Annotated in this window: 45 protein-coding genes, 1 tRNA gene and 3 pseudogenes (1 of these 49 running past the window's edge); 14 read left to right on the plus strand and 35 right to left on the minus strand. The window is 69.2% G+C overall.

Annotated features, from left to right (window positions below; translation table 11 throughout):
* Both BM228_RS11950 and BM228_RS11955 read right to left on the minus strand, forming a co-directional pair.
* Window positions 1-338, minus strand: a pseudogene (locus BM228_RS11950) (hypothetical protein); the annotation flags it as partial.
* Window positions 339-368: 30 nt separating this feature from the next.
* Window positions 369-920 (minus strand): hypothetical protein, encoded by a 552-nt coding sequence (locus BM228_RS11955; protein ID WP_139234084.1) that lies wholly within the window; start codon window positions 918-920, stop codon window positions 369-371.
* A 25-nt stretch (window positions 921-945) separates the two neighbouring features.
* On the opposite strand from BM228_RS11955, the gene BM228_RS34640 reads away from it, so the two are divergent.
* The gene (locus tag BM228_RS34640) at window positions 946-1,104 is read left to right on the plus strand and encodes a hypothetical protein (RefSeq protein WP_167367713.1); all 159 of its coding nucleotides are present in this window, start codon (window positions 946-948) and stop codon (window positions 1,102-1,104) included.
* 254 nt (window positions 1,105-1,358) lie between these two features.
* Here BM228_RS34640 and BM228_RS11960 read toward each other — a convergent pair whose 3' ends face one another.
* Window positions 1,359-4,523: a PAS domain S-box protein gene (locus BM228_RS11960; RefSeq protein WP_092040376.1), complete on the minus strand. Its 3,165-nt coding sequence runs from the start codon at window positions 4,521-4,523 to the stop codon at window positions 1,359-1,361.
* Between the two features lie 325 nt (window positions 4,524-4,848).
* Here BM228_RS11960 and BM228_RS11965 point away from each other — a divergent pair, with 325 nt between their 5' ends.
* On the plus strand, window positions 4,849-5,862 hold the full coding sequence (locus BM228_RS11965; RefSeq protein WP_092040378.1) for an HWE histidine kinase domain-containing protein: 1,014 nt from the start codon (window positions 4,849-4,851) through the stop codon (window positions 5,860-5,862).
* A 97-nt stretch (window positions 5,863-5,959) separates the two neighbouring features.
* A pseudogene (locus tag BM228_RS35335) lies at window positions 5,960-6,424 on the plus strand (IS3 family transposase); the annotation flags it as partial.
* A 42-nt stretch (window positions 6,425-6,466) separates the two neighbouring features.
* On the opposite strand, the gene BM228_RS11970 reads toward BM228_RS35335, so the two are convergent.
* The 8 genes and pseudogenes from BM228_RS11970 to BM228_RS12005 form a co-directional block, all read right to left on the minus strand.
* Window positions 6,467-8,182, minus strand: a complete 1,716-nt coding sequence (locus BM228_RS11970) for a dipeptide ABC transporter ATP-binding protein (protein WP_092040380.1) — start codon at window positions 8,180-8,182, stop codon at window positions 6,467-6,469.
* Window positions 8,161-9,009 carry an ABC transporter permease gene (locus BM228_RS11975; protein ID WP_092040383.1) on the minus strand — a complete coding sequence of 283 codons (849 nt, stop codon included), beginning with the start codon at window positions 9,007-9,009 and terminating at the stop codon, window positions 8,161-8,163. Before BM228_RS11975 ends, BM228_RS11970 begins: the two co-directional genes overlap by 22 nt.
* Window positions 9,006-10,016, minus strand: coding sequence for an ABC transporter permease (locus BM228_RS11980; RefSeq protein ID WP_092040386.1), 1,011 nt, complete (start codon window positions 10,014-10,016; stop codon window positions 9,006-9,008). Before BM228_RS11980 ends, BM228_RS11975 begins: the two co-directional genes overlap by 4 nt.
* 41 nt (window positions 10,017-10,057) lie before the next feature.
* A complete protein-coding gene (locus BM228_RS11985; RefSeq protein ID WP_092040389.1) occupies window positions 10,058-11,713 on the minus strand; it encodes an ABC transporter substrate-binding protein in 1,656 nt (551 codons plus the stop codon).
* The gene (locus BM228_RS11990) at window positions 11,710-12,969 is read right to left on the minus strand and encodes an acyl-CoA dehydrogenase family protein (RefSeq protein WP_425284935.1); all 1,260 of its coding nucleotides are present in this window, start codon (window positions 12,967-12,969) and stop codon (window positions 11,710-11,712) included. The genes BM228_RS11985 and BM228_RS11990 overlap by 4 nt, the downstream gene beginning before the upstream one ends.
* A 13-nt stretch (window positions 12,970-12,982) precedes the next feature.
* Complete coding sequence (locus BM228_RS11995) at window positions 12,983-14,083, minus strand: LLM class flavin-dependent oxidoreductase (RefSeq protein WP_092040394.1); 1,101 nt, start codon at window positions 14,081-14,083, stop codon at window positions 12,983-12,985.
* Between the two features lie 494 nt (window positions 14,084-14,577).
* Window positions 14,578-14,911: pseudogene (locus tag BM228_RS12000) on the minus strand (transposase); the annotation flags it as partial.
* Window positions 14,912-15,505, minus strand: a complete 594-nt coding sequence (locus BM228_RS12005) for a TetR/AcrR family transcriptional regulator (protein ID WP_092040397.1) — start codon at window positions 15,503-15,505, stop codon at window positions 14,912-14,914.
* 88 nt (window positions 15,506-15,593) lie between these two features.
* Here BM228_RS12005 and BM228_RS12010 point away from each other — a divergent pair, with 88 nt between their 5' ends.
* Entirely contained in the window at window positions 15,594-16,853 is a 1,260-nt protein-coding gene (locus BM228_RS12010; protein ID WP_092040399.1) for an efflux RND transporter periplasmic adaptor subunit, read from the plus strand.
* A 122-nt stretch (window positions 16,854-16,975) separates the two neighbouring features.
* Window positions 16,976-20,170 carry an efflux RND transporter permease subunit gene (locus BM228_RS12015; RefSeq protein WP_092040401.1) on the plus strand — a complete coding sequence of 1,065 codons (3,195 nt, stop codon included), beginning with the start codon at window positions 16,976-16,978 and terminating at the stop codon, window positions 20,168-20,170.
* A 146-nt stretch (window positions 20,171-20,316) separates the two neighbouring features.
* On the opposite strand, the gene BM228_RS12020 is transcribed toward BM228_RS12015, so the two are convergent.
* The 13 genes from BM228_RS12020 to BM228_RS12085 form a co-directional block, all read right to left on the minus strand.
* Window positions 20,317-21,318 carry an SLAC1 anion channel family protein gene (locus BM228_RS12020; RefSeq protein ID WP_244537124.1) on the minus strand — a complete coding sequence of 334 codons (1,002 nt, stop codon included), beginning with the start codon at window positions 21,316-21,318 and terminating at the stop codon, window positions 20,317-20,319.
* A 39-nt stretch (window positions 21,319-21,357) separates the two neighbouring features.
* Window positions 21,358-23,610: a xanthine dehydrogenase family protein molybdopterin-binding subunit gene (locus BM228_RS12025; protein WP_092040405.1), complete on the minus strand. Its 2,253-nt coding sequence runs from the start codon at window positions 23,608-23,610 to the stop codon at window positions 21,358-21,360.
* Between the two features lie 10 nt (window positions 23,611-23,620).
* Complete coding sequence (locus tag BM228_RS12030) at window positions 23,621-24,067, minus strand: (2Fe-2S)-binding protein (protein ID WP_092040408.1); 447 nt, start codon at window positions 24,065-24,067, stop codon at window positions 23,621-23,623.
* A gap of 136 nt (window positions 24,068-24,203) precedes the next feature.
* Window positions 24,204-25,160: a GlxA family transcriptional regulator gene (locus BM228_RS12035; RefSeq protein ID WP_092040410.1), complete on the minus strand. Its 957-nt coding sequence runs from the start codon at window positions 25,158-25,160 to the stop codon at window positions 24,204-24,206.
* Between the two features lie 304 nt (window positions 25,161-25,464).
* The gene (locus BM228_RS12040) at window positions 25,465-26,895 is read right to left on the minus strand and encodes an MATE family efflux transporter (RefSeq protein WP_092040411.1); all 1,431 of its coding nucleotides are present in this window, start codon (window positions 26,893-26,895) and stop codon (window positions 25,465-25,467) included.
* 68 nt (window positions 26,896-26,963) lie between these two features.
* Window positions 26,964-27,536, minus strand: a complete 573-nt coding sequence (locus tag BM228_RS12045) for a PaaI family thioesterase (protein ID WP_092040413.1) — start codon at window positions 27,534-27,536, stop codon at window positions 26,964-26,966.
* Window positions 27,526-29,097 (minus strand): DHA2 family efflux MFS transporter permease subunit, encoded by a 1,572-nt coding sequence (locus BM228_RS12050; RefSeq protein ID WP_092040415.1) that lies wholly within the window; start codon window positions 29,095-29,097, stop codon window positions 27,526-27,528. Before BM228_RS12050 ends, BM228_RS12045 begins: the two co-directional genes overlap by 11 nt.
* The gene (locus tag BM228_RS12055) at window positions 29,094-30,260 is read right to left on the minus strand and encodes an HlyD family secretion protein (protein ID WP_092040417.1); all 1,167 of its coding nucleotides are present in this window, start codon (window positions 30,258-30,260) and stop codon (window positions 29,094-29,096) included. The genes BM228_RS12050 and BM228_RS12055 overlap by 4 nt, the downstream gene beginning before the upstream one ends.
* A gap of 17 nt (window positions 30,261-30,277) precedes the next feature.
* Window positions 30,278-30,763 (minus strand): winged helix-turn-helix transcriptional regulator, encoded by a 486-nt coding sequence (locus tag BM228_RS12060; protein WP_092040420.1) that lies wholly within the window; start codon window positions 30,761-30,763, stop codon window positions 30,278-30,280.
* Window positions 30,764-31,104: 341 nt separating this feature from the next.
* Window positions 31,105-31,179 (minus strand) — tRNA-Gln (locus BM228_RS12070).
* 130 nt (window positions 31,180-31,309) lie between these two features.
* On the minus strand, window positions 31,310-32,887 hold the full coding sequence (locus tag BM228_RS12075; protein WP_092040422.1) for an aldehyde dehydrogenase (NADP(+)): 1,578 nt from the start codon (window positions 32,885-32,887) through the stop codon (window positions 31,310-31,312).
* A gap of 59 nt (window positions 32,888-32,946) precedes the next feature.
* Window positions 32,947-34,617 (minus strand): thiamine pyrophosphate-binding protein, encoded by a 1,671-nt coding sequence (locus tag BM228_RS12080; RefSeq protein WP_092040425.1) that lies wholly within the window; start codon window positions 34,615-34,617, stop codon window positions 32,947-32,949.
* A gap of 152 nt (window positions 34,618-34,769) precedes the next feature.
* A complete protein-coding gene (locus BM228_RS12085) occupies window positions 34,770-35,450 on the minus strand; it encodes a GntR family transcriptional regulator (RefSeq protein ID WP_092040428.1) in 681 nt (226 codons plus the stop codon).
* Window positions 35,451-36,218: 768 nt separating this feature from the next.
* Here BM228_RS12085 and BM228_RS12090 point away from each other — a divergent pair.
* The 4 genes from BM228_RS12090 to BM228_RS12105 all read left to right on the plus strand — a co-directional run bounded on the left by BM228_RS12090 (window position 36,219) and on the right by BM228_RS12105 (window position 41,213).
* A complete protein-coding gene (locus BM228_RS12090; protein WP_092040651.1) occupies window positions 36,219-36,938 on the plus strand; it encodes a ribonuclease activity regulator RraA in 720 nt (239 codons plus the stop codon).
* A gap of 61 nt (window positions 36,939-36,999) precedes the next feature.
* Window positions 37,000-38,373 (plus strand): MFS transporter, encoded by a 1,374-nt coding sequence (locus BM228_RS12095; protein ID WP_092040430.1) that lies wholly within the window; start codon window positions 37,000-37,002, stop codon window positions 38,371-38,373.
* Complete coding sequence (araD, locus tag BM228_RS12100; protein ID WP_092040432.1) at window positions 38,373-40,103, plus strand: L-arabinonate dehydratase; 1,731 nt, start codon at window positions 38,373-38,375, stop codon at window positions 40,101-40,103. Before BM228_RS12095 ends, araD begins: the two co-directional genes overlap by 1 nt.
* A gap of 105 nt (window positions 40,104-40,208) precedes the next feature.
* Window positions 40,209-41,213 (plus strand): SMP-30/gluconolactonase/LRE family protein, encoded by a 1,005-nt coding sequence (locus BM228_RS12105; protein ID WP_092040435.1) that lies wholly within the window; start codon window positions 40,209-40,211, stop codon window positions 41,211-41,213.
* A gap of 236 nt (window positions 41,214-41,449) precedes the next feature.
* Here BM228_RS12105 and metH read toward each other — a convergent pair whose 3' ends face one another.
* The 4 genes from metH to BM228_RS12125 all read right to left on the minus strand — a co-directional run bounded on the left by metH (window position 41,450) and on the right by BM228_RS12125 (window position 47,677).
* Window positions 41,450-45,202 (minus strand): methionine synthase, encoded by a 3,753-nt coding sequence (metH, locus tag BM228_RS12110; protein ID WP_092040438.1) that lies wholly within the window; start codon window positions 45,200-45,202, stop codon window positions 41,450-41,452.
* A 175-nt stretch (window positions 45,203-45,377) separates the two neighbouring features.
* Entirely contained in the window at window positions 45,378-45,629 is a 252-nt protein-coding gene (locus BM228_RS12115) for a hypothetical protein (RefSeq protein ID WP_092040440.1), read from the minus strand.
* A 39-nt stretch (window positions 45,630-45,668) separates the two neighbouring features.
* Window positions 45,669-46,589 (minus strand): methylenetetrahydrofolate reductase [NAD(P)H], encoded by a 921-nt coding sequence (gene metF, locus BM228_RS12120; protein ID WP_092040443.1) that lies wholly within the window; start codon window positions 46,587-46,589, stop codon window positions 45,669-45,671.
* Between the two features lie 77 nt (window positions 46,590-46,666).
* The gene (locus BM228_RS12125; protein ID WP_092040445.1) at window positions 46,667-47,677 is read right to left on the minus strand and encodes an ArsR/SmtB family transcription factor; all 1,011 of its coding nucleotides are present in this window, start codon (window positions 47,675-47,677) and stop codon (window positions 46,667-46,669) included.
* A gap of 124 nt (window positions 47,678-47,801) precedes the next feature.
* Here BM228_RS12125 and BM228_RS12130 point away from each other — a divergent pair, with 124 nt between their 5' ends.
* Window positions 47,802-48,383, plus strand: coding sequence for a histidine phosphatase family protein (locus BM228_RS12130; protein WP_092040448.1), 582 nt, complete (start codon window positions 47,802-47,804; stop codon window positions 48,381-48,383).
* 8 nt (window positions 48,384-48,391) lie between these two features.
* On the opposite strand, the gene BM228_RS12135 is transcribed toward BM228_RS12130, so the two are convergent.
* The 4 genes from BM228_RS12135 to BM228_RS12150 form a co-directional block, all read right to left on the minus strand.
* Entirely contained in the window at window positions 48,392-49,288 is an 897-nt protein-coding gene (locus BM228_RS12135; protein ID WP_092040449.1) for a bestrophin family protein, read from the minus strand.
* A gap of 148 nt (window positions 49,289-49,436) precedes the next feature.
* Window positions 49,437-50,357, minus strand: a complete 921-nt coding sequence (locus BM228_RS12140) for an ROK family protein (protein WP_092040452.1) — start codon at window positions 50,355-50,357, stop codon at window positions 49,437-49,439.
* Complete coding sequence (locus tag BM228_RS12145; RefSeq protein ID WP_092040654.1) at window positions 50,357-51,739, minus strand: dicarboxylate/amino acid:cation symporter; 1,383 nt, start codon at window positions 51,737-51,739, stop codon at window positions 50,357-50,359. The genes BM228_RS12140 and BM228_RS12145 overlap by 1 nt, the downstream gene beginning before the upstream one ends.
* A gap of 300 nt (window positions 51,740-52,039) precedes the next feature.
* Window positions 52,040-53,419, minus strand: coding sequence for an RsmB/NOP family class I SAM-dependent RNA methyltransferase (locus tag BM228_RS12150; protein ID WP_092040454.1), 1,380 nt, complete (start codon window positions 53,417-53,419; stop codon window positions 52,040-52,042).
* A 56-nt stretch (window positions 53,420-53,475) separates the two neighbouring features.
* Between BM228_RS12150 and BM228_RS12155 the strand changes: the two genes are divergently transcribed.
* On the plus strand, window positions 53,476-53,697 hold the full coding sequence (locus BM228_RS12155) for a DUF1674 domain-containing protein (RefSeq protein WP_092040456.1): 222 nt from the start codon (window positions 53,476-53,478) through the stop codon (window positions 53,695-53,697).
* A 13-nt stretch (window positions 53,698-53,710) separates the two neighbouring features.
* Here the strand turns inward: BM228_RS12155 and BM228_RS12160 are convergent, their stop codons facing one another.
* Window positions 53,711-54,718: a 2-keto-3-deoxygluconate permease gene (locus tag BM228_RS12160; RefSeq protein ID WP_092040459.1), complete on the minus strand. Its 1,008-nt coding sequence runs from the start codon at window positions 54,716-54,718 to the stop codon at window positions 53,711-53,713.
* Between the two features lie 210 nt (window positions 54,719-54,928).
* On the opposite strand from BM228_RS12160, the gene BM228_RS12165 reads away from it, so the two are divergent.
* Window positions 54,929-55,237 (plus strand): cupin domain-containing protein, encoded by a 309-nt coding sequence (locus BM228_RS12165; protein WP_091863814.1) that lies wholly within the window; start codon window positions 54,929-54,931, stop codon window positions 55,235-55,237.
* Between the two features lie 57 nt (window positions 55,238-55,294).
* A complete protein-coding gene (locus BM228_RS12170) occupies window positions 55,295-55,663 on the plus strand; it encodes a nucleotidyltransferase domain-containing protein (protein ID WP_092040461.1) in 369 nt (122 codons plus the stop codon).
* A gap of 19 nt (window positions 55,664-55,682) precedes the next feature.
* On the opposite strand, the gene BM228_RS12175 is transcribed toward BM228_RS12170, so the two are convergent.
* Window positions 55,683-56,192, minus strand: a complete 510-nt coding sequence (locus tag BM228_RS12175) for a L,D-transpeptidase (RefSeq protein ID WP_092040464.1) — start codon at window positions 56,190-56,192, stop codon at window positions 55,683-55,685.
* 150 nt (window positions 56,193-56,342) lie between these two features.
* Entirely contained in the window at window positions 56,343-56,996 is a 654-nt protein-coding gene (gene bluB / locus BM228_RS12180) for a 5,6-dimethylbenzimidazole synthase (RefSeq protein ID WP_092040466.1), read from the minus strand.
* Window positions 56,997-57,334: 338 nt separating this feature from the next.
* Between bluB and BM228_RS12185 the strand changes: the two genes are divergently transcribed.
* Window positions 57,335-57,671, plus strand: the 5' portion of a protein-coding gene (locus BM228_RS12185) for a DUF2794 domain-containing protein (protein ID WP_092040469.1). It continues 38 nt past the right edge of the window; only the first 337 of its 375 coding nucleotides appear in the window; its start codon is at window positions 57,335-57,337; its stop codon lies beyond the right edge, outside the window.

The following is a 57,671-nucleotide window of genomic DNA, read 5'->3' on the forward strand; positions in this document are numbered from 1 at the left end:
ACGAATTCGGCGATCGGTAGCACGACGACGGGGACGCGCCCCGCGGCGGCCGCCAGCGCGACATCCCAGGCTGCAGCCCCGTCGACGGGCTCTGCAGGCACCACAAGTCCGACCGCGAGCGCCCCCGTATCGCCGAATCCGGCAGGCGCCGCTCCGAGCGCGACCGGCACTGCCCCGAGTTCAACCAGCACGACGAATGCGGCGAGCGGCAGCGCATCGGTCGGGACGCGCCCGGTCACGGCCAGTGCGACTGCAATCCCGGCGACGAGTTCCACCGTCCCGGCCGCGCAGGCCAGCGCCCCCGCGAGCTCGATCAACACGACCAGCTCGACCGGCACGGCGAGTCCGACCGCGTCCAACGTGGCAAGTCATTCGTCCACGGGCTCGACGAATACGGTCGCCGCGCCCACGCCCGCAAATGGCATGGCGAACACACCGGCCGCGGGATCGAATGCCGCGGGCTCCGCTGCCATCACCCCCGGCTCGTCCGGCACGGCGGCCCCGACCCCCACTGGTTCCGCATCTTCAAGCGGTACCTCCGCCATCACGACCGCGCCCGCCAACGCAGTCCCTGCCTCGGCGCCCAGCCCCACGAGCCCGGCTCCGACGGGCACGAACGGCGCGGCGACCAGCGCAACCGGGATCCCGACCACCCCGGCCGCGAGCATCAGTCCGACCAGCGCGCCGGCAAGCCCGGTCCAGCCTGCGGCTGCCACCGTCCCGACCAGCCCAACGGCAAGCGCGCCCAACGGCACCACCAGCACGGCACAGCCGGCGCTCGCCGGCCCGACGCGCTCGCCCACCGTCAGCCCGAGCCCGCAAGCGCTGACCGGCAATGCGCCTGCCTCGTCCGCCGCCACCCCGAGCCCGGTCAGCCCGACGAGCTTGTCGCAGCCCGCGACTGCGAGCGGGACAAGCACGCAGGGCTCAGCCGGGACTCCGGCGGTGAGCAGGGCTGCCAACTATCAGACGTTCTCCATTCCCGAGAGCCAGCGAAAGGCTGCGATCGCCATGATGGAGAAGTTCAACCATGCCGAACCCAGTCAGGCCGCGTCGACCAACTGGTTCACCAAGCTTTCCAATGTCCTGATGCATCTCTGGTAGGCGACGGGCGCGTTCGGCAAAAACCGCGAGGCTGCGCCTGGTCGCGACGCGCGATCGGGCGCAGCTCGGGCATCAGGACGCCGAACGCCGCGTGGATGTGTTGCCGCTTGGCGTAGCCTTCGAGGTGGACGACAGATGGCGTCGGGCCTCGCCCCGGGGCGCCCCTCGTCGCCCCGAGGCAACGAGCGTCTCAGAGGTCCCGTCGAACCCGAGCGGATCGTTTGACGGCGTCGCCAGTCGGCGCCGTCCTCGCTTCACGTCTCCGTCGTCAGCGCCTTGATGCGCGAGGCGAGGGTTTCCAGCACGAACGGCTTCGTCAGGACCTGCATGCCGGGCTGGAGATAGCCGTTCCCGAGGACCGCGTTCTCGGCGTACCCGGTGATGAACATCACCTTCAGGTCGGGCCGGCGCTCGCGGCCGGCATCCGCCATCTGGCGACCGTTCATGCCGCCGGGCAGGCCGACATCCGTGACCAGCAGGTCGATGCGCACGTCCGACTGGAGCACCTTCAGGCCGGCGACGCTGTCGGCGGCCTCGATGGCGGTGTAGCCCAGATCCTCCAGCACCTCGGTCACGAGCATGCGCACGGAGGGCTCGTCGTCCACGATCAGCACCGTCTCGCCCTGCTCGGCGCGGCCGACCTCGGCGAGCTTGTGGGCGACCTCGTCCGCATCGGCATCGCCGTAATGGCGCGGCAGGTAGAGGCAGACGGTCGTGCCCTCTCCGACCTCCGAATAGAGCCTCACCTGCCCGCCCGACTGCCGGGCGAAGCCGTAGACCATCGACAGGCCGAGCCCGGTGCCCTCGCCGAGCGGCTTGGTGGTAAAGAACGGCTCGAACACCTTGCTCATGAGCTCGGGCGACATGCCGGTGCCGGTGTCCGAGACGCAGACGCTGAGATATTGGCCGGGCGGCATGTCGTGCTGCCGCGCGCCGGCCTCGTCCATCCATTTGTTGGCGGTCTCGATGGTGATGCGGCCGCCATCCGGGATCGCGTCGCGGGCGTTGATGCACAGGTTCAGCAGCGCGTTCTCGAGTTGGCCCGGATCGATCAGCGCCGGCCACACGCCGGCCAGGCCGACCACCTCCAGCTGGATCGCGGGGCCGACCGTGCGGCGGACGAGATCTTCCATGTCCGTGATCAGGCGGTTCACGTTCGTGGGCTTCGGATCCAGGGTCTGGCGCCGCGAGAAGGCGAGCAGGCGGTGGGTGAGGGACGCGGCGCGCTTGGCGGCGCCCTGCGCCACCGTCATGTACCGGTCGAGGTCGGTCATCCGCCCCTGCGACATGCGGGTCTGCATCAGCTCCAGGGAGCCGGAAATGCCCGCCAGCAGGTTGTTGAAATCGTGCGCCAGGCCCCCGGTCAATTGACCGACCGCCTCCATCTTCTGGGACTGACGCAAAGCCTCCTCGGTTCTGGCGAGGGCTTCGGCCTGCCGCTTGGTCTCCGAGACGTCGCGCACGGAGGCGTAGATCAGGCCGTCGCGCGGCACCGCGTTCCAGGAGAGCCAGAGATAACTACCGTCCTTGTGGCGGTAGCGGTTCTCGAAGGTGAGCTGGGCCTCGCCCCGCGCCAGCCCGCTTGCGGCCGCCCGGGTCGCTTCGGCGTCGTCGGGATGGACGAAGTCGAGGAACGGGCGCGCCTTCATCTCGGCGTCGGTCCAGCCGAGCTGGGTCGACCAGGCCGGATTGAGGCTGACGAAGTAGCCGTCGAGATTGGCCACGCAGAGCAGGTCCGAGGATGCCTGCCAGATCTGGTCGCGCTCGGCGGTGCGGGCGGCGACTTGGCGCGCGAGCTCCGCCTCCGTCTGCTTGCGAATGGTCACGTCGTGGACGAAGACGTGGAACCCGTCGACACGGCCATCCACGGTCCTGCGGGGCAGGTAACGGATCTCGGCGACGCGGGGCCGGCCATCGCTGTGCGGCCAATCCAGCTCGAAGGTGACGGCCTCGCCCGCCAGCGCCCGGTCCATGAACGGCTTGCGCGCGGCGTAACCCTGCGGCCCGAAGAGCTCCCGGACGTCCCGACCCACAACCTGCTCCGACGGCACGGAGAACCACGTGTCGTAGGCCTTGTTGGCGAAGCGGTAGACGTGGTCCGCGTCGATGAAGGAGATCAGGACGGGCAACGCGTCGGTGATGAGGCGCAGCTCGCGCTCGCCGGCTTCGGCGCGCTGCTCGATCTTGCGGCGCTCGGTGATGTCCGAGAAGAAGATGGCGACGCGGTGCGCCGCCGGGTCGCCAGTCCGCAGCGCCCGCACGTCGAACCAACGGCCGAATACGTCGGCGTAGTGCTCGAAATGGGCGGGCTCGCCGGTGAGGGCGACGCGGCCATAGGTGTCGAACCAGTGGCGCTCCAGGGTCGGCGCGAACTCGCTCACCCACTTCCCGGTGACGTCGGCGCCGGTCTGGCGCACGAAAGCCGGGTTCGCCTCGACGATGCGGTAGTCCACGGCGGAGTCGCCCTCGAACCGCATCTCGATGATGCAGAATCCGACCTCGATGCTCTCGAACAGGCTGCGGTAGCGCGCCTCGCTTCCCTGGAGCCGGGCTTCGGCCAGCTTGCGGTCGTGGATGTCCTCGACGACGCCGTACCATTGGACGACGTCGCCCGCGTCGTTCCGGCGTGGGTAGGCCCGCGCCCGCATCCAGCGATGCTCGCCCTCGGCCGCGACGTAGATCCGGTAATCGACATCGACGGGCTCGCCGGCGGCGAGGCTGGCCCCGAACGCCGCCAGGGCGTGCGGAACGTCGTCCGGGTGCAGGGCCTTGATCCATCCGGCACCGAGGGGCTCGCCCGGCGCCTGGCCGGTCAGTTCGAGCCAGCGGTTCGAGTACGACGTGATGTTGCCCTGCGAGTCGGCGGTCCAGGGCACTTGCGGGTTCAGCTCGACGGTGTGCCGGTAGTGATCCTCGCTCTCCCGCAGGCGGCTCGCAGTCTGGCGCAGATCCTCGCCGGAGCGGTGCTCGGCGGTGCGGTCGCGCAGGACTTTCACGAAGCCGAGGTCGCGGCCACCCTCGTCGCGCAACGGCATCGTTTCGCCGGAGGACCAGAAGCGAGAGCCGTCCTTGCGGAGGTGCCAGCGCTCGTCGTCGGCGCGGCCCTGTTCCAGCGCCAGTCGCATCTCCGTCCCGGCGCGGTCGATCGCGTTGTCCTCGGGCGTGAAGATGCGCTGCAGATCGCGCCCGCACATCTCCTGCGCCGACCAGCCCAGGATGCGCGCGGCCCCGACATTCCAGTCGGTGACGAGCCCGTCCCGGTCCGTCAGGATTATGGCGAAGCTGGTGATGCTGTCGAGCATCGCCATCTGGCGGTGCCCCGGGCCGGACGACGGCGCGTGCAGGCGCAGGACCTCGGCCTCCAGCTCCTCGCGGGTGAGGCGGCTCAGGTCGAGGGGCATCGTGTCACGTATCGACATGCGCTTGCGATCAGGATCTGGGACACAGTGCGGGGCCGTTCCCGAGGTTCCGATTGCCGGCTTCGGAGTGCTGTATTCTCGTTATCGATGAAAGCAGACATCGGGAAGCACGTCGCACTGCCTGCTTCTCGGATCGACAAACTCCCGTCCCTGCTGCGGCGCACCGAGGACCGCGCACCGAGTCCCGCGCGACACTGGGACAGGACCGCGGCCTTCTCCCTCAGTGGACTTGCCGGAGGCGGCATGCTCCGGTTCCGCACGCTCGCCGCGCACGCGCGGCCCATTCCCGATCCGCAATCCGACGGACGAGCGTCAGGAGACTGTCATGCACGGCTCTCCAGATCCCCCGAACCGGGACGTCGACGCCGCCTTCCTCAGGGCCGCCGTCGAGGCCACCGGCGAGGCGATCCTCGTCACCTCCGCCGACCTCGCCGAGCCCGGGCCGCTGATCGAGTACGCCAACCCGGCCTTCACGCGCATGTCCGGCTACACGGCCGAGGACGTGATCGGGCGCTCGCCCCGCCTCCTGCAGGGGCCGCTGACCGATCGGCTCGCCCTCGACCGCATGCGGACGGCCCTGATGGCGGGGGAGCCGTTCCAGGGCGAGGCCCTGAACTACCGCAAGGACGGAACGACCTACGCGGTCGAGTGGCTGATCACGCCCGTTCTCGATGGGAACGGTCAGATCGCCCACTGGGTGTCGGCCCAGCGCGAGGTGACCGAGCGCCGGGAAGCGCTCGAACACCAGAAGCTGCTGGTCCGCGAGCTTCACCATCGGGTGAAGAACACGCTCGCCACGGTCCAGGCGATCATGAGTTCGACGGCGCGCGGAAGCGTCACCATGCCCGAGTTCCAGCAGGCTTTTGGGGGCCGGATCGCATCGCTGGCCAAGACGCACACGCTCTTGACCGAAGATCGCTTCCAATCCGTGCCGTTTCGAAACCTGCTCTGGGCCGAGCTGGAGCCCTATGACGATGGCGGTCAGACCCGGATCCGCCTGGAGGGGCCGGAGGTCGTCCTGGCTTCGGAATTCGCCGTGCCGATCGGCATGGCGGTGCATGAGCTCACCACCAACGCGGCCAAGCACGGCGCCCTGGCGGAGTTCGGCGGTCGGATCGAGGTCACGTGGTCCCTGGACGAGACGCCGGATGGTCCCCGGCTCATCTGGGTCTGGAACGAGCAGGACGGACCGCCGGTGGCCCTGCCCTCACGCGAGGGGTTCGGATCCCGGCTGCTGAAGCGCGTTCTGTCCGCCCAGGTTCATGCCGAAGTCGACATCGACTACGATCCCGACGGCCTGCGCGTGACCGTGAGCCTGCCTCTGTCATCGCCCTATTGAGAGGGCATCGCGGTGGGTATCGCGCTGCCCGCCACCTAACTGGCCGGCTCTGAACTGGGCTTTTTGAGAGGATCAGCCAGGACCAGAGGAGCCGGGGATGAAGCGAGGTCAGAAAGGGGGCGGGGAGCAGGTGCTGCTCAAGCTGCGCCAGATCGAGGTGCAGACGGCTCAGGGCAAGAGCTTGGCCCTTGCCTGCAAAGAGGTGGAGATGTCCGAGCAGCGCTAGGATCGCCGGCGCAAGGACTATGGTGGCCTGCCGGTCGATCAGGCACGCCGGATGAAGGACCAGGATCGCGGGAACGCCCGCCTGTGCTACTTCGTGACGGATTCGTCTGGAGAAGCAGGTGCTGACGGTCGTCGCGGCGGGACCCGAAGGGCAGCGCCAGCAAAACGTGTAGCCCCCGAGCGACGTCGGCAGGCGGTGGACGCGATCCAGGAAAAGTACGGCCTCTCGGCGCGTCAGGCATGCCGGATCGTCGGTCAGCACCGCAACACGCAATGCTACGGGCCAACAACGCGAACGACAGCAATTGGTTGTATGAGTTCCCTATCGAGGATCGCGCCGCCTCGCTGAAACCAGCCGTCATCGCGCGTGCCGCCGCGATCAGGCCGTCCGTGCCGCGTTCAAGGCCGGCCAGGATCGCGATTGAGGTGCTGGACGCGCGAGCCCGGAAGGGACCGCCGCCAGCAGCGCGGCTGTGTAGGCATGCTGCGGGTTGTCGAAGATGTCGGAGACGGCGCCCTGCTCGACGATGCGTCCGCGGTGCATGATCGAGACGGCGTGGGCGAGCTGGCGCACCAGGGCCAAGTCGTGGGACACGAACAGGTAGGTCAGGCCCAACTTCGCCTGCAGCGCGAGCAGCACCTCGACGATGTCGGCCTGAACGCTGACGTCGAGCGCCGAGGTCGGCTCGTCGAGCACGATCACGTCCGGCTTGAGGATCAGGGACCGGGCGATGGCGACGCGCTGGCGCTGGCCGCCCGAGAGGGCGTCCGGCCGGCGGGCGAGCAGGTGCTCGCCGAGCCCGACATCGGCCAGCGCCACGCGGACCCGCTCGGCCCGCTCCCGGCGGGTTCCGATCCCGAACCGGTCGAGCGGTTCGCGCACGAGGGACTCGACTTTCCAGGTCGGGTCGAGCGAGGTGAAGGGATTCTGGTAGACGAGTTGAAGGTGCCGGCGCACGGCCCGCAGGGATGCGTGCGACCGGCCAGTGATCGGCTCGCCGGCGATCCGAATGTCCCCGCTGTCGGGCTGCTCGATGCCGAGCAGCAGCCGAACCGTCGTCGTCTTGCCCGAGCCCGACTCGCCGACCAGCGCACGCGTGGTGCCGGCCGGGACCGTGAACGTCACGCCGTCGACGGCGGTCAGCGCCTTGCCGTCGACCGTAAAGGTCTTGGTGACGGCGGTGACCGCGATCTTCGGGGTCTCGCGAAGGCCGGCCTGGAGCCGACGAAAGCCGGTGCCGCGCAGGTCGGCGTAGCGGTCGGGGTTGAGCGCGGGGACGTCGGCGTGGAGCTTCCTGGCATAGGCGGAGGCCGGCGCGGAGAAGACGAGGGCCGTGCTGCCCGTCTCCTGGACGACGCCATCCTTGAGCACCACGAGCGAGTCCGCCCGCTCGGCGGCGATCGCCAGGTCGTGAGTGATGAGCAACAGGCTGATATCGAGATCTCGTCGCAACTGCGAGAGCAGGTCGAGGATCCTCTTCTGGATCGTGACGTCGAGCGCGGAGGTCGGCTCGTCCGCGACCAGCAGGGCCGGCCGTGGAAGGATCGCCAAACCGATCAAGACCCGCTGCAGCATCCCCCCGGACAGCTGATAGGGATACGCGTCGTAGACACGCTGGGGGGTGTCGAGCCCGACCTGTGCGAAGGTCTCCAGGATCAGCCGCTTGCGCAATGCCGTGTCCGGCTGGTCGAGCAGCGCGGCCGCCTCCTCCGCCTGTGCGCCGATCGTGCGAACCGGATTGAGGGCGTTGCCGGGATCCTGCGGGACGAACCCGATCGCCCGTCCGCGCAGCGGCCGGAACCGACGCTCGGAGAGACCCAGCACGTCCTGGCCGTTGAACTCGACCCGGCCCGTGGCGCGCCCGCCATGGGGGAGCAACCGCAGCACCGAGCGGGCGATGGTCGATTTGCCCGAGCCGGATTCCCCGATCAGGGCCAGGCTCTCGCCGCGGCGCAGTTCGAACCCCACGTCGGTGACGACCTCGTGAGGTCCGTAGGACACCGACAGGCCGTCCACCCGAAGCAAGGGCGGCGTCGGCCCGGGAAGGATCCCGGCGCGGGTGGGACTCGCGCTCAATCCGTCTTGCGGAGCCATCGGCTGATCCTGTTGACGGAGAGGACGGCCGCGATCGTGACGAAGGCGGGGGCGTACACGAGCCACGGCCATTTGAGGTAATCCTTGCCGGTCGCGATCAGCAGGCCCCAGTCGGATGCGGGTGGCGGGTCCCCGTATCCCAGGAAGGCAAGGCTCGCGATCACCAGGATCGACAGGCCGAATTGCAGCACCGCAAGCGCGAGCACCGAGCGCGACGCGTTCGGCAGCACGTGGTGCAACAGGATGTACCAGCGCGAGCCGCCTTGCAGGAACGACGCTTCGACGAAGGTCGCCTGTCGGGTCTTGATGACTTCCGCGCGCATCACCCGGGCGAAGACGGCAACCGCCGAGACGCCGGTCGCGATGGCGGTGTTCGTCGTGTCGAAGCCGAGCGCGGTGACGACGATCACGGCCAGGAGGAACCTCGGAATCGCCAGAAGGATATCGACCAAGCGGGCGAGCACGATGTCGACCCAGCCGCCGAGGAATCCGGCCAGGAGACCGATCAGGCCACCCACGATGACACCGATGACGACGGCGATGAGCGCGCTCGTCACCGAGGACGCCGCGCCGTAGACGACACGGGTGTAGAGATCGCGACCCAGATGGTCGGTGCCGAACCAGTGCGTAACGCTCGGACCGAGCAGCTTGTGAGCGGGGACGCCGTTGACCGGGTCCTGGCTCGTGAACAAGCCGGGTGCGAGCGACCAGGCGATCACGAGCGCGACGATCGCGAAGGAGAGAACGACGGTCGCCGGCAGCCGGAGGCCCGCCAGCCGGCCGGCTGCCGCCGCGGACGACGCCGCTGAGAGGGTGGCGACGCTCATCCTGTCACCGCCTGCAAGGTCGGCGCGGAGCTTTCATCCGCGGTGTTGGGCTGCTGCTTCGCGTCGCCGACGAGCCGCAGGCGCGGGTCCAGCAGCGGGTAGACCAGGTCGGCGATCAGGTTGACGAGCACGAACACAACTGCGGCCAGCGAGACGACTGCCTGCAGGACGGGCAAATCCTGCGCGGCCGCGGAACGCTGCACCAAGCTCCCGATACCCATGCGTCCGAACACCGTCTCGGTGATCAGCGAGCCGCCGAGCAGTTCGCCGATGGTGAGCGCGATGACGGTGACGACCGGCAGCGATGACGGCTTGAGGAGATGCTTGGCGAAGAGACGCGCCTGTCCGAGGCCGCGGCTGCGCGCGACCGCGGCGTATTCCTGCCGGGACTCGGTGTCGAGGTTGGCGATGAGCACTTCGGCGATCTGAGCGGAGATCGGGATACCGAGGGCGATCGCGGCGAAGAAGGTCGCCCAGGCGCTCTCGGGCTCAATGACCCGGAACAAGCCGAGCTGGAAGCCGAAGGTATGGATCAGCACGAGGCCGATCACGAAGTTGGGCACCGACAGGAACAGCGACGGGAAGGCGCGCAGCAAGCCTTGGCCGAACCGTTTCGAAAGGAACTGGGTGCCGTAGGCGATCACGGCGGCCAGCAGCAGCGCGACGGCGAGGCCCGATGACGCCAGCACCAGCGTCGAGGGGAGTACCTCGGCGATCAGGGTCGTCACGGGCCGGGTCGAGCGCATCGACAGTCCCAGGTCGCCGGCCAGGAAATGCGACAGGGATGTCCACAACTGGACCGGGATCGGCTGGTCCAGCCCCTGGGCGGCGACGATCGCTTTGATCTGGTCCTCGGTGAACCCGTTCTGCGGATCGCGCAGAACGTTGGTGATCGGGTCACCGGGCAGGATGCTGATGACGACGAATGTAAAAACATAGGTCAGCAGGATGACGATGACGGCCTGGGCGAGACGTTTCGCGGCATAGGTCAGGTATCGCTGTCTCATGCCGGTCGCCTCCTCACTCTGCTTGGGTGCAGCATCGTGGACTACGCGCTTCTCGCGGCCGTGTAGTAGCTGGCATAGGCGATGCCGTTGTATGTCTCGCCCTTGATCTTCGGCGATTGCACGTAGATGCGCTGGACGATCTGCGTGCGCGGAATGAAATATCCCTGCTCAAGGACGTAGCGCTGCAAGTCGTCGAGAAGCGGGTTTCGGATTTCGACGGATCTGGCGCCGGCAATCTTGTCCCGCAGATCGTTGAGCGTCGCGTCGCTCTCACCGAGGGCGAACCAGTTCTCGCCGTTATTGGCGTCGGTCAGGATGCCGGCCACGGTGCCGGCGTCGATGAAGCTGCGCGTCACCTCGTAGGCCGGCACAGCCGGGCCGCCGATCGTGACCTTCTGGCCGTACGTCACGACATCGTAGGCCCGGATATCGACCTTCCAGCCGATCCGGCCGAGTTGCTGGGCGATGAGCTCGTCGACGGATTTCGCGGTCGCAAGGTAGGGGTTGGAATAGAGCGTGAGCGACAGCGGCTTGCCGTCCTTGGTGCGGATGCCGCCCCGGCCTTTGATCCAGCCCGCTTCATCCAGAAGCGTCTCGGCCTTGCGGGGGTTGTAGGCGAGCAGGTCGCTGTGGTCGGTCGCTCCGGGCACGTTGCTCTGGATGAACGACGTCGCAAGCTTCCAGTCGGGGGTGTAGACAGTGTCGATGATCTCCTGGCGGTTGATGCCGGCCTGGAGCGCTTGACGCACCTTAACGTCGTTGTATGGCGCCAGCTTGGTGTTGATCGCCCAGCCGTTCACGAAGCCGAGATAGCGCGGCGTCGCGATCGTGAAGCCGGCTTCCTTCAGGGACTTCAATTCCTGCGGAGAGGCGCTGTAGGCGATGTCGGCCTGGCCCGACTGGACGGCGGAGACCCGCAGGGATGGCTCGGTCACCACCTTGTAGGTGATCGAATCGAGGTGGGCCGGGCCGGTATGGCCGACCGCCGCCGGACCCCAATTGTAGTCCTTGCGCTTGATCAGCTTGACGAAATCGCCCTCCTTCCAGGCCGCGACCAGATACGGCCCGCTGCCGGAGGTTCTGGCCAAGTCGGCCTGTTGCGCGACTGGCTGCGCCAGGGTCTTCGGGGAGATGAGGATCGAGCCGTGGTAGCCGAGCGTCGGGATGAAGCCGAGCGTCGGCGCCTTGAAGACGACCTTGACGGTCGTCGGGTCGACCGCCTCGGCGTGGTCGTAGGTCTTCGGAAACAGGCCGATCGGGTTGATGCCCTCTTTGATGCGGCCGGCGTACCAGATGTCGAGGTTGGCAACGACGGCCGATGCGTCGAGCGGCGTGCCGTCGGAAAACGTCACCCCATCCTTGAGGTGAAGGGTGAATTCCGTGGCGTCGCTGTTCTGTTCCCAGCCGGTGGCAATCCACGGACTGACCTTGCCGTCGGCATCGACGTAGGCGAGCTTATCGGTCACGTGGCCCCAGACGTGGCCCTGAAAGCTGGAAATCGCGCTGTTGTTCGGAATCCAGGTCGGCCCGAGCGAGTCGATCAGGAAGACGAGATCACCGCCGTCACGGAAGCCGCCGGGGACGGCCGCGTTGGCGGCCAAGACCGGCAGCCGCAGCGCGCTTGTCGCCGCCAGCGCGGCGGTGGCCGTCAGCAGGCGGCGACGGGACGGGGGGAGCCGGACGCCATGGGCGCTCATGACGAAATCCTGACGGTGCGGGCTGCGCCCTCGTGGGGCAGCCGCGACGGGGGCTGCAGATCGGCGAAGGTTGGTTCGTCGGCGGCGACGGCGGGCTGCCTGCGCTCCTTCCCGTGCGGCACCGCCGCGGCGTCGGCTCGCGCGGAGAAGGCGGCCCTGCCGAGAATCCCGACCACGGTGTCTTCCTGGGGGGCGTGCACCAGCACGGACTGGATGTCGCGAAAATGCCGTTCCAGGCCGGTCGTGACGCTCAGGCCCGGATTGCCGAGCGCGCCCACGGCGAGCTGTACCGCCTGCCGGAGTTGCCGCCCGGCCAGGAGGCGAGCCCGCAGGAGCCGCTCCGGCTCCCCCGCTTCCTGATCGAGCGCGTCGAAGATCAGCTGGCGCGCCCCGCCGATCAGCAGGTCGATTTCGCCCGCGAGCGTCACGAAGCGTTCGGTCCGGGCGATCGGATACCCGAGATTGGCCGGGACGCGGCCCTCGGCGAAGGCGAGAAACCCGTCCTGCGCCGCTTCCGCGACGCCGAGATAGAGCGCCGTGAGGACGAGCGTGACCGCCGCGTGCGCGCGGTTGTCCTGTCCGGCGTCGTCCGCGCTCGTCATGCCGATCACGTCGTCGCGGCCGACCTCGACCCCGTCGAAGGCGACGTCGTGGGAGCCGGACGCCCGCAGGCCGAGGCTCTTCCAGGTCTCGATGATGCGGATGCCCGGCGTGCCGGCCGGCACGATGAAGGTGCCGACCCGTTGCGGGGTCTCGTCCGTGCTCGCCCAGACGAGGAAATACGAGAGTCCTTCGCAGCCGGTGACGAAGCGCTTCGTGCCGCTGATCGACCAACCGCGGGCGGTGCGGCGGGCACGCGTCTGCGGCAGGCCGCCTCGCGCCGGCGAGCCGAGATCCGGCTCCCCGCGCGCGGCGTTCAGAAGGACAGGTCCGCGCCCGCTCTCTGCCAGCACCCGCCGGTAGACCTCCTCGGGCCAGTGGTTGTGCTGCGCCTGGTTCAGGTGGCTGCTGAGCGTCATCAGGCTGATGAGCGCGACCGAGGGATCGCCGCGCCCGAGGGCGGCGATGAGCCGGGCGACGTCGCCGAGCGGAAGGGCGCGGCCGCCGTAGCGTTCCGCCACCGTCAATTCGAGCAGACCGGCCTCGTGAACCGCGCGGATGCCCGCGCGCGGGAAAGCGGCGGCGGCATCCGCCGCGGGCGCCGTCGCGGCGAGGGTCTCGACCACGCCGGTCAGATCGATCCCCGCGACGTGCAATCTCGCCCCGCCGTCACGCATAGGCGCGCGTCTCGACGGTGCGACGCGCAAGCTCGCTCCGAACGAGCGGCAGCACGTAACGGCCGTAATCGATCGCGTCGTTGAGATTGTCGTAGCCGCGGATCGAGATCAGCTCCGCGCCCAAATCGACGTAGTCGAGGATCGAGGCGGCGATGGTTTGCGGCGAGCCGACGAGGGCGGTGGAGGCGCCACTCGCATTCGTCGCCGTGACCGTCGGATACCACAGGGCCCGGTCATGGACATCGCCCCGGGCGGCGATGTCGAGCAGGCGCTGCGAGCCGACATTGGCGGGGGGCGCAGCCGTCGGCGACACCCGGCCGAGACCCTGCGCCCGGTTCGCCGTGAGCGCGTCGAGGGTCCGGTGCGCTTTCGCCCAGGCGAGCTCGTCGGTCTCCGCAACGATGGGCCGGAAGGTCACCCAGATGCGCGGGCGGTCCGCCCGTCCGGCCCGCTCCGCTTCTGCGTGGATGCGCGCGATCTGCTCTCGCGTCTCGGCGAGCGGCTCGCCCCAGAGGCCGAAGATGTCGGCGTGGGCCCCACCGACCCGGTAGGCCGCATCGGACGAGCCCCCCACCGAGACGGGAATCGTCCCCGCATGCGGCCGCACCGCGTTCCGGAACTGTTTGAACTGGTAGTACTTTCCGGAGAAATCGAACGGCTCCGCCGAGGCCCAGGCCCGACGCAAGATGCGGATGTACTCCTCGAGCCGCTCGTAGCGCTCTTCCTTCGAGAGGAAGTCACCTTCGCTCGCCTGCTCCGCGTCGCTGCCGCCGGCGATGAAGTGGACGACGACCCGACCGGCGCTCAACTGGTCCAGCGTCGCGAGCGCCTTGGCCGCCACGGTCGGGTAAAGCGTGTTCGGGCGCAGGGCGACGATGATCTTGATGGTCTTGGTATGCGCCGCGATCGTTGCGCCGATGGTAAACGGATCGAAAGACGAGGAGGCGTAGGGGACCAGCGTGTAGTTGAAGCCGTAATCGTCGAGAGCGCGGGCGTAACGGACGAGGAAATGTGGATCGATGGCGGGGTCGCGCACGGGGTTGAGTTCGTTCGATGGGTTCGTGAACGTCACGCTGATGAATTCGGTCGCCACGTCTGCTCCGCAGCCGAAGTAAAAACGACTCCAGATTACATATGTCGTCATCAGGGATAAAGATTTTGTTTTTTTGATTTTAAGCTCTGGGAAAGATTTAGTTTCTATAATTTCTGGAATAGGTAGATTGAGTGTCCATTGCCCGCTCGAGAGTCGAGCCGATCGCGTTGCAATTCTGCTCGACTCCAAGTCCTCGATTCAACGCGTTTGCTGACGCTGAACCGGCATCCACTTCGGCGGCGGGCGCTCTCGAACCCAAACCAAGCCAAGGCCCTGCCTATGGTCTGGTTTTGTGATTCACGGCAGTCGCGTTTGCCGCACGCGCGATACGTAAAAATGGCTCAACAGCTGCCGTCCGCTTTGAGGAGCGGATTTTAAGATCTTGAATGACTTGTAGGGGTGCCAAGTGGATGGTCGGATCAGGCTACGGCTGCCGAGCCAGTCGTCCAGATCGCCCACGACGTGTAAGCTGGGCTGGTGATCAGGTCCTGGGCCTTGAGCAGGCGGTTCTCCAGGACGAGATCGGCCCCGACCTCCTTCAGCGCGCCCGCCTCGCGACGCAGATCCTTGACTTCGTCGGCGGTGGCGGCGCGGGCCGTGTCGCCGGCCAACCGCTTCTTGCCGGCTTCTAGGAACTCCTTGGACCAGCCGGAATCCATCAAGTTGGCGATGCCCTAGCGCCGACATAGCCCGGCGATGCTGTCCTCACCGCGCAGGCCTTAGAGCCACGATGCGGATCTTCTCCTCGGACGAAAACTGCCGGCGAGTGACCCGGCGGATGGCCTTGACGGCGGCGAAGGCCGCCCGGAAACCCCATCCTCGGATCAATCAAGCGTTCCCGGTGAAGGCACCAAGCGAGACGCGAGCCACCTCCCGCAGGGCGTCGCGGTTCGCTCCGGATGACGCGATGACGCCCATGCCGGAGGCGACCGTTGAGAGGAATCGGGCCAGCGCCACTGGGTCGGTGTCTTCGGGAAGATCACCGTCCGCCTTCGCCTGGACGAAGCGTTCGAGGAGTTCCGTCTCCGTCTGCGCCCGGCGCGACGCCAATTCGAACGGGATGTTCTCCGAACCAGCGCCGCAGGCAAGGCCGCCCTGGACCAGGAGGCAGCCGGGGGGATTGGCCGGGTCGGTATGGCTCTCGGCAATGCTGCTCAAGAAGCGTTCCGCCACGTCACGCGCCGTGGGGCCAGCAAGCACGTAGCGCATGTGTTCGGAACGCCTGAGAGCGTAGCGGTCGAGTGCGGCCTTGAGCAGGCCTTCCTTGCTGCCGAAGGCGGCGTAGAGACTGGGGGCCTTGATGCCCATCGCCTTCGTCAGCATGGCAAGGCTCGCCCCGTCGTAACCGTGGCGCCAGAACACCTCCATCGCCTCGTCGAGGGCTTTGTCCATGTCGAAGGACCGGGGCCGCCCCATCACCATTGTCTGCTGGCTCCAACTTTTATAACGAGTGGTAGATAAGTCTCTTGACGCCCGGCGTCCATGCCGACATGTGTAGCGCGCTCTACAGATGTCGGAGTCGGTCGTGAACCCTGCGCATCACCCTTCCCATGCCCGCTCCGGTCTCCGGCGCAGTCTCGCTACCGGCGTTGCCCTCCTTCTGATGGCAGCCGCATCCGTCCAGATCCTCCCAGCGCTGACGACCCGCGGGCCGGAGGCAACCGCCGCGCCGGCACCGGCCGAGCAGGCGGTGCCGGTTCCGGTGGCCACCGTCGCGCTCCGGGCGGTCGCGCTCTGGGATGAGTTCTCCGGTCGCCTGGAGGCCGTCGACCGGGTCGACGTCAGGGCGCGGGTCGGCGGCGCGATCCAAGCCACGCACTTCACGGAGGGCGAACTCGTCAAGCCCGGTGACCTGCTGGTGACCATCGACCCCGCTCCCTATGCCGCCGAGGTCCAGCGACTGGAGGCGCAGGTCGCCGGCGCCGAGGCGCGCGTCGCCCTGACCTCGAGCGACCTCGAACGCGGGCAGCGGCTGTCGGACCAGCATATCGTCACGGCCCGCGACCTCGACGTCCGCGCCAACGCCTTCAAGGAGGCCCGGGCGAGCCTCGACGCAGCGAAGGCGATGCTGGAGGCAGCGCGGTTGAACCTCGGCTACACCGAGGTCCGGGCGGCGGTTGGCGGCCGCGTCGGCCGCCGCGAGATCACGCCGGGCAATCTCGTCGCCACCGGCGCGGGCGCCGCCGTGCTGACGACCCTCGTCTCGGTCGATCCCGTCTACGCCAGCTTCGACGCGGACGAGACTGTCGTCCTCAAGGCCCTGGCCTCCCTGGCCGACCCCTCGGGCAAGCGCGGCAGGCTCGACCGCATCCCGGTCGAGATGCGCACTGTCGACGGCGCCCGCGCCCAAGGGCACCTTCAGTTCATCGACAACAAGGTCGATACCCGCAGCGGCACTATCCGGGTCCGCGCGAGCTTTGCCAACGGTGACGGGCATCTCATCCCGGGCCAATTCGCCCGCATGCGCCTCGGCCGGGCTGTGCCTGAATCGCTGCTGCTCGTGGACGAGCGCGCGGTCGGCACGGATCAGGACAAGAAGTTCGTGCTCGTGGTGGGCGCGGACGACCGCGCCGAGTTCCGCGCCGTCACTCTCGGACGGTCCGTCGATGGCCTCCGCATCGTGACCTCGGGCCTGTCTGACGGCGAGCGTATCATCGTCAACGGCTTGCAGCGGCTCCGGCCCGGCATGCTCCTGCGGCCGGAGCCGGTCGCCATGGGCGCCCGGCCCCAGGATCCCGCGCAGGCCCCGCGCCAGCTCGCCGGGCGCTGACCGGCGGCGAACACCGTCCGATTCCCGATCCATCTTCGTGCACGGCGGCCGCTTCGCGACCGCTCCCTCCCCCCGCGAGCGGTCCGACGCCGCGCGATCTCTCTCGCCCCCAGGAGGGCGGCATGAACCTCTCGAAGTTCTTCATCGACCGGCCGATCTTCGCGGGTGTGCTCTCGGGGCTCATCTTCATCATGGGCTTGATTTCGCTCTTCGCGATGCCGATCTCCGAGTACCCGGACGTGGTGCCGCCGTCGGTCGTCGTGCGCGCGACCTTCCCGGGCGCCAACCCGAAGGTCATCGTCGAGACGGTGGCGACGCCGATCGAGGAGCAGATCAACGGCGTCGAGGGCATGCTCTACATGTCGAGCCAGGCCACGACGGACGGCATCATGACGCTCACCGTCACGTTCCGCCTCGGCACCGATCCCGACAAGGCCCAGCAGCTTGTCCAGAACCGCGTCTCGCAGGCCGAGCCGCGCCTGCCGGCGATCGTGCGCCAGCTCGGCATCGTCACGGTGAAGTCGTCGCCGGACCTGACCATGGTCGTGCATCTCGTCTCGCCGAACGGGCGCTACGACATGACCTACCTGCGCAACTACGCGGTTCTGAACATCAAGGACCGGCTTGCCCGCCTCGATGGCGTCGGCCAAGTGCAGCTCTTCGGCTCCGGCGACTACGCGATGCGCATCTGGCTGGATCCGCAGAAGGTCGCCGAGCACGGGCTGTCGGCCGGCGACGTCGTGCGCGAGATCCAGGCCCAGAATGTCGAGGCGGCGGCCGGCGTCATCGGCGCCTCGCCGGCGATTCCGGGACTCGACCTCCAATTGTCGCTCAACGCCGAGGGGCGGCTGACCAGCGAGGAGCAGTTCGGCGACATCGTCGTGAAGTCCGGCGCCGACGGCGAGATCACCCGCCTGCGCGACGTTGCCCGCATCGAACTCGGGGCCTCCGACTACGCCCTGCGCTCGCTCCTCGACAACAAGTCGGCCGTCGCCGTGCCGATTTCCCAGTCGCCCGGCTCGAACGCGATCCAGATCTCCGACGAGGTCCGCCGGACCATGGCGGAGATCAAGCGAAACATGCCCGAGGGCGTCGACTACGAGATCGTCTACGATCCGACGCAGTTCGTGCGCGCTTCCATCGAGGCGGTCATTCACACCCTGCTGGAGGCGATCGCCCTCGTCGTCCTCGTGGTGATCCTGTTCCTGCAGACCTGGCGGGCCTCGATCATCCCGCTCCTGGCGGTGCCGGTTTCCATCGTCGGCACCTTCGCGGTGATGCATGCCTTCGGCTTCTCGATCAACGCGCTCAGCCTGTTCGGCCTCGTGCTCGCCATCGGAATCGTGGTCGACGACGCCATCGTGGTTGTCGAGAACGTCGAGCGGAACATCGAGAGCGGCCTGTCGCCCCGCGAGGCCAGTTACCAGGCCATGCGCGAAGTCTCCGGCCCGATCATCGCCATCGCGCTGGTGCTCGTGGCGGTGTTCGTGCCGCTCGCCTTCATCAGCGGCCTGACCGGGCAGTTCTACAAGCAGTTCGCCCTCACCATCGCGATCTCGACCGTCATCTCGGCGGTCAATTCGCTGACTCTCTCGCCGGCGCTCTCCGCGCTTCTCCTCAAGGACCATCACGCCCCGAAGGACCGCCTGACGCGGATCCTCGACACCCTGCTCGGCTGGTTCTTCCGGCGCTTCAACCGTGCCTTCGGGCGGGCCTCGGACGGGTATGGGCGCGGCGTCGGTATCGTCGTCTCGCGCAGGGCGACGATGCTGGTGCTCTACCTCGTGCTGGTCGGCTTGACCGTGGTGCTGTTCCGCCAGATCCCCGGCGGCTTCGTACCGGGCCAGGACAAGCAGTACCTCGTCGGCTTCGCGCAGCTTCCCGACGGTGCGACCCTCGACCGGACCGAGGAGGTGATCCGCCGCATGAGCGAGATCGCCCTGAAGGAGCCCGGCGTCGAGAGCGCCGTCGCCTTCCCGGGCCTCTCCATCAACGGCTTCACGAATAGCTCTAACTCGGGGATCGTGTTCTCCACCTTGAAGCCCTTCGAGGAGCGGCGGTCGCCGACCCTGAACGGCGCCGCCATCGCGCAGTCGCTGAATCGGAAATACGCCGCGATCCCAGAGGCATTCATCGCGATGTTCCCGCCGCCGCCCGTGAACGGCCTCGGCACCATCGGCGGCTTCAAGCTCCAGATCGAGGACCGGGCCGGCCTCGGCTACGAGGCGCTCAACGAGGCGACCAAGGCCTTCCTCGCCAAGGCGGCCCAGGCGCCCGAGCTCGCCGGCCTGTTCTCCAGCTTCCAGATGAACGTGCCGCAACTCTTCGCCGATATCGACCGGACGAAGGCACGCCAGCTCCGCATTCCGGTGACGGACGTCTTCGACACGCTGCAGATCTATCTCGGATCGCTCTACGTCAACGACTTCAACCGGTTCGGCCGGACCTACTCGGTCAGGGTCCAGGCCGACGCGCCGTTCCGCGCCCGCTCGGACGACATCGGGGCGCTGAAGGTGCGGGCCGGCTCCGGCGAGATGGTGCCGCTCGCAGCGCTCCTGCGCGTCCGGCAGACGGCCGGCCCGGAGCGCGCCATGCGCTACAACGGCTTCCTCTCCGCCGACATCAACGCGGGCGCGGCGCCGGGCTACTCGTCGGGCCAAGCCCAGGCCGCCGCCGCCCGCATCGCGGCCGAGACGCTGCCGCGCGGCTTCGCCTTCGAGTGGACCGACCTGACCTATCAGGAGTTCATCGCGGGGAACTCAGGCGTGTGGGTGTTCCCCCTCGCCCTGTTCCTGGTCTTCCTCGTGCTCGCCGCCCAGTACGAGAGCTTGGCGCTGCCGCTGGCCATCCTGCTGATCGTGCCGATGGGCCTGCTCGCGGCGATGTTCGGCGTCTGGCTCTCGGCGGGCGACAACAACGTCTTCACCCAGATCGGCCTGATCGTCCTCGTCGGTCTCTCGGCCAAGAACGCGATCCTGATCGTGGAATTTGCCCGCGAACTGGAATTCGCCGGCCGCACGCCGCTCCAGGCCGCCATCGAGGCGAGCCGCCTGCGGCTGCGCCCGATCCTGATGACGTCGATGGCCTTCATCATGGGCGTGCTCCCCCTGGTGACGGCCACTGGCGCCGGCTCGGAAATGCGCAGCGCCATGGGCGTCGCCGTGTTCTCCGGCATGATCGGCGTCACCGCCTTCGGGCTCTTCCTGACGCCGGTCTTCTACGTCCTGCTGCGCCGTCTCTCCGGCAACCGGCCCCTCAAGCACCACGGTGGTCCCGTACCCGTCGTCCACCAGGACCCGCTTGTGGAGGCGGCCTAGCGATTCTGCGATCAGATGTTCGGTCCCGGCATGTGATTGTCCGTCCCCGAACAGGCGGTCCAACGAAGCCGACAGCCCGTTACCGGCCTGCCCCTCACGCCTTGATGCGGGTCACGCGTCCTGAGGGGAACGGCGCATCGCGCCCGTCACGTGCTCAAAGCGCGCAGCTCGCCGCGCAGGATGCCCGCCAGCGTCCGTGTGCCGAGGGCGCCGATGAGGATCGTGGCGAAGGCGAGCAGCCCCAGGGCGAGGGCATCGGCGGGGGCGGCCTGCCGGAAGGCCGCGTAGCGCAGAGCGGCCACCGCCGTGGCGGCCGCCGGGAAGCTCACCGCCCACCACGAGACCCGGAAGGGGCAGCATCGCGGCAAGTCCCTCAGGACGCCGACGAGGACCGCGAAGACGAACAGGCCGATCAGGAACAGACCCTCGGCCAAGGCATCGATCCGGCCGAGGGTCGCGACGAGGCTGGAGAACCCGACCGTGAAGGGGGCGACCAGGATCAGCAGCGTCGGGCGCATCGCCGGGGCGAGGGGCTCCTCGAAGGCGAGGCGGGCGAAGATGAGGGAGAAGAGCGGGACCGCGAAGAACAGGCCGATGCTGAGGGCGAACAGGCTCGGGGTCTGCGTGTACGGCAGGTCGAGGGCGGGCATCGCAAGCGGAACGTCGAGGAGGCCGACGACCGGTACGATCCAGGCCGGTGTGGCGTGGGCGACCTGCTGGCGGCTCGTCATCCAGCGGCTGACGATCAGCCACGCGAACGCGACCATGCCGATCGCGGCCATGATCCACATCGCCTTCGCCACGAGGGGATTGAGGCGGACCAGGACGAGGGGCAGCAGCAGAAGACTGATCAGGACCGTGCCGAACAGATTGCCCGCCACGGGGTGGCGGAACTCGGCCACGACGCTTGGCCAGGCCGTCACTGCCTTGGTGACGTAGGCGAAGGCCAGGGCCAGGAAGGTGGCGAGCGCGATCCAGCCGATCGCGTCCGCGATGAGCTCCGGCACGCCGTAGCGGGCGGCCGCCAGCCGCCACGCCGCGCTCAGCCCGGTCAAGCCCATCACGGAGCCGAACAGGGCCACGGGAAGGTACTCGAAACGCGGTCCAGGCTTCCACCGTGTCGTGGGCGAGGCATGCGTCGCGAGCATCGTCATCCAAACCCTCCGAACTGCGTGATCGGCCTGAACCTACGCGCCGGACAGGCGCGCTTTGGCCAATGGCAGGCTGCGCAGGCGCTGCCCGCTCAGCACCGCGACAGCGTTGACGACGGCGGGCGGCACACCGGGCAGCCCCGGCTCGCCGATGCCGCCCATCGGTGCCCCGCTCTCGACGATCCCGACATGCACGAGGGGCATCCGCGCCCGGTCGAGGATCGGATAGGCGTCGAAATTCCGCGCCTGCCGTTTCCCGCCTTCGTAGACCACCTGCTCGAGCAGGGTGGAGGAGAGGCCGAGCGCCGCCGCACTCTCCACCTGCCGTTTCACGATGGCCGGGTTGACCACGCGTCCCGGATCGATGGCGATCCAGAGGTCGTGGACCCGCGCCTCCCCGTCCTTCAGCGAGACCTCCGCGATGGTCGCGGTCTCCGATCCGAAAGGCGAGGCCATCGAGACGCCCCGCGCCCGGCGCGTGCCGTCCTCCGCCGTAAACGGACCGCGCTTCCAGCCGCCGGCGAGGTCGGCCACCGTTTGCAGCAGCGTGCGGTGGCGCGGGCTCTCCTGCACCAGCGCCAGGCGGAGCGCGAACGGGTCCTTGCCCCCGGCCTCGGCGATCTCGTCCAGAAAACTCTCGTAGAAGAAGTCGTTCATCGAGTGCCCGACGGAGCGCCAGAAGGCGATCGTCACTGGATGGGCCACTTTCACGTAGTCGAGCCGTCGATTCGGGATCGCGTAGGGTTTCTGGTCCAGGCCTTCGACCACGGACGAATCGATCGGTGACTTGAACAGCGCGCCGAACCAGCGCCCGATCGGCCCCTCGCCCACGGCCGTCGTCTGAAGCGCGATCGGCATGCCGTCGGGTCCCAGCGCCGCCTTGAAGCGGGCGAAGCTGAGGGGGCGGACGGCATCCATGCCGAACTCCTCCTCGCGCGACCACAGCACCCGCACCGGCCGCCCGACCGCTTTCGCGAGGAGGATCGCTTGCGGGAAGGGGTTGGCGGGCCCGTAGTAGAAGTGGCGGCCGAAGAAGCCACCGAGCATCGGCGAGTGAATGCGGACCTTCTCCGGGGCGATCCCGGCGGTCTTCGCCGCAACCTGCTGGAACAGCTCCGGCATCTGGTTCGGCAGCCAGAGGTCGAGGCTCCCGTCATCGGTGAAGCGGGCCACCGCCGAGGGCGGTTCGAGCTGCGCATGGGCGAGGTAGGGCGCGTCGTACGCGGCCTCCACGGTTCGGGCGGCGCGGGAGAAGGCCGCCGCGACGTCGCCTTCCTGCTCGGCGGGGAGGCCTTTCTCGGTCGCACCCTTCAGGGCCGCCAGCATCCCCGCCGAGGAGAAGGAGGCGGAGACCGTGGCGATGCCCTCCTGCGCCGGCTCGGTCCAGGTCACCGTCAGGGCTTCCGCGCCCTTGCGCGCCCGCCACCAGGAATCGGCGACCACCGCGACGGCGCCGGGAAGCCGGTGGATGGCGTGGATGCCCGGCATCGCCTTGACCTCCGCCTCGTTGCGGATGCCGACCGGCTCGGTGCCGAGATGGGGCGCGTGCTGGACGGCCGCGTGCAACATGCCGTCGAGGCGGATGTCGATGGCGTAGACGGCCCGGCCCGTGGACTTGTCCCGCATGTCGAGGCGCGGGACCGGCTTGCCGATCCAGCGGAAATCCTTCGGGTCCTTCAGGGACACCTCGTCCCGCGGCCGCAGGGCCAGGGCGGCGGCGGCGAGCTCGCCGTAGCCCACGGAGCGGCCGGAGGCGGCGTGGATCACCCGGCCGTCATCCGTGGTCAGGCTGTCCTGCGGGACGGCGAGCTTCGCGGCGGCGGCGCGGAGGAGCATCTCGCGGGCCGTGGCGCCGAGGCGGCGCATCGCGTCGTAGCTGCTTCGGGTGGAGAAGCTGCCGCCGGTCATGCGCAGCCCGTTGACGACGGCGTAATCGGGACCTGGGGGCGCGCATTCCACGGCGAAGCGGGCGGGATCGAGGTCGAGTTCCTCGCCGATCGTCTGAGCGAGGCCGGTATTGATGCCCTGTCCCCCCTCCACGAAGGGGCTGAGCAGGCGCACGTCGCCGTTGGGGCGGATCTCCAGGAAAGCGGCGACCCGCGTGCCCGGCTTCGGGGCGATGGCGGCGGCGCCTTCCTCCTGGGCCCGCGCCTGCGTGCGAAATCCGACCCCGAGGGCTAGGGCACCGGCCGCGACGCCGAGGATGCCGCGGCGGGAGAGGTTGCGGACGGGCTCCGGCTCGGAAGCACCGCGCTCAGCTTTGAGCGAGACGGGCGTGAGATCGTTCATGGCCGCCTCCTCACGCCGCCGCCCGCCGCACCGCGGCGGCGATGCTGTTGTAGGTGCCGCACCGGCAGAGATTGGTCATCGCGTCGGCGATGTCCGAATCCGTCGGCTTGGACGTCTGCTTGAGGAGGCCGGTGGCCGCCATGACCTGCCCGGACTGGCAATAGCCGCATTGGGGCACCTCGATGCCGACCCAGGCCTCCACGACCCTGCGGCCGACCGGATCGGCCTCGATCGCCTCGATGGTGGTGATCGCTTGGTCCCCGGCGCTGTCGATGGGAAGCTGGCAGGACCGGATCGCCTGCCCGTCGAGGAGCACCGTGCAGGCGCCGCACTGGCCGATCCCGCATCCGTATTTCGTCCCCGTCAGCCCCAGCGTATCGCGCAGCACGAACAACAACGGCGTGTCGGGCTCGGCCTCGACCTTATGCTCACGACCATTGATTTTCAGGGCCACCATGATCGGATTCTCCGTATCCAGCGAAGTTTCCAAGTCTTCGTATGGATGTGGAACCCGGTCGCATACGCCATAAAGGCCACGTTTTCGGACATGACCGATCGGCGAAGGGGCGGCCCGCGCAGCAAGGCCGGTCCCCTCACAGCACGGCGAGGGGGCCTGCCGCCCGTCGGACGACCCGTGGCGCCTCGCCATAGACCCGGACAAAGGAGCGGCGCAGCCGCTCGCGGTTTGCGAATCCGACCTCGCGCGCAACCTGCTCGACGGGCAGGCGGCTCTGCTCCAGCAGGAGCTTGGCGGCCTCGACGCGAATGGTCTCGACCGCCTTCGCGGGGGACGTCCCGGTCTCGGCCCGGAAGAGCCGGGTGAACTGGCGCGGGCTCAAGCAGGCCTCGGCGGCCAGGGCGTCGGTCGTCAGCGGCTGCTGGAGGTTCTGCCGCGCATAGGCGAGGACGCCTTGGATGCGGTCGGTCCGCGGATCGACATCGAGCAACGCCGAATGCTGAGCCTGCCCGCCGGCCCGCCGCCGCTCCATCACCAACCCCCGCGCGACGGAATTTGCGATCTCCCGGCCATGGTCGCGCTCGACCATCCCGACGGCGAGATCGATCCCGGCCGACATCCCCGCGGAGGTCCAGATATGGTCGTCGGCGATGTAGATCTTGTCGATCTCGAGCCGACTGTCCGGATAGCGCTCGCGAAACTGCGCCGCGTAGCGCCAATGCGTCGTCGCCCGGCGACCGTCGAGCAGGCCCGCATCGCCGAGGATGAACGTTCCGAGGCACAATCCGGCCAACCGGCGCGTCGAGGGAACGGCCGCCCGCAGGGACGCGGCCAATCCGGGGGTGAGCTTCGGGATGGTCACGCCGGCTGCGATCAGGATCGTGTCGAAGCCGTCCTGTTCCCCCAGCGCCTCGGTATGGACCGCCGCTCCCAGACCGGACGGGACCAGGCCGCCGCGTTCGGATACGAGCTGCACGTCGTAGACCGTCTCGCCTGCGTAGCGGTTGGCCACCAGGAAGGCCGATGTCACGGCCAGGCTGATGAAATCGAAATCGGTGCAGACGAGAACGCCGATCCGTCTGGCCACTGCCATTGCTGTCGACTCCGATTGAAGATTACCGAATACTTGACGGATGGAGCTTGAGGCAATCGCAACGGCCGGAATCCCGGCCTCTTTGCCTCGGAATCCCATCGCGACGGGCGTCGGTTTTGGGAGCCACGGCGCCGCTCAGATCAGCCGACGCTGCTGCTGCTTTTGCCTGAACAGTCCGCTCTCATGCGGTGAGCTCTCGGGAGCGCATAACTTGAGCGGATCACCTGGAATTTCGGGGATCGGACGCGATAATCTTGCATGCCCAGTTCAGCCGGATACCCATACTGTCCGCACGTGTCGGCCATCAGTCTTTGGGCGAGCCGGCTTGACGAGCGGTCGCCAGAGTCCGGCCGTTCGCGAGCCCGATCGGCGCGTCACGAGTCCGCCCCAGCCACGCACCACGCGCAAGCGCACCAGCATTGACGACCGCAAAGGTGGCCAGAGCCGCCCCGAGGGCGAGGAACAAGCCATCCAGGCCGTAGCCGAGGCGAAGGGCCAGCACGCCGCCGACGAGGGCGACCGTCACCCGCACTAAGCCGGCAACCAGCGGCCAACCCACCTGTCCTGCACCCTGGGCGGCGAAGTAGAGGGCCAGCCCGACGCCGAAGAGGCCGTAGAAGGGGCCGACGATGTGAAGATAGCGCGCGCCCACGGCGAGCATCGCGCTGTCCTCGCCGAAGAGGCGCAGCCAGATCTCCGGCCGGAGCGCGGCGCCGAGCCCGATGCCTTCCGCGAGGAAGCCGGCGATCACCGCGCCTGTCCAGGCCACCTGCCGGGCACGGGCCACGTCGCCCGCCCCCACCGCCGTCCCGACCATCGCGGCCAACGGCGCCCCGAGGCCGAACACCATGGGTACGAGCAGGTATTCGAGCCGCGCCCCCGTGCCATACCCCGCCACCGCCGCCGGCCCGGCCACGCCCACGAGGCCGGTCGCCGTGGCGATGGTCACGTTCGTGGTGGCACTGACGATGGCGGAGACGGCGCCGATCCGCAGGATCGCGCCGAGCGCCCGGCGTGACAGGACCGGCGGCCGGAGGGGCGGATGCAGCACCCCGCGGCCAGCCCAGAGATAGGCGGCGAAGACGACGATCCCGACCGCGTAATAGGCGAGGACCGCCACCGCTCCGCCGACGACGCCGAGTTGCGGCAGCGGACCCAGGCCGAAGATCAGCGCGGGGGAGAGCGGGATGAGGGCCACTGCGCCTGCGCACATCACCCCGGCCGGGAGCAGCATGTTGCCGGTGCCGCGGATCACGGCCGCGAGCGCGTTGAACAGCCAGAGCAGCACGGCGCCGGCGAAGACCACGTCCGAATAGGCGAGCGCCGCGGCCAGCGAGGCTCCGCGGCCGCCCATGGCGGCGTAGAGATGCGGGCCCGACAGAAGCGCCGCGACGGTGGTGAGGGCACCGAGGCCGAGCGCGATCGCCACCGCGTGCCAGACCAGATTATTCGCCTCCGCCAGCCGGCCGCCGCCCAGCGCCCGCGAGACGGCCGAGAGCATGCCGCCGCCGACCGCACCCGCCGAGATCATCTGGACCAGCATCAGCATCGGGAAGACCAGGGCCATGCCGGCCAGGGCATCGGTGCCGAGATGGGCGATGAAGTAGGTCTCGATCAGGCCGGTCGAGGCCTGGGCGGTGGTCATCAGAACGTTGGGACCCGCGAGGCGTACCAAGGTCCCGAGGACCGGTCCCCGAAGCAGGCGCTCCGTGCGCGCATCCCGCGCGCGGGGCATCCCGCTTCCCGGGCCGGGCGGCGCGAGACTCGTCCCGGATCGCTTCGATAGGTCGTACGAACCGCTGGTCATGAGATTCGGGTCCAGGCCGCCAGGACCGGATCGGGGGCTGGGGGCGGGGTGGCGCCCAGACCCTGCAGGTCGAGGAGCAGGCAGGTCGTGCTCGCCGTGGCGCAGAGGCGGCCCGCCCCGTCGCTGAGCTTCGCCTCGGCCACCGCCTGGCGGCGTCCGGCATGGACCACGTCCCCGGTCGCCGTGAGCGGACCCGACGCGGCCGTGACCGCACGCAGGTAGTTCACCTTGATCTCCAGGGTGGTGTAGCCGCGGCCGAGGGGCAGCGTGGAATGCACGGCGCAGCCCAGCACGCTGTCGAGCAGGGACGCGAGCGCCCCGCCATGGACCGAGCCCAGCGGATTGTAGAGGTACTCGCCCGCCCCCATCCGCATCGTCACCCGGCCGGGATCGGCCGAGACGAGATCGATGCCGAGCAGGGCGATCAGCGGCGGCGGAGGGACTTCCCCGGCCATCATCGCCCGCAGGAAGGCGAGGCCGTCGAGGCCGTGGCCGGCCTGTGCCACAACGGCGGGATCGGACCATTCCACGACGCGACGGCGTGGACCGGGAGCGGTATCAGTGGGCATCGGCGACGGGTCCTTTCGGAGGTCCGACCTTGCGCATCAACGGCACGAGGGCGGTGGCCAGGGCGAAGCAGACGGTGATGGCCACGAAGGCGTCGGCGTAGGTCATGGTCTGCGCCTCCCGGTAGGTGAGCGACCAGAGCTGGCGCAGGGCTGCCGCATGGTTGTGCGCCGGGTCGCCGGCGAAGCTCTCCGACATCCGCGCCTCCAGGCCGCGCAGGCTCGCGAGCATCGCCGGATTGGTCGGATTCAGATGCTCGGCGAGCCGGAGGAAGTGCAGGTTGGTGCGGTCGTTGAGGATCGTCGCGCAGGCCGCGATGCCGATGGCGCCGCCCAGGTTACGCATCAGGTTGAACAGCCCGGAGGCGAGCTTCAGCTTGGCCGGGGCGAGGCCGCCGAGCGTCAGCGTCACCGTCGGCGCCACGGCAAACTGCTGCGCGAAGCCCCGCATCGCCTGGGGCCACAGGAGTTCGCCCGACCCCCAATCGTGGGTGATCGGCGTGAACGACCACATGCTCAGCCCGAACAGGCCGAGGCCGAACATCATCAGCCAGCGCAGGTCGACGCGCTTGGCGAGGATCGCGTAGACCGGGATCGCCATTACTTGGAACACGCCGGTGGAGAACACGGCGAGGCCGATTTGGAGGGCCGAGAAGCCGCGCACCCGGCCCAGGAACAGCGGCGTCAGGTAGATCGTGGCGAAGATGCCGATGCCGGTGACGAAGGAGAACAGGCAGCCCAGGGCGAAGTTGCGGCTCTTGAGCGCCGTCAGGTCGACGATCGGATGGGCGTAGGTGAGGCTGCGCCAGAGGAAGCCGATCCCGGCAAGGCCCGAGACCCACGCCGTCGTGCGGATGGTGGCATCCTCGGTCCAGTTCCAGCGGGGGCCCTCTTCCAGAGTGTATTCGAGGCAGCCAAGGAACAGCGCCATCAGCGCGATGCCGAGCCAGTCGGCGGTCTTGAGGAGGGCCGGCTCGGGCTCGTCGACCCGCACCATCAGCGGCACCACGACGGCGACGAAGATCCCCGGCACCAGGTTCACGAAGAACAGCCAGTGCCAGGAATAGTTGTCGGTGATCCAGCCGCCCACCGTCGGTCCGAGGGTCGGGGCCAGCGAGGAGAGCGCCCCGATGGTCGCGGCCGCCACGACCATCTTCTTGCCCGGGAAGAACGCGAAGGCCGTGGTGAACACGGTCGGGATCATCGAGCCGCCCAAAAAACCCTGGAGCGCCCGGAAGGCGATCATGCTCTCGATGTCCCAGGCCCAGCCGCAGAGCAGGCTGGTGGCGGTAAAGCCGGCCGCCGAGACGCAGAACAGCCAGCGCGTCGACATCACCCGGGCCAGGAAGCCCGAGAGCGGGATCACGATGATCTCGGCGATGAGGTAGCTGGTCTGCACCCAGGCGACCTCGTCGGGGCTCGCCGAGAGGCCGCCGGCGATCTCCTTCAGCGAGGCCGAGACGATCTGGATGTCGAGGAGCGCGATGAAGAAGCCGACGCACATCACCGCGAAGGCGAAGACCTTCTGAGCCTCGCTCAGCGGGGCGCGGCCGGCGGCGTTCACCGGGTCAGCGCCCCGACCACGATTGCGGCGCCGGGGGCAGGCTCGTCGCCCCCCGGCGATCCGCCCCGGCGGTCGACCGAGGCCGTCACCGACAGACCCGGGCGCAGGCGCCCGAGGCGGCCGGCCTCGCCGTCGAGGTGGATCCGCACGGGCACGCGCTGGACGATCTTGGTGAAGTTGCCGGTGGCGTTCTCAGGCGGCAGCACGCTGAACTGCGCGCCGGTAGCCGGGGCGAGGCTCTCGACATGGCCGGTGAAGGTCTCGCCCGGCAGGATGTCGGCCACGATGCCGACCCGCTGGCCCGGACGCATGTCGGCGAGCTGGCTCTCCTTGAAGTTCGCATCGACCCAGAGGCCGCCCGCCGGCACAAGGGCGATCAGCCCGGCGCCGGGCGTGGCGTAGGAGCCGGCGCGGGCGCTTCGGTTACCGACCACGCCGTCCGCTGGCGCGCGGATCTCGGTATAGCCGAGGTTGAGTTGGGCGGCGTCGCGCTCGGCCGAAGCCTGCGCGCGGGCGGCCTCCGCCTGCCGGCTCTGCGTGTCGATGACCGCGATCCGCCGCTCGGCCGCATCGAGGCTGGCCCGGGCCTTGGCGACGGCGGCGCTGGCCTTCTTGTCGTCCGCATCGGCCTGCTGAAAGCGCTGCTCGGAGGCGTAGCTCTTCGCCGAGAGCTGCCGGTAGCGGTCGACGTCGAACCGGGTGCGGGCCGCCTCGGCCTCCGTCCCGGCGAGCTCGGCACGGCTCTGCGCGATCACCGCCTCCTGCAGGCGCTTCGTGGCCGCGAGATTGAGGAGCGTCGCGTCCTGCCCGGCCACCGCCGCTTCCGCCCTGGCGAGGGCGGCGCGGTAATCCCGGTCATCGAGGCGGATGAGGAGATCGCCGGCCCGGACCCGCTGGTTGTCCCTCACCAGCACCTCGGCGACGAAACCGGAGACGCGGGGCGCGATCACCGTGACGTCGCCGCCGACATAGGCGTCGTCGGTACTCTCGATGAACCGGCCGGTCTCCCACCAAAAGCGGCCGTAGAGCCCACCGCCGGCCAGCGCCAGGAGCGCGAGGCCCCCCAGCGCCGCCCGCTTGCGCGACAGACGCCGCTTGGGTGCCGCGAGCCCCTCGCGGTCCTCGCCCTTAACGAACGCGTCGATCGTCGCGGCCTCGCTCATCTCCGTGCCCTCCGGTCTCAGATCGTTGTCGGGCGCTCGAAGCGGCGCCGGAGCCTCTCGCTGGCGGCCGGCCCCGCCGCCACGCGGATCCCGTCCTCGAGGGGACGGCCCGTCCGCCGGTCCACCACGACGGGATCGATCGGCAGGCCGGTGGTCGGGTCGGTCAGGATCACGCTCTCACCCTCGGGGGCGAGGTGGCGGTTGCCCCAGGCGAACAGGGTCCAGAGCACCGGCCGGAAATCCCGCCCCTTCGCGGTCAGGACGTATTCGTGGCGGGGCGGCCGCTCCTGATAGAGCCGCCGCTCCAGAAGGCCGGCCTCGCACAGGGCCTTAAGCCGGCGCGTCAGCATGTTCGGCGCGATCCCGAGGCTCTGTTCGAACTGGTCGAACCGGGTCAGCCCGTAGAAGGCGTCCCGCAGGATGAGGATGCTCCACCACTCGCCGACCCGATCCAGGGTGCGGGCGACGGGACAGGGCATCTGGTCGAAGGGTGTGCGCTGCATGCCTCATCCTGGCCGAGTTACTTTCATAATGCAAGTGACTCGGCGCGAGGCGACCCGGATTGCTCTGGGCCTGGGTCAGGCGGAGGTGCGGTCGCGTTGCGCGGTGTGGGACTGGGCGAGGCTCGGGACCATCGCCACACGGGCCGCCTCAAAGGCGCTCCACGGGCCGGCCTCGGGCAGCTGCGGGATCGCCACGTCCTCGCGGTGACCGAAGCCAGCGAGCGCTGCGTCGACAAGCTCACCCTGTGGGCAAGCGCGCGCAACAGCGCAGCGTACAATCGGCCGTGCCGCGGGCGCGGCTGCGAGCCGATTGCAATCAGATCAATGACTGAGCGGAGGCTTGGCTGGGGCGCCAGGATTCGAACCTGGGAATGGCGGTACCAAAAACCGCTGCCTTACCACTTGGCGACGCCCCACCGTGGGCCGGGGCTGTCTAGACGCGCAGCTTCGGCCTGGCAAGCGGTCGGCGGGGCGCGAAGGGCATCGTTTAAGCCGATGGCGCGCGGGTGTGGGCGGCTTGCGCCTGTCCCTGCGCGCCGGGGGCCGTCAGCGGCGTTCGAGGGTGCCGTCGATCCGGCGGGGCAGGCCGAGGGGGTTGGCTTCCTGGAGCGCGGCGGGCAGCAGGGCGTCGGGGAGGTCCTGGTAGCTCACCGGCCGCAGGAACCGGTCGATCGCGAGGCTGCCCACGGAGGTGGTGCGGCCGTCAGACGTCGCCGGGTACGGCCCGCCATGGACCATGGCGTGCGCCACCTCGACCCCGGTGCCGAAGCCGTCCACCAGGATGCGCCCGACCCGGCGCTCCAGCAGCGGCAGCAGATCCCGCACGGCGGCGTGGTCGTCGGGCGTGATGTGCAGGGAGGCGGTGAGCTGGCCTTCGAGATGCTCCAGCACTTTCCGGATCGCCGCGAGGTCGGGGCAGCGCACCACCAGGGCGGCCGCGCCGAACATCTCCTCCTGCAACTCCGGCTCCGACAGGAAGGCGTCCGAATCCGTGGCGAACAGGGCCGCCCGGCCCTGGGTGGCGGAGCCTTCGGGGCCTTCGGCGAGGCGCGTGACCGCGGCGTGGCCGGCCAGCCGCGCGACGCTATCGCCATAGGCCCGGCAGATGCCCGGGGTCAGCATGGTCGCGGCCGGGCTCTCCCGCAGGGCGGCCGTGGCCGAGGCCAGGAAGGCGTCGAGGCCGGGGCCCGGCACCGCCAGGAGCAGGCCCGGATTGGTGCAGAACTGGCCGGCGCCGAGCGTGAGCGAGGCCGCGAAGGCCCGGCCGATCGCCTCGCCCCGGGCCGCCAGGGCGCCCGGGAACAGCAGGACCGGGTTGATGCTGCTCATCTCGGCATAGACCGGGATCGGGCGGGGGCGCTTGGCCGCGATCTCGACCAGGGCGGTACCGCCCCGGCGCGATCCGGTGAAGCCCACCGCGGCGATGCGCAGATCGGCCACCAGCCCCTGCCCGATCGACTGGCCGGCATCGAACAGCAGCGAGAACACCCCCTCCGGCAGGCCGGAGGCGGCGACCGCCTTCTGGATCGCCCGGCCGACCAGCTCGGAGGTGCCGGGATGGGCCGGGTGCGCCTTGACGATCACCGGGCAGCCGGCCGCCAGCGCCGAGGCAGTGTCGCCGCCCGCCACCGAGAAGGCGAGCGGGAAGTTGCTGGCGCCGAACACCGCCACCGGGCCGAGCGCGACCTTGCGCAGGCGCAGGTCCGGCCGGGGCAGCGGCTTGCGGTCCGGCAGGGCCGGGTCGATGCGGATCTCGAAGGCGCTGCCCTCGCGCAGAACCCCGGCGAACAGGCGCAACTGGCCGACGGTGCGGGCGCGCTCGCCCTCGATCCGCGGCCGGGGCAGCCCGGTCTCCTGGATGCAGCGGGTGACGAGGTCGTCGCCGATATCGAGGATGTTGGCGGCGATCGTCTCGAGGAAAGCCGCCCGAGCCTCCGGATTGGTCTCGCGGTAGGTGTCGAAGGCGGCCTCCGCCAGGGCGCAGGCCCGGTCGAGATCGTCGAGGCTGGCGCCGGGGAAATCGGGCTCCAGGGTCTGGCCGGTGGCCGCCTCTATCCCCCGGAACGCGGCCTGCGTGCCTCGCCGGGCCTGAGCGCCGATCAGGTTCTCACCACGCACGGTCATCGTCGACTCCTGTTCGCATCGGGTGCGGGTCCTCCGCACCGGGTCGGTGTTGAGGGCTGTCAGCCCTCTCGGGCCGCCAGGGCCTTCGCGCGGATCGCCGCGAGGGTCATGGTCGGTGTCAGGGCCTCCGGATCGACGAGGCAGTGGATCATCGCCGGAATCCCGGCGGCGAGGCTGCGTTCGAAGGCGGGGGCGAAATCCTCGGTGCGCTCCACGCGCTCGCCGTGGCCGCCGCAGGAGCGGGCCAGGGCGGCGAAGTCGGGATTGCGCAGCTCGGTGGCCGAGACGCGCCCGGGATATTCCCGCTCCTGGTGCATCCGGATCGTGCCGTACATGCCGTTGTCGAGGACGACGACCACGATGGCGATGCCGTATTGCACGGCGGTGGCGAATTCCTGCACGGTCATCATCACGTCGCCGTCGCCCGCGAGCGCGACGACGATCCGCTCCGGCAGGCTGCGCTTGGCCATCACGGCCGCCGGCAGCCCGTAGCCCATCGAGCCCGAAGTCGGGGCGAGCTGCGTGCCGAAGGCGCGGAACCGGTAATAGCGGTGGATCCAGGTCGCGAAGTTGCCGGCGCCGTTGCAGATCACCGCGTCCGGCGGCAGCCGCTCGCGCAGCCAGGTGATCGCCTGGCCGTATTGGAACGCCCCGGGCTTCGGCTCCGGGGCCTCGGACCAGGTGCGGTAGGAGGCATGGGCCTCGGCGGCGCGGCCGGTCCGGGGCGCATCGTAGCTGGGCAGGGCCGCGCAGAACGCCTCCGGGGTCGCCTGGATCGCCAGTTCCGGTTGGTAGACCCGGCCGAGTTCCGTCGGATCGGGATGGACATGGACCAGCGGCAGGCCGGGATTGGGGATGCCGAGCAGGCCGTAGGATTGCGCCGGCATCTCGGAGAGGCGCCCGCCGACCATGAGCAGCAGGTCGGACTCCTTGATCCGGGCCAGGAGCGCCGGGTTCGGCCCGATCCCGAGCTCGCCGGCGAAATTCGGATGGTCGGCGGAGAACAGGTTGGCGCGCCGGAACGAGACCGCCACCGGCACGTCGTGGCGCTCGGCCCAGGCCGCCAGGGCGGTGCGGGCCGATTCGGTCCAGCGCGCGCCGCCGAGCAGCAGAACCGGCCGTCGCGCTTCGACCAGCAGGGCGCGCAGCCGCTCCGTATCGGCGGCTGATGGGGCCGGCTCGGCCGGGACCACGCGGGCCGCGTCGGCCACCGCCGCGACATCGTCGAGCATGTCCTCCGGCAGGGCGATCACCACCGGCCCCGGCCGGCCCTGGAGCGCCACCCGGAAGGCCCGGGCCAGGATCTCCGGGATGCGGGCCGCGTCGTCGATCTCCACCGCCCACTTGGCCAGGCCGCCGAACATCTGCCGGTAGTCGACCTCCTGGAACGCCTCCCGGTCGCGCATCGCCCGGGCGATCTGGCCGACGAACAGGATCATCGGCGTCGAATCCTGGCGCGCGATATGGACCCCCGCCGAGGCGTTGGTGGCCCCAGGGCCGCGGGTGACGAAGCAGATGCCGGGACGGCCGGTGAGCTTGCCGGCAGCCTCGGCCATGATCGCGGCGCCGCCTTCCTGCCGGCAGACGAGCACGTCGATGCCGCTGTCGCGCAGGGCATCGAGCACGGCCAAATAGCTCTCGCCGGGAACGCAGGTGACCCGCTCGACACCCTGGGCGATCAGCTGATCGACGAGCACCTGCGCGCCGGTGCGTGGGGACAATCCGTTCAAGCCGTTTCTCCCTGGCGTTGACGCCGCCCGGAGGATGTTTCCAGGGGCAGCCGGCCGTCCTGTCGCGGCCTTGCGCCTGACCGGTGCCGTATCCTGGGATGCGACTGATATCTCAGTCTCAGGATAGGGCCGCGGGTGGCCGGGTCAACCTGTCAGACCAGAGGCCGGCGGTCGAGGGCTCGACGGGTCATCCGGTCGAGGAGGTCGAACAGCGTCCCGATTCCGGCAAGCGCCCGCTCGACATCGCGGGCGGCGATGCCGGCCACGATCGTCGCGTGGATCCCGGCGCAGTCGAGAAAGCTGGCGGTGGGTTCGTAGGCGTACCAGAAGCGCCGGGACTGGGCGTGGAGCGGGCCCATCGTGTTGGTCAGGGTCGGATTGTAGGCCGCCCCGACCAGCGCCTCGTGCAGGGCGCGCTTGACCCGGAAATAGACTTCGCGGTCCCGGGCGGCGGCGGCCACGAGCAGGTCTTCGGTATGGGTTTGCAGGGTTTCGATGTCGTGGTCCGAGGCGCGGGCGATGACGCAGCGGGTCACGGTCTCGTCCAGCGGGCGCCGGACTTCGAGCAATTCGAGATGCTTGACGATGTCGACCGGGGTGACGAGCACGCCGCGGCGCGGATGGACTTCGACGAAGCCGATCGCCTTGAGCCGGGCCAGCGCCTCGCGGACCGGGGTACGCCCGAGCGCCAGTTCCGCGCCGAGCTCGCCCTCCGACACCATCGCGCCCGGTGCGAGGTGCCGGCTGATGATCATCTGCTCGATCGCGTCGTAGGCGGTCTCGGCCAGCGATCGCGACCGCCGCGCGGCGGTTCCCAGGGCGTCCGTCGTCATGATCCTCGAACCGGTCAACGCATTCCTCATCCGAGAACGACCTCAGGACGTAGCGATCAAGCTTCTCTCGATGGGCGTCACACCTATTCTCCTCAAAATTTGGCGATCAGCGATGGGTCTTGCGAGAAGATATGTCTTAGCCAATGTGTTCGACAGGCATTGGCGTGATGTCGCCGGCCGCAACGGGTGTGGCGCGACGCCCTGGATGACGCCCGAGTCGTGATATCCTCACGGCCGAGCACCCGACCAGGATTGATGCCGCTGTGCTGATTTCTGAAGGAAAACGTTCATTAAAGTCAACTCCGTCACAGTTCACGCAATGGTTTGCGTACAGATCGTCAAAGCCTTCTCAGGTCGAATCGTCGACAAGCCCCAGATCATGCGGGAGCCGCGCATCATCCGATGCCAAGCTGGCGATGCTTTGATTCGCGCTGGGGAGGCCGAAACATTCCACCGGAGCGTGGGAAATGATGCGCTGCATTGTTTCAGCCGCGCATAGCAACATCACGCATCCGAAGCGTCGATTGGCGCGCGATGACAAGCAGAGAAGCTTCGATCGTCTCGCTCGAACCTTATCAAGACGCTTCCGCAAGCGGGGCCGCGTGGGTTCATCGAGCCCGGCTCGCGCTTGGCCCAGTTGACAATGGTTTCAAGGCAGAGCCCTACTCAAGCTCTGAGATATCAGTGGTCGCCCAGGGCGCACCCGCGCCGGTCGGATCCTCGATGATCCGGACATGATGGTGATCGCCGTCATGGGAGGAGATGCGGATGCCCGGGCTGTCCCCTGAGACGCGTGCCAAGCTGAAGACCGTCAGCACGGCGACGCTGATGACCGCCTTGTTCAAGCGCGGCCTGCGCAATCAGATGATCCAGGATGTGCGCCCGCTGAAGGCCGGCGGCGGCACGATGGTCGGCGAGGCGTTCACCCTGCGCTACATCCCAGCCCGCGAGGACCTGAACCCGATCACGGTGTTCCGCGACCGGGCGCATCCGCAGCGCAAGGCGGTGGAGGAGTGTCCGCCCGGCGCCGTGTTCGTGATCGACAGCCGCAAGGATGCCCGGGCGGCCTCGGCAGGCTCGATCCTGGCGACCCGACTGATGGTGCGGGGCTGCGCCGGGCTCGTCACCGATGGCGGCTTCCGCGATGCCGACGAGATCGCCCGGCTCGACATGCCGAGCTACCATGTGCGCCCCTCGGCGCCGACCAACCTCACGCATCACCAGGCCATCGACATCAACGTGCCGATCGGCTGCGGCGACGCCCCGGTCTTCCCCGGCGACGTGATCGTCGGCGACGGCGACGGTGTGGCGGTGATCCCGGCCCATCTCGCCGACGCGATCGCCGACGAGGCCGTCGAGATGACCGCCTACGAGGATTTCGTCACCGAGGAGGTGCGCAAGGGCCGCTCGATCCTCGGCCTCTACCCGGCCACCGACGAGCAGAGTCTCGCCGATTTCGCCGTGTGGCGGAATCAGAACGGGCGCTGACGACGAACGGCACCGATCGGCGCGAAGCCGACGGGACCAACATCGAGATGGGGAGAGGGCTATGTCGGGGGGCATACCTGTGGTCGCGGCGCTGCCGGAGATCGAGCGGCGGACGGTCGCCAAGGTCTCGTGGCGGCTCCTGCCGCTCATCGTGCTGATCTACTTCATCGCCTACATGGACCGCACCAATGTGGGCTTCGCCTCGTTCGGCCTGAACCGGGAGTTCGGCTTCTCGGCGACCCTCTACGGCTGGGGCGCGGGCATCTTCTTCCTCGGCTACGTCATCTTCGAGATCCCGAGCAACGTCCTCCTGGAGCGCAACGGCGCGCGGCTCTGGATCGCGCGGATCATGGTCACCTGGGGCCTAGTCGCGGGCGGCATGGCCTTCATCACCGGCCCGGTGAGTTTCTTGGCGATGCGCTTCCTACTCGGCGTGGCGGAGGCCGGCTTCTTCCCGGGCATGATCCTGTACTTCACCTACTGGTTTCCGAGGCGCTACCGGGCCCGGGTGGTGGCGGCCCTGTTCCTGGCGGTCCCGGGCTCGAACGCCCTCACGGCGGTGATCTCGGGAGCCCTGCTCCAGCTCGACGGGGTACTCGGCCTGCATGGCTGGCAATGGCTGTTCCTCCTGGAGGCGGTGCCCTCGATCCTGCTGGCCTTCGTCGTGCTCGCGCTGATGACCGACCGGCCCGCCAAGGCGGCCTGGCTCGCGCCCGAGGAGCGGACCTGGCTGGAGGAGACGCTGGAGGCCGAGCACCAGAGCACCGTCAGGACGCACGGGCATTTCACGCTCAAGCGGGCCCTGACCGATCCCCGGGTGCTGGCGCTCGCGGCGATCTACTTCTGCATCGGCACGGCGACCTACGGGATCACCTTCTTCCTGCCGCCGATCCTCAAGGCCCTGAAGCTGACCGATTGGGAGACCGGCCTCGCCACCGCGATCCCCTACGTCATCGGGACGGTGGGCATGATCGCCTGGAGCTGGTCGTCGGACCGGCGCGACGAGCGGCGCTGGCACTTCATCGTCGCCGCCCTGATCGCCATGCTCGGCCTCATCGCCGCGGGACCGATGCTGGGCAGCCTCTGGGCGCTCACGGCGATGTCGGTGGCCGCGATCGGCCTCTACGGCACCAAGCCCGCCTTCTGGGCGATGCCGGGGGAGTTCCTGTCGGGACCGGCTGCGGCCGGGGGCATTGCGCTGATCAACGCCATCGCCAATCTCGGCGGCTTCGTCGGCCCCTACGTCGTGGGTTGGCTGAAGGACGCCACCGGCACCTATGAGGCCGGCCTGTATTTCCTCGCGGCCTGTGCGCTCGGCTCCGGGGCGATTACCTTCCTGGCGGTCCGGCCGGTCGCCGCGGCGGCGGATCCGGGGATCGCCGCGGACGACCCAGCCGCTGCCGCGACCGAGCGGGTGAGACCGGAGACCGTCTGATGACCGAACGCAAGAAGACCGTCGGCGATCTGCGCAGCCAGCGCTGGTTCGGCGCCACCGACCTGCGCAGCTTCGGCCACCGCTCGCGCATGCTCCAGATGGGCTACGAGCGCGCCGATTTCACCGGCAAGCCGATCGTCGGCATCATCAACACTTGGAGCGACATCAACCCCTGCCACCTCCACTTCCGCGAGCGGGTCGAGCAGGTGAAGCGCGGCGTGTGGCAGGCGGGCGGCTTCCCGATCGAGCTTCCGGCGCTCTCGCTGTCCGAAAACTTCGTCAAGCCGACCACGATGCTCTACCGCAACCTCCTCGCCATGGAGGTGGAGGAATTGCTGCGCCAGCACCCGGTGGACGGGGCGGTGCTGATGGGCGGTTGCGACAAGACCACGCCCGGCACGGTGATGGGCGGCATCTCCATGAACCTGCCGATGATCTTCCTGCCGGCGGGGCCGATGATGCGCGGGCATTCCGGCGGCAAGATCCTCGGCTCCGGCTCCGACGTGTGGAAATACTGGGCCGAGAAGGAAGCCGGCACCATCACCACGCAGCAGTGGAACGACATGGAGGCGGGCATCGCCCGGACCTTCGGCACCTGCATGACCATGGGCACCGCCTCGACCATGACGTCGATCGCCGAGGCTTTGGGCTTATCGCTGCCGGGCGCGGCCTCGATCCCGGCGGCCGATGCCGACCATCCGCGCATGGCGAGCGCCTGCGGCCGGCGCATCGTCGAGATGATCTGGGAGGATCTGAAGCCGTCCGACATCCTCGACCGGCGCTCGGTGGAGAACGCCCTCGTGGTCCACAACGCGCTGGCCGGCTCCACCAACGCGATGATCCATCTGGTGGCGATGGCGGGCCGGGCCGGGATCCCGATCAAACTCTCCGAGTTCGATGAATTCGCCCAGAAGGTGCCGGTGATCGCCAACCTGCGGCCCTCGGGCGCGTGGCTGATGGAGGATTTCCACATCGCCGGCGGCATCCGGGCGCTGATGGTGCGGCTGTCCCCCCTCCTCCACCTCGACGCCCGCTCGGTCACCGGCGGCACGATCGGCGACGGGCTCGCCGGCATGAGCGTTTACAACGACGACGTGATCCGCCCGCTGGACAAGCCGATCGTCTCCCTCGGCGGCACCGCGATCCTGTACGGCAACCTCGCGCCGCATGGCTGCGTGATCAAGCCGCCGGCCGCGGACCCGCGCCTGCTCAAGCATACCGGCCCGGCCCTGGTGTTCGACGATTACGACGCCATGAGCGCGGCGGTGAACGACCTCGACCTTGATGTCACCCCGGACCACGTCATGATCCTGCGCAATGCCGGCCCGATCGGCGGCCCGGGCATGCCGGAATGGGGCATGCTGCCGATCCCGAAGGTCCTGCTCCGGCAGGGCGTGCGCGACATGCTGCGCATTTCGGATGCCCGCATGAGCGGCACCAGCTACGGTGCCTGCATCCTGCACGTTTCGCCGGAATCGGCGGCCGGCGGCCCGCTGGCGGCCGTGCGCAACGGCGACCTCATCACCGTCGACGTGTCCGAGCGGCGCATCCACCTGCATCTGGACGAGGCCGAGATCGCCGCACGCGTCGCGGCATTCGTGCCGCCGGACCGGGCCTATCCGCGGGGCTACAACCGCCTGTTCACCCAGCATGTGCGGCAGGCGCACGAGGGCTGCGACTTCGATTTCCTGGAGGGGGCGGGCGGCATTCCCGAACCCGAGATCCATTGATCCACGCGCTCCCCGCCGGACGCGATCTCAGCCCGGCGCAAGGCAGGCCGTCGAAAGAGCGGTCCGTCGGCGATGGCCGGCGGCTGATAAGAACAGGGAGGAGACATGGCGATGATCGCACGCAGGGGCCTGCTCGCGGGCGCGGCCCTGCTCGGGGCGGCCCGGGCGGCCGGTGCCGGATGGGAGCCGTCGCAGCGCGTGCCCGATCCGGCCGTCGAGGTGCTCGACCCGGCCTTCGCCAAGTACCGCATCGCCTCCGCCACCGTGGAACGCGTCGCCACCGGCCTGCGCTGGGCCGAGGGGCCGGTCTGGTTCGGCGACATGGGCGCGCTGCTGTTCAGCGACGTGGTCAACGACCGGATCCTGCGCTGGGACGAGGCCTCCAACGCACTCACCGTGTTCCGCAAGCCGTCTTCCTATTCCAACGGCAACACCCGGGACCGGCAGGGACGCCTCGTCACCTGCCAGCACAAGACGCGGAGCGTCACCCGGACCGAGCATGACGGCTCGATCACCACGCTGCTCGACCAGTTCGACGGCAAGCCGCTCAACTCCCCCAACGACGTGATCTGCCATTCCGACGGCGCGATCTGGTTCACCGATCCGGCCTTCGGCCCCAACCCCCACGAGTCGATGGCGGCCCCGGAGCTCCCGGGCAACGTCTACCGGATCGACCCGGCGACCGGGCAGGCGAGCCTGGCAGTAGCGGGTGTCGCGGGACCGAACGGGCTGGCTTTCTCGCCGGACGAGTCGAAGCTCTACGTCATCGAGGCGCGCGCCAAGCCGAACCGACTGATCCGCGTCTACGACGTGGTCGAGAACGGCACCAAGACCGCCAACGGCCGGGTGTTCTACGACGCCGGCACCGGCACGCCGGACGGGTTCCGGCTCGATGTCGACGGCAACCTCTGGTGCGGTTGGGGTATGAGCGAGGCCGAGGACGGCGTGCTCATCCTGTCGCCGCAGGCCAAGCCGATCGGCCGGATCCGCCTGCCCGAGCGCTGCGCCAACCTCTGCTTCGGCGGCCTCAACCGCAACCTGCTGCTGATGACCGCCTCACACTCGGTCTACGCGCTCTACGTGAATACGCGCGGCGCCGGGACCTGCTGACGCGGGTCGCTCGGAGTTCCTCCAAGAGCCGAAACGCGTCGTCATTCCGGGGCCGCACAGCGGAGCCCGGAATCCAGAGCCGCCGAGCTTGCCGGCTTAGAGCAACCCGCGTCGCATCGTTCGGGCTCGCCTGTGGTTCTGGATTCCGGGCTCTCGCCTGCGGCGAGCCCCGGAATGACGACGCGGGTGTTCAGGCGCCGCAAGGCGTCCCTCACAACTGATGCTTGCCGAGCCCCCTACTCCGCGGCTTCGGCCAGATACCGCGTGGGGTCGTAGTTCAGGATCGGCCCGAGCCAGCGCTCGACCTCGCGGATATCCATGCCCTTGCGCAGGGCATAATCCTCGACCTGATCGCGCTCGACCTTGGCGACGCCGAAGTAATGCGCCTGCGGGTGCGCCAGGTAGAGGCCCGAGACCGAGGATCCCGGCCACATGGCGTAGGACTCGGTGAGCTTCACCCCGATCCGGCGCTCGGCCTTCAGGAGGTCGAACAGCTGCGTCTTCTCGGTGTGGTCGGGCTGGGACGGGTAGCCCGGCGCCGGGCGGATGCCGTCATAGGGCTCGCTCGCCAGTTCGGCGGGCGAGTACGTCTCGTCCGGCGCGTAGCCCCAGAACTCCCGGCGGACGCGCTCGTGCATGCGCTCGGCGAAGGCCTCGGCGATCCGGTCGGCGAGCGCCTTCACCAGGATCGCCCGGTAATCGTCGTTCGCCCGCTCGAACCGCTCGGCGATCCGCACCTCTTCCAGGCCGGCCGTGACCACGAAACCGCCGACATAATCGGCGATCCCGGTCTCCTTGGGGGCCACGAAATCCGACAGGCAGGTGTTGGGCCGGCCGTCGCGCTTCGAGAGCTGCTGGCGCAGGCCGTGGAAGGTCGCGAGCCGGTCGCTGCGGCTCTCGCCTTTGTAGAGCACGATGTCGTCGCCGACGCTGTTGGCCGGCCAGAAGCCGATCACGCCCTTCGGGTTGAACCAGCGCTCCGCCACGATCTGCTTGAGCATCTCCTGCGCGTCTTCGTAGAGGGCGCGGGCGGCCGGACCCTGGTCCGGGTCGTCGAGGATCGCCGGGAAGCGGCCCTTGAACTCGTAGGTCTGCAGGAACGGCGTCCAGTCGATATACGGCACGAGGTCGGCGACCTCGTAGGAGCCGAACACCCGGGCATCCGTGAAGGCCGGCTTCTTCGGCGCGTAGCCCGACCAGTCGATCTTGAAGGCGTTGGCCCTGGCCTTCGCCAGGGGCAGGCGCTGCTTGTCGAGCTCCGAGCGGGCATGGGCGGCCGAAACCTTGGCGTACTCGGCACGCACGGTCTCGATGGTCGAGTCGCGGGTGTCCTTGGACAGCAGGCTCGACACGACGCCGACCGCGCGGCTCGCGTCGGTGACGTAGACCGCCTGGCCCTTGGCGTAGGCCGGGTGGATCTTCACCGCCGTGTGGACGCGGCTGGTGGTGGCGCCGCCGATCAGCAGCGGCACGGAAAAGCCTTCGCGCTCCATCTCGCCCGCGACATGGACCATCTCGTCGAGGGATGGGGTGATCAGGCCGGAGAGGCCGACGATGTCGACATTCTCCTTGCGGGCCACGTCGAGGATCTTGGCGGCCGGGACCATCACGCCGAGATCGATGATCTCGTAATTGTTGCAGGCCAGCACGACGCCGACGATGTTCTTGCCGATGTCGTGGACGTCGCCCTTCACGGTGGCCATCAGCACCTTGCCGGCGGCCTGGCGCTTGCCGTCGCCGCCATTGGCGCGCTTCTCCTCCTCCATGTAGGGCTCGAGATAGGCGACCGCCTGCTTCATCACCCGGGCCGACTTCACCACCTGGGGCAGGAACATCTTGCCGGCGCCGAACAGGTCGCCGACCACGTTCATGCCGGCCATCAGCGGGCCCTCGATCACGTGGAGCGGGCGCTCGACGCCCTGCCGTGCCTCCTCGGTATCGGCCAAGATGTACTCGGTGATGCCGTTGACCAGGGCATGCTCGATGCGCTTGGCCACCGGGGCCTCGCGCCAGGTCAGGTCGGCGGTCTTGGCCTGGGCCGAGGCGCCGGTCTTGAAGCGCTCGGCCGATTCCAGCAGCCGCTCGGTGGAATCGTCGCGGCGGTTGAGGACCACGTCCTCGCACAATTCGCGCAGCTCCGCCGGGATCTCGTCGTAGACGGCGAGCTGGCCGGCATTGACGATGCCCATATCCATCCCGGCCTGGATGCAATGGTACAGGAACACCGCGTGCATCGCCTCGCGCACCGGCTCGTTGCCGCGGAACGCGAAGCTGAGGTTCGAGACGCCGCCCGAGATATGGGCGTGCGGCAGGGTCTCGCGGATCGTCCGGGTCGCCTCGATGAAGGCGACGCCGTAGCCGTTATGCTCCTCGATGCCGGTGGCCACCGCGAAGATGTTCGGATCGAAGATGATGTCTTCCGGCGGGTAGCCGACCTGCTCCGTCAGGATCCGGTAGGCCTTGGTGCAGATCTCGACCTTGCGCTCGTAGGTATCCGCCTGGCCCTGCTCGTCGAAGGCCATCACCACCACGGCGGCGCCGTAGGAGCGACAGACGCGGGCCGCCTCGATGAATTTCTCCTCGCCCTCCTTCATGGAGATCGAGTTCACGATCGCCTTGCCCTGGATGCATTTCAGGCCGGCCTCGATCACCTCGAACTTGGAGGAATCGACCATCACCGGCACCCGGGCGATATCCGGCTCGGCGGCCACGAGGTTGAGGAACTCGACCATCGCCTTCTGCGAGTCGAGTAGGCCCTCGTCCATGTTGACGTCGATCACCTGGGCGCCGGCGGCGACCTGATCGCGGGCGACATCCAGGGCGGCGGCGTAGTCGCCGTTGGTGATGAGTTTCCTGAACTTGGCCGACCCGGTGACGTTGGTGCGCTCACCGACGTTCACGAACGGGATTTCCTTGGTGAGCACGAAGGGCTCCAGCCCCGAGAGCCGCATCAGGCGCGGAGTCGCCGGGATCTGCCGGGGCGCCTTCCGGGCGACCGCTTCGCTGATCGCGCGGATATGGTCCGGCGTGGTGCCGCAGCAGCCGCCGACCATGTTGACCAAGCCGGATTCGGCGAATTCGCCGACGAGCTTGCCCATGGCCTCGGGACTTTCGTCGTAGAGTCCGAACTCGTTGGGCAGGCCGGCATTCGGATAGGCGCAGACCAGGGTGTCGCAGATCCGCGACAATTCGGCGATGTGGCCGCGCATCTCGCGAGCGCCGAGCGCGCAGTTGAGGCCGAAGGTCAGCGGGTCCGAGTGGCGCAGCGCGTTCCAGAACGCCGCCGGGGTCTGGCCCGAGAGGGTCCGGCCCGACAGGTCGGTGATCGTGCCGGAGATCTGGATCGGCAGCCGGATCCCGGTCTCCTCGAACACCGCCCAGGCCGCTGCGACCGCCGCCTTGGCGTTGAGCGTGTCGAAGATCGTCTCGATCAGGATCAGCTCGGCGCCGCCGGCGATCAGGCCGCGGACCTGCTCCATATAGGCGGTCTTGACCTGATCGAAGGTCACGGCGCGGTAGCCGGGATTGTTCACGTCCGGCGAGATCGACAGCGTCCGGTTCGTCGGCCCGATGGCGCCGGCCACGAAGCGGCGGCGGCCATCCTGTTTCTCAGCGAGTTGCGCCGCCTCGCGGGCGAGGCGCGCGCCCTCCCGGTTCAGGTCGTGGATGATCGATTCGAGGCCGTAATCGGCCTGCGCGATCGTGGTGCCGGAAAACGTGTTGGTCTCGCAGACGTCGGCGCCGGCCAAAAAGTAATCCAGGTGGATCTGCCGGATCGCGTCAGGCTGGGTCAGGATCAGGAGGTCGTTGTTGCCCTTCTGATCGTTCGGGTGATCCTTGAAGCGGTCGCCCCGGAAATCCGCCTCGGTCAGCCCGAGCCGCTGGATCACGGTGCCCATCGCCCCGTCGAGGACGAGGATCTTCTCCGACGCGCGGGTCCGCAGCGCGGATGCGATCTCGGTGCCGTCGACGGGGGGAAAGTCAGTCATGATCGGTCCCAACAGACCACCTCAAGCCGAGGTGCCGTAGCGAAGCGGAGGCCTCGAAGGAGGCGTCCAGATTTTTTGTCGGTCCCTGGAGCCTTCCTGCGAGGCCGTTGCACGGCACCCAGGATGGGGCGGAGGGTGGAGTTCTCGTTTCGAACCGGCCCGGAATTCGTCCGGGTCAGCCCGCTTTTTCCAAGGTGGCGAGCCGCCCCTCGATCGCGTCGAGACGCTTCCCGACCTTCGCGGCCGCGTAGCGACCGAGCACCGATTCGCCCGTCATGGCTTTACGGAGATCGTCGCATTGGCGCTCCAATCTGTCGAAGCGCGCATCGACCGTATCGAACTGCCGCCAAACATCGGAGAAGCCGGTCTGCAACTCGGTCCGCATCTCCCGAAGAAGCGGAAGAATCAGGTCCTGCGGTTCGGCCATCGTCCTGCCCCCTGCTGCGCCGTGCGGGCGCAGCTGAATCTAGGCCGCCGCCTTTTCCGCTGCCAGCTTCGGCGCCTGCGCGCGCAGGCCCAGCAGGTGGCAGATCGCGTAGACGAGGTCGGAGCGGTTCATCGAGTAGAAGTGGAAGTCCTGGACGCCTTCATCCACCAGGTCGAGCACCTGCTCGGCCGCCACGGCGGCGGCGACGAGTCGGCGGGTCTCCACGTCGTTGTCGAGCCCCTCGAACCGGGCGGCCAGCCAGTAGGGCACCGAGGCGCCGGTGCGGCGGGCGAAATTCGCCGCCTGCTTGAAGTTCTGCACCGTCAGGATGCCCGGGATGATCGGGATCGTGATCCCGGCGGCCCGCACCTTCTCAAGATAGCGCAGGTAGACCTCGTTCTCGAAGAAGAACTGGGTGATCGCCTGATCGGCGCCGGCATCGACCTTGGCCTTCAAGGCGTCGATGTCGGCTTCGAGCGAGGCGGCTTCCGGATGCTTCTCGGGATAGGCCGAGACCGAGACCTTGAAGTCGCCGATGCGCTTGATCCCTTCGACCAGCTCCGCGGTCGTGGCGTAGCCCTCGGGATGCGGCTTGTAGGCGTGGCCGACGCCGTCGGCCGGATCGCCGCGCAGGGCCACGATGTGGCGCACGCCGACATCCCAGTAGGCCTGGACCACCGCGTCGATCTCCGCGCGGCTGGCATCCACGCAGGTGAGGTGCGCGGCTGGCTTGAGGGTGGTCTCGCGGATCATCCGGGCGACGGTGTTGTGGGTGCGCTCCCGGGTCGAGCCGCCGGCCCCGTAGGTCACGGACACGAATTTCGGCTGGAGCGGGGCCAGCCGCTCGATCGAGGACCACAGGATCTTCTCCATCTCGTCGGTCTTCGGCGGGAAGAACTCGATCGAGACACGGATCGGGTGGTAGCCGTCGCGGCTGGCGCGGTGGGTGGAACGGCGCATCGGGTCTCGTCCTCTATGTCGATCGGTTCAGACGATATGGGTGAAGAGGGTTACGTGGAGGTCGCCCGGCCCGGAGGTCAGGCGACGGCGCGCTGGAGCGGTTCCGCCTCGCGACCGACGCCCATGTCCTGGGCGAGCCAGAGCGTTACGGTGAGCTGACCGGCTTCCCGGGGCACCAGATCGCGGGTCGCGACCGTGGCGAGCCCGGCCTCGGCCAGCCAGTGGGAGACTTGGTCGGCGGAGAAGCCGAGCCGGCGGTGGGCCTGGCTGGTCCGCAGGAATTCGAGATCGTGCGGCGCGAAATCAACCACCAGCAGCCGCCCGCCGGGGGCGACGAGGCGCGCGGCACCCCGCAAGGCGCGGGCCGGATCGTCCAGATAGTGGAGCACCTGATGCACCACCACCAGATCGAAGCTCGCCCGTGCGAAGGGCGGCGCGTGGATGTCGCCCTGGCGCAGGTCCACCCGCGACAGGCCCTGCCGCTCCAGGTTGGCCCGGGCGACGGACAGCATGGCGTGGCTCGAATCGAGCCCCGTGGCGCGGGCGGCCCGCGGCGCGAGCAGGCCGAGCATCTTGCCTGTGCCGGTGCCGAGATCGATCAGGCTGCCGAGGGGCCGGTCGCCGAGCGCGTCGAGCACCGCCGCCTCAACGGTGGCCTCGGGGACGTGCAGGGAGCGCAGCTCGTCCCATTTGGGCGCGAGCCGGGCGAAGAAGGTCTGGGCCGCATCGGCCCTCTGGGTGCGCACCGCGTCGAGCCTGGCGCGATCTTCCGAGAGGGGCGGCGCGGTGCGGTCGAGTCCGGACAGGAGCGGGTCGGCGAGGCCGGCCCGGGCCTCTGACAGCCGGAAGAACGCCCAGGCGCCCTCGCGGTGGCGCTCGACGAGGCCCGCCTCGACCAGCAGCTTGAGGTGGCGCGAGATGCGGGGCTGCGACTGGCCGAGGATGTCGGTGAGGTCGGAGACCGACAACTCACCTTCCGTCAGCAGCGCCAGGATGCGCAGGCGCGTCTCCTCGGCCGCTGCGCGCAGAACGCCCAGGGCTTCCGAAAAGGGGATCGATCCCGCCGCGCGACTCTCAGCGATAGACATAAAGATATGTTTATGTCCGTTTCGCTGGCGGCGCAAGGGTGATGTTGCGGCTGCGGCGCGGTGATTTGGCCGCGCGGTGCCGGATCGGCGCGGATGCGTTGAACACAGGCAGCCGGAGGCGTGCATGTCCGAGACCAACCTTCCGCAGATCACCCTGGTCCGCCACGGCGAGACCGCCTGGAGCCTGTCCGGCCAGCATACCGGCCGCAGCGACATCCCGTTGACGCCGGCCGGCGAGGCAGCGGCCCGCGCCCTGGCGCCGCGTCTGGCGAAGAAAAGCTATGCGGCGGTCTGGTCGAGCCCGTCGAGCCGGGCGGCCACCACCTGTTCCCTCGCTGGCTTCGGTGCGGACCGCGTGATCGAGCCGGATTTGGCCGAATGGGATTACGGCGCCTACGAAGGCCGAACCACACGAGACATCCTGGCCGAGCGCCCGGGCTGGCGCCTGTTCCGCGACGGCTGCCCCGGCGGCGAGGATGCTGTCGATGTCGGCGCCCGGGCGGATCGGGTGATCGCGCGGATCCGTGCCCTGGATGCGGACGTGCTGGTCTTCTCAAGCGCGCATTGTCTGCGCGTGCTCGCGGCCCGCTGGATCGGCCTGCCGCCGGAGGGCGGCGCGCTGCTGGTGCTCGGCACCGCGAGCGTCAGCGTACTCGGCTATGAGCACGACCGGAGCGAGCCGGTGCTGCGCGGCTGGAACGGCTGAGCCCTGCCCTACCGCAGCCAGTACCCGTCCGGCGTCAGCGGAGCCGGCATCGGCTCGCCGAGCGCGTGGTGGACGATGCGGTCGACGGCGCGGACCATCGCGTCGAGCGGCAGGTCGTTCGGCTCTGTGCCGAACGGCTCCTCCAGCTCGTCGCCCAGGGCATCGAGGCCGAAGAAGGTGTAGCCGACGAGCGCCACCACGACGGGAGTCGCCCAGCCGAGCGAGCCCGTGAGTCCCACTGGCAGGAGCAGGCAGTAGAGCCAGGCGGTGCGGTAAACGAGCAAGGTGTAGGCGAAGGGCAGTGGCGTGTTGGCGATCCGCTCGCAGGCGGTGTGCACGCCCGACAGCGCCTCGATCCGCGCCTCCAAGAGGCCGAACTGGATATCGGTGAGGCGCCCGGCCTGCATCAGCCCGGCGAGATCGCGGGTCAGGGCGGCCAGGACCGAGTCGGTGGGGTTCGGACCGCAGAGGCTTGCCCCGGGCGCCTTGCCGTCCACCGCCAGGGCCTCGTCGAGGCCGCGCAGGCGCGCGTGCAGGCCGTGCGCGAAGGCCGAGAGACGGCGCAGCTGCGGCGCCGCCTCGGCGGGCGGCAGCAGGGCCGGCAACAGGCGGGCGAGGTTGCGCACCTCGCCGATCAGGCTGCCCCAGGCCTTTCGGGCCTCCCACCAGCGCTCGTAGCAGGCGTTATTGCGAAAACTCAGGAAGATCGACAGGGCGAGGCCGACCAGCGTGAACGGCGCAACCCCGGCGGTCACCGGGAAGAAGGCCGGCCAGCGCGCCTCCGCCCAGACCACCAGGCAGGCGACCGCGACGATCCCGACAAGTTTTGGGGCCACCCGCGGCAGGATCGAGCCCTGCATCGTGAACAGCAGGGTGAACAGGTTGGGCCGGGTGCGGACGATCATCGGAGCTTCGCGGCGGGGGCGCGGCTCTCCTGCCCTGCCCGTCCGGCCCCGGCAAGGGGCCTGCCGAACCGCCTGCCAGAATCGGTTCCGGACCTTGGCTCAACGTGCTCGCTGACGCCCAACCGATCGCCGCCTCGGCGGCGCGCGTTCAATCCGCGTCCCAGAGCCAGGCCGCGCCGCGCACGCCCGAGGCGTCGCCGTGCAGGCTCGCCCGCACCGGCGTGTCGAAGGCGTCGGAGAAGACGTGAGGCGCGATCGCGCCCGGCAGGCCGGCGATCAGCTCCGGGATCCGCGACAGGCCGCCGCCGATCACGATCACGTCCGGATCGAGCAGGTTGACCACCTGGGCTGCGGCGCGGCCGAGCCGGTCGAGATGGATCGCAAGCGTGTCGCGCGCCTGCGCGTCGCCGTCGCGCGCCGCCGCGACGATGGCCTCGGCGGTGAAGCTCCCGCCGTGTCGCCGGACGTGGTCGGCGGCCAGACCGGGGCCGGACAGCCAGGTCTCGATGCAGCCCCGGCGACCGCAATAGCAATCCGGTCCGGGCTGCTCGTCGGCCCGGGGCGCGGCCAGGGGGCCGTGGCCCCATTCGCCGGCGATGCCGTTGCGGCCGGTGAGCACGCGGCCGTCGATGGCGATGCCGGATCCGACCCCGGTGCCGAGGATCACCGCCCAGACCACCCGGGCGCCGGCACCGGCACCGTCCACCGCCTCGGAGACCGCCAGGCAATTGGCGTCGTTCTCGATCCGCACCGGCCGGTCAAGGCGCCGCGCCAGGTCGGCCCCGAACGGATGGCCGTTGAGCCAGTATGAGTTGGCGTTGCGCACGAGGCCGGTCGCCGGCGACAGGCTGCCCGGCATGCCGATACCGACGCTGCACGGTGCGCCGGCCTCCGCCTCCAGCCGGGCCACCAGCGCGGCCAGGGCCTCGAGCGTGGCACCGTAATCGCCCCGCGGCGCCGGCATCCGGGCCTCGGCCAGGGTCGCGCCGTTCGAGTCGAGCACGATCCCGGCGATCTTGGTGCCGCCGAGATCGATGCCGAGGCGCGCCCGTGCTGTGGGCGCGGCCATCACTCCGCTGCGGCGACCTTGGTGACCTTGCTGTCGGTCCCCATCGGCTGCGGCGCGTGGTCGGAGATGTCGGTGCCGATCGCGACCGGATGGGCCATGACCTCGTTGAGCTTGGCCATGTCGAGCTCGCCTTCCCAGCGGCTGACCACCACGCAGGCGACGCCGTTGCCCACGAGGTTGGTGAGCGCACGGCACTCGGACATGAACTTGTCGATGCCGAGGACCAGGGTCATGGCGGCGACCGGGACCGGGCTGTTCGGGATCGCCGAGAGCGTGGCCGCCAGGGTGATGAAACCGGCGCCCGTGACGCCCGAGGCGCCCTTCGAAGTCAGCATCGCCACCAGGATGATCGTCGCGTATTGCGCGAAGGTCAGGTCCGCCCCCACCGCCTGCGCCAGGAACAGCGTGGCCAGCGTCATGTAGATGTTGGTGCCGTCGAGGTTGAACGAGTAGCCGGTCGGAACCACGAGGCCGACCACCGAATCGGAGGCGCCGAGCCGGCGCATCTTGGTCATCAGCTGCGGCAGCACCGTCTCGGACGACGACGTGCCGACCACGATCAGCAGCTCGTCCTTGATGTAGGCGAGGAAGCGCAGGATCGAGAAGCCCGCGACCTTGGCGATGCTGCCCAGGACCACCAGCACGAACACGATCGCGGTGACGTAGAAGGTGCCGACCAGCCAGGCGAGGTCATAGACCTTCTGGATGCCGTACTCGCCGATCGTGAACGCCATCGCGCCGAAGGCGCCGACCGGGGCGAGCTTCACCACGATGCCGATGATCTTGAAGAAGATCTGCCCGGCGGTGTCGATCGCGCTGTTCACCGCGGCGGCGCGCTCGCCGAGGCTCGTCACCACGACGCCGGTGAGGATCGAGATCAGCAGCACCTGCAGCAGGTCGCCGGTGGCGAAGGGATCGAAGAAGCTCTTCGGGATGATCGCCAGGATGTGGGCGACGGTGGAATCGGCCGCCGCCTTGTTGGCGTAGGTCGCGACCTTGCTGGCGTCGAGCTTCGACGGGTCGGCGTTGAAGCCGGCGCCGGGCCGGATCACCTCGCCGACCAGCACGCCGATCAGCAGCGCCAGGGTGGAGACCACCTCGAAATAGACTAGCGCCTTCACGCCGACGCGGCCGACCTTCTTCAGGTCGCCGACCGAGGCGATGCCGTGCACGATGGTGCAGAAGATGATCGGCGCGATCATCATCTTGATCAGGCCGATGAAGGCGTCGCCGAGCCACTTCATCGCCTTGCCGGTGGCCGGGTCGTACCAGCCGAGCAGCACCCCCAAGACGATGGCGATCAGGACCTGGATGTAGAGGACCTTGTACCAGGGCTCACGGGGAGCGCCGGGCGCAGTCGTCGCGTGGGTTGCGTGTGCCATATCCATCCCGTGCACGGTTGCCGTGCATCCTCCCAATCTGCCGGCACGCTAGCGACAATCGTCCCCCGCCTCAACGCCGGCCCGGTCGTCCTCCGCGAACCAAGTGTGACAAAAACCGGTCGATCCCCGGCCGAAAGACTTTTTGTGCACGATATTCGACCGGGTCCTGTTCAATGCAGGTCGACTGGATCGAATCAAGATTTTGCGGGCCATCTCTGGATGTGACCCTCGTCTCCACCCGCCGTAAGGCGCGGGGCGGATGGCCCAAAAACCAGACGGCGAGGGACACGGGACCCCTCGTCACCCCACCCGTTCGAGCCGGCTGGCGAAAAACCCGTCCAGGCCGCCGCGGGCGCCCGGGATCTCGGGAAGGTGGCACGGCAGGGTGCGCAGGTCGCCGTTGGCATCGATCATCTCGGCGGCGCCGCCGACCTCCTCGGGCTGGACCGGCACGCGCCGGTAGCGCGCGTCGCGGGCTAGGAAGGCCGCGATCTGTGCCTCGCCCTCCTCCGGCTCCAGCGAGCAGGTGCAGTAGACCAGCCGGCCGCCGAGGCGGACCAGCCCGGCCGCGTGGTCGAGGAGCTTTGTCTGGAGCATCGCCAGGCGGGCGATGTCGGCCTCCGACTTGGTCCAGGCCACGTCCGGATGGCGCCGAATCGTGCCGGTGGCCGAGCAGGGCGCGTCGAGCAGCACCGCGTCGTGATCCTGCGCCTCCAGGGCCAGGGCGTCGGCCACCGCGATGGTGACGTCGAGGCCGAGCCGGGCGACGTTCTCGCGCAGGCGCTCCAGCCGCGGCGCCGAGCGGTCGACGGCCGTGACATGGGCGCCGGTGGCGGCGAGCTGCATGGTCTTGCCGCCGGGGGCGGCGCAGAGGTCGAGGACCCGGGCGCCGGCCTGCGGGGCGAGTAGGCGAGCGGGGATCGCCGCGGCGGCATCCTGCACCCACCAGGCGCCCTCCTGGAAGCCCGGCAGGTCGGGGATCGCCGGGCCGTTCTCCGGCAGCCGCAGGGAGCCGGTCGGCAGTGGCACGGCGCCGAGGGGCTCGACCCAGGCGGCCGCGTCCCCGCGCGGGGTCAGGTCGATCGCCGCGCCGGCCAGATGCGCCCGGGCGATGGCCGCCGCCCGCTCCGGCCCGTAGGCGGCGACCCAGCGGCGAGCGAGCCAGTCCGGCGTGTTGACCGTCAGCGCATCGGCGGATTCGGCCAGGATCGCGTCGCGCTCCCGGGCGACCCGGCGCAGCACTGCGTTGACCAGGCCGGCGAGATGGGTCGTCCGGTTGTCCGCCTTGGCGAGGCGCACCGCGCAATCGACCGCAGCATGGTCCGGGACCGCGAGGTCGAGGATCTGGGCGGTGGCGGTGGCGAGCAGTGCCGTGAGCCGCGGCTTCTCCACCGGCAGGCCGCGCTCCAGCCGGGTCGCCAGGGCGGCCCGGATCAGGCCGTAGCGGCGGAACGTCGCCACCGCGATGGCCCGGGCCAAGGCCGCGTCGCCCGGGCTCAGAGTCTCCGCCCCGAGCGCCGAGGCCAGCGTCTCCTCCAGCGCCGCAGGCCGCGCCTGGCCGATAATCTCGGCCACCGCCTGCTGGGCGGCGCGCCGGGCGCCGAGGCCCGCGCTGTCGGGGGCGGTCGCTGCCGTCGATGTCTCGCCCCGCGTGTTGCGGCCTGTGTCCCGCGATGCCACTTTGACTCCTGAACCCATTGATCTCAGGCCCACGCCCTCACACCCGAGCGACCGCGATGCAAGACCCGAACGGACATGACGTGACCGAAGACGGGGCCGCCCCGCGCAAGCTCAGCCCCGCGGCGGAGCGCGCGCTCGCCGAGGCAGCCGAGCGTCGCGCCGCCATCGACGCTCGCGCGGCCGAGATCCGTGCCACCCCGGAGCGCCTGGGGCGCGGCGGCCTCGAGCCCGTGCGCTACGACGATTGGGAAGTGAAGGGGCTCGCGGTCGACTTCTGAGGCACGCAGGCCCCTATTCGGCGGCGACACCGCCGTAGACCACCGGCTGCTCCGGCCGGGCCTCCGCGGCGCCCGCGCCGAACCGCCGGTACCAGAGCCCCGTGAGGATCGGCACGAGGATCGAGGTGACGATGATGCAGATCGTCACCAGGACGGTGGCCGTCTGCGCCGCCGGGGCGAAGTGCGGCGCGACGGCCGCGATCGCCAGTGGGTTGGCGGCGGCTGCGCCGGCGGTGGATGAGGCGGCGAGCCCCGCCGTCCCGGTCCCGCCCCCGATGACCTTGTCGGCCAGGATCAGCGGGATGCCCGTGAGCACGATCACCGACAGCGCCAGCACGATCCCGAGCCCCGCCAGCGGCGACAGCAGGTTGTTGAGATCGACCGTATTGCCGAGCGCGAAGGCGAAGAACGGGATCATCAGCTGGCCGCCCGGCGCGAACAGGGCGCGCAGCTTCGGATCGAGGTTGCCCAGGGCGAAGCCGACGAGAAACGGCAGCACCGCGCCGAGGAAGACCTGCGGCTCGAAATGCGCTGCCCCGGAGGCGCCGAGGATGATCATGCTCATCAACGGGCCGGATTCGATCGACGTCAGGATGAAGGCGCCGGCCTCCTCGCGGCTGCCGTAGGTCTGCATCAGCGAGGCGTAGAGGCCGCCATTGGTCATATCCATCGCGCAGACGATCGCGAGGATCGACAGGCCCGCGAAGAAGCCGGTCTGGATGCCCTCGGGCGGGATGAACAGAGACGCGACCAGCACGATCGCCCAGGCCGATAGCAGCTTGGTCGCCACCAGGGTGCCGGACTTGCGCAGGACCGTGCCGGTCGCCTTCAGGCTGACCGACGCACCCATGCAGAAGAACCAGACCGCCAGGATCGGGATCACGCCGGTCATGATGCCCTGCGTGAAACCCTTGAAGTAGGCCGGCGCCCCGGGCGCGAAGGTCTTGCACAGGGCTCCGAGCAGGAGCGGGACCAGCATCAGGCCGCCGGGAATCCTGTCGATCGCCGCCTTGATCTGCATGGCGCGCTCCTCCAGTTCGTTCGCCGACGCGCCGGACCTGGACGGATCTGCGGGCGTCGCGCCGACCCACGCCTCTGTCGGGCGCCTTGCTGGACCGGTGCATGATCCTGTTGCCGCACGGCCGGAGGCGTCAAGACGAGGCCGCGACACCGGGCGCGGAACGTCGCGAGCCGGGCCCCGTTGGGCTGGTTCACCAACAGGAGGCTTAAGATGGCGACGAAGGTATCGGCCCACGGCGCGGCCGCCGGACCGCACGGCGAGATCGCGCTCGCCCGCGGCGAGCGGCTCGGGATGCGGATGTGGCGGGCCGAGGAGCCGAACGCCGACAAGCCGATGACGTCCTCGCCCCACGAGACCGTAGGCTACGTGATCAGCGGCCGGGCCGAGCTGGTGGTCGGCGGCGAGACCGTGGCGCTCGCGGCGGGCGATTCCTACTGCGTGCCGGCCGGCGCGGAGCACACCTACCGGATCCTGGAGACCTTTACCGCCGTCGAGGCGACCGCGCCGCCGGCCAAGTAGGGGGCGCTTCGGTCGGGTCTCCGTGCGCGTTGCGGCTCCGTGCTGTATACGCGCATCATGAGCCATGCGCTTGCCCCGGACAGGCTGTCGCCGCCGCTCGCCGCGGCTGTCGAACGTCTGTGCGCCATCGCGCCTGTCGAGCGGGTGATCCTGTTCGGCAGCCGCGCCCGGGGTGACCACGACGACGACAGCGACTGGGACCTGTGCGTTCTGCTGGACGACAACATCCCGCCGGGCCGCTACACGCCGGTCTCCCTGTGGCAGGCCGTGCGCGATCTCGGCGCGACGATCCAAGTGGTCCCGATGCGCAGGAGCGTGTTCGAGACCAGCCGCAACGACATCAATACGCTGGCGCATGACGTCGCTGCGGATGGGATCGTTCTCTACGACAAGGTGGCGGCGCGTCAGGTTACCCAGGCTTCCTGATCACGCCCCCGCACTATCCTCACCGCGTCATGTAGACCTGCGCGCCGACATCGACCCGGGCGTAGAGATCGACCACGTCCTGGTTGTACATCCGGATGCAGCCATAGGAGGCGTAGGTGCCGACCGAGTTCGGGCGGTTGGTGCCGTGGATCGCGTATTCGCCGCCGGCCAGCGTCATGGCGGCGGCGCCCATCGGGTTGCTCGGCGAGCCGCCGGCGATGAGGTTCGGCAGCCGGGGGTTGTCGCGCTTGACCTCGGCCGGCGGCGACCAGGCCGGGGCGACGTACTTGCCGTCGATGGAGGCTGTGCCGAACCATTGCTTGCCGGGCCGGCCCACCGCGACGGGGTAGCGGATGGCCGTGCCGTCGCCGTTCACCAGGTAGAGCTTGCGCTGGGACACGCTGATCACCACCGAGCCCGGCGCGACGCCGTTCTGGAACGGCACCACCTCCCGCGCCTGGGCTGCCCCCAAGCAACCCGCCAGCATCGCGCCGGCCACCCCGAATAAAGCCGCCACCCGACCCGACATCTCTATGGTCCTCGACAAGCGTGAGCGTATGCGGGCCAGTAATCCACGGCCGCGCTTGTCGTTCCAGGAAAAGCTATGGTTGACGGGGCGCTGATCCCGGGAAGTCTTGGGGAGGGTAAAGGAGTAGCGTAAATCCGGCGCCCCAACCGATCAGCGCTCGTACAACTCGGTCCCACGCGGATCCTCCGCCTGCCAACCGTGGCGCTCCAGCTCCGGGTCGAGATGCTCCTCCACCGGATGGCCGACGCAGAGATAGGCGACGAGCCGCCAGGTCTCCGGCACGGCCAGGATTCCGGTGACGCGGGCGGGCTCCAGGATCGAGACCCAGCCGACGCCGAGCCCCCGCGCGCGAGCCGCGAGCCAGAAGCACTGCACCGCCCCGACCACCGAATAGGCCAGGGTCTCCGGCATGCTGGCCCGGCCGAGGCCGAGGCCGGCTTCGGTGGCATCGTCGCAGAAGACGGCCAGATGCTCCGGCGCCTCGTTCAGCCCGGCGAGCTTGAGCGCCTGGTAGCGCGCGGCCCGCGCCGCATCGTAGCCCTCCGCGGCGGCCGCGTTGCAGCGGGAGAAGCTGTTCGCGATGGCGGCGCGCCGGGCGGGGTCGGAGACCCGGACGAATCGCCAGGGGCGGCTATTGCCCACCGAGGGTGCCCGGTGGGCCGCCGCCAGGCAGGCGCGCAGATGATTCGGATCGACCGCGTCCGGCCGGAAGCGGCGCACGTCGCGGCGCCACGCGAACAGCGTGTCGAGAGTCTGGATGAAGGCGTCGTCGAAGGCGGGCGGACCCATGATGCGCCTCGCCATACCCGCATCCCACAGTCAACGGGAGACAAAAAAGGCCGCCCGGAGGGGGCGGCCTGAAGTCCTTGGGTCTCGAAACCTCGGAGTGCCGAATTCTGGGATCCCGACCGGTGACCGAAGGCTGGGGAGCTGGGTTACGGTCGCCGGCCGGGCAGGACCCGGCGAGGTTCAGTCACTGTTGTACTGCCGCAACGCGGCTCGCAAAAGGCGCAAATCGGGCGGAACCATGTTTTTTGCCGCTGGTCTGTGTCTCGCGCGACACGGGGTCCGCCACGGCCACCCTTGCGGGGTGCAGCGGCGGGGGCCATCATTCGGCAAAGCATGGGCATGACGGAGTGACGATGACGGAGCGGATGAGCGCGGGGTCGCGGCCCGACGATGCGGCGGGCCATGTCATTCCGTTTCCCGCCCGTGCGGAACCTCCGCAGATCGCCTTCAACCGGGACGAGCTGCGCACGATCTTCAACCTCTACGGCCGGCAGGTCGCCGCGGGCGAGTGGCGCGACTACGCCATGGATTTCCGCCGGGACAAGGCGGTGTTCTCGATCTACCGCCGCAGTTCCGAGATGCCGTTGTACCGGATCGAGAAGGATCCGAAGCTCGCCCGCCGCCAGGGCGCCTACGCGGTGATCGCCGCGAGCGGCCTGGTGATGAAGCGCGGGACCGAGCTGGCCCGGG

Source organism: Methylobacterium pseudosasicola (assembly GCF_900114535.1).
GTDB classification, from domain to species: domain Bacteria; phylum Pseudomonadota; class Alphaproteobacteria; order Rhizobiales; family Beijerinckiaceae; genus Methylobacterium; species Methylobacterium pseudosasicola.

Excerpts from the sequence above, each read along its gene's own strand:
- BM228_RS11960 (WP_092040376.1), bottom strand. The coding sequence starts at position 4,523 with ATGTCGATACGTGACACGATGCCCCTCGACCTGAGCCGCCTCACCCGC.
- BM228_RS11965 (WP_092040378.1), top strand. The coding sequence starts at position 4,849 with ATGCACGGCTCTCCAGATCCCCCGAACCGGGACGTCGACGCCGCCTTC.
- BM228_RS11970 (WP_092040380.1), bottom strand. The coding sequence starts at position 8,182 with ATGGCTCCGCAAGACGGATTGAGCGCGAGTCCCACCCGCGCCGGGATC.
- BM228_RS11975 (WP_092040383.1), bottom strand. The coding sequence starts at position 9,009 with ATGAGCGTCGCCACCCTCTCAGCGGCGTCGTCCGCGGCGGCAGCCGGC.
- BM228_RS11980 (WP_092040386.1), bottom strand. The coding sequence starts at position 10,016 with ATGAGACAGCGATACCTGACCTATGCCGCGAAACGTCTCGCCCAGGCC.
- BM228_RS11985 (WP_092040389.1), bottom strand. The coding sequence starts at position 11,713 with ATGAGCGCCCATGGCGTCCGGCTCCCCCCGTCCCGTCGCCGCCTGCTG.
- BM228_RS12005 (WP_092040397.1), bottom strand. The coding sequence starts at position 15,505 with ATGGTGATGGGGCGGCCCCGGTCCTTCGACATGGACAAAGCCCTCGAC.
- BM228_RS12010 (WP_092040399.1), top strand. The coding sequence starts at position 15,594 with ATGTCGGAGTCGGTCGTGAACCCTGCGCATCACCCTTCCCATGCCCGC.
- BM228_RS12015 (WP_092040401.1), top strand. The coding sequence starts at position 16,976 with ATGAACCTCTCGAAGTTCTTCATCGACCGGCCGATCTTCGCGGGTGTG.
- BM228_RS12020 (WP_244537124.1), bottom strand. The coding sequence starts at position 21,318 with ATGCTCGCGACGCATGCCTCGCCCACGACACGGTGGAAGCCTGGACCG.
- BM228_RS12025 (WP_092040405.1), bottom strand. The coding sequence starts at position 23,610 with ATGAACGATCTCACGCCCGTCTCGCTCAAAGCTGAGCGCGGTGCTTCC.
- BM228_RS12030 (WP_092040408.1), bottom strand. The coding sequence starts at position 24,067 with ATGGTGGCCCTGAAAATCAATGGTCGTGAGCATAAGGTCGAGGCCGAG.
- BM228_RS12035 (WP_092040410.1), bottom strand. The coding sequence starts at position 25,160 with ATGGCAGTGGCCAGACGGATCGGCGTTCTCGTCTGCACCGATTTCGAT.
- BM228_RS12040 (WP_092040411.1), bottom strand. The coding sequence starts at position 26,895 with ATGCCCCGCGCGCGGGATGCGCGCACGGAGCGCCTGCTTCGGGGACCG.
- BM228_RS12045 (WP_092040413.1), bottom strand. The coding sequence starts at position 27,536 with ATGCCCACTGATACCGCTCCCGGTCCACGCCGTCGCGTCGTGGAATGG.
- BM228_RS12055 (WP_092040417.1), bottom strand. The coding sequence starts at position 30,260 with ATGAGCGAGGCCGCGACGATCGACGCGTTCGTTAAGGGCGAGGACCGC.
- BM228_RS12060 (WP_092040420.1), bottom strand. The coding sequence starts at position 30,763 with ATGCAGCGCACACCCTTCGACCAGATGCCCTGTCCCGTCGCCCGCACC.
- BM228_RS12075 (WP_092040422.1), bottom strand. The coding sequence starts at position 32,887 with ATGACCGTGCGTGGTGAGAACCTGATCGGCGCTCAGGCCCGGCGAGGC.
- BM228_RS12085 (WP_092040428.1), bottom strand. The coding sequence starts at position 35,450 with ATGACGACGGACGCCCTGGGAACCGCCGCGCGGCGGTCGCGATCGCTG.
- BM228_RS12090 (WP_092040651.1), top strand. The coding sequence starts at position 36,219 with ATGCCCGGGCTGTCCCCTGAGACGCGTGCCAAGCTGAAGACCGTCAGC.
- BM228_RS12095 (WP_092040430.1), top strand. The coding sequence starts at position 37,000 with ATGTCGGGGGGCATACCTGTGGTCGCGGCGCTGCCGGAGATCGAGCGG.
- araD (WP_092040432.1), top strand. The coding sequence starts at position 38,373 with ATGACCGAACGCAAGAAGACCGTCGGCGATCTGCGCAGCCAGCGCTGG.
- BM228_RS12105 (WP_092040435.1), top strand. The coding sequence starts at position 40,209 with ATGGCGATGATCGCACGCAGGGGCCTGCTCGCGGGCGCGGCCCTGCTC.
- metH (WP_092040438.1), bottom strand. The coding sequence starts at position 45,202 with ATGACTGACTTTCCCCCCGTCGACGGCACCGAGATCGCATCCGCGCTG.
- BM228_RS12115 (WP_092040440.1), bottom strand. The coding sequence starts at position 45,629 with ATGGCCGAACCGCAGGACCTGATTCTTCCGCTTCTTCGGGAGATGCGG.
- metF (WP_092040443.1), bottom strand. The coding sequence starts at position 46,589 with ATGCGCCGTTCCACCCACCGCGCCAGCCGCGACGGCTACCACCCGATC.
- BM228_RS12125 (WP_092040445.1), bottom strand. The coding sequence starts at position 47,677 with ATGTCTATCGCTGAGAGTCGCGCGGCGGGATCGATCCCCTTTTCGGAA.
- BM228_RS12130 (WP_092040448.1), top strand. The coding sequence starts at position 47,802 with ATGTCCGAGACCAACCTTCCGCAGATCACCCTGGTCCGCCACGGCGAG.
- BM228_RS12135 (WP_092040449.1), bottom strand. The coding sequence starts at position 49,288 with ATGATCGTCCGCACCCGGCCCAACCTGTTCACCCTGCTGTTCACGATG.
- BM228_RS12140 (WP_092040452.1), bottom strand. The coding sequence starts at position 50,357 with ATGGCCGCGCCCACAGCACGGGCGCGCCTCGGCATCGATCTCGGCGGC.
- BM228_RS12145 (WP_092040654.1), bottom strand. The coding sequence starts at position 51,739 with ATGGCACACGCAACCCACGCGACGACTGCGCCCGGCGCTCCCCGTGAG.
- BM228_RS12155 (WP_092040456.1), top strand. The coding sequence starts at position 53,476 with ATGCAAGACCCGAACGGACATGACGTGACCGAAGACGGGGCCGCCCCG.
- BM228_RS12160 (WP_092040459.1), bottom strand. The coding sequence starts at position 54,718 with ATGCAGATCAAGGCGGCGATCGACAGGATTCCCGGCGGCCTGATGCTG.
- BM228_RS12165 (WP_091863814.1), top strand. The coding sequence starts at position 54,929 with ATGGCGACGAAGGTATCGGCCCACGGCGCGGCCGCCGGACCGCACGGC.
- BM228_RS12170 (WP_092040461.1), top strand. The coding sequence starts at position 55,295 with ATGAGCCATGCGCTTGCCCCGGACAGGCTGTCGCCGCCGCTCGCCGCG.
- BM228_RS12175 (WP_092040464.1), bottom strand. The coding sequence starts at position 56,192 with ATGTCGGGTCGGGTGGCGGCTTTATTCGGGGTGGCCGGCGCGATGCTG.
- bluB (WP_092040466.1), bottom strand. The coding sequence starts at position 56,996 with ATGGCGAGGCGCATCATGGGTCCGCCCGCCTTCGACGACGCCTTCATC.